The 57,671-nt window shown below is 62.1% G+C and carries 51 protein-coding genes and 1 pseudogene (2 of these 52 running past the window's edge); 46 read left to right on the top strand and 6 right to left on the bottom strand.

The features are described 5' to 3' along the window. From pknB to ACYVRZ_RS02060, 5 genes are all read left to right on the top strand, one after another. Nucleotides 1-1,719: the 3' portion of a Stk1 family PASTA domain-containing Ser/Thr kinase gene (gene pknB, locus ACYVRZ_RS02080; protein WP_461224370.1), read on the top strand. 300 nt of this gene lie to the left of the window's left edge; 1,719 of the gene's 2,019 nt are visible here — the last part of the coding sequence; its start codon lies off the left edge, out of view; its stop codon occupies nt 1,717-1,719. Next, on the top strand, nt 1,712-2,620 hold the full coding sequence (gene rsgA, locus ACYVRZ_RS02075) for a ribosome small subunit-dependent GTPase A (RefSeq protein WP_461224368.1): 909 nt from the start codon (nt 1,712-1,714) through the stop codon (nt 2,618-2,620). Before pknB ends, rsgA begins: the two co-directional genes overlap by 8 nt. A 77-nt stretch (nt 2,621-2,697) precedes the next feature. After that, complete coding sequence (gene rpe / locus ACYVRZ_RS02070) at nt 2,698-3,348, top strand: ribulose-phosphate 3-epimerase (RefSeq protein ID WP_461224366.1); 651 nt, start codon at nt 2,698-2,700, stop codon at nt 3,346-3,348. After that, nucleotides 3,345-4,007: a thiamine diphosphokinase gene (locus tag ACYVRZ_RS02065; protein ID WP_461224364.1), complete on the top strand. Its 663-nt coding sequence runs from the start codon at nt 3,345-3,347 to the stop codon at nt 4,005-4,007. Before rpe ends, ACYVRZ_RS02065 begins: the two co-directional genes overlap by 4 nt. Before the next feature lie 18 nt (nt 4,008-4,025). Next, nucleotides 4,026-5,189: a hypothetical protein gene (locus ACYVRZ_RS02060; protein ID WP_461224362.1), complete on the top strand. Its 1,164-nt coding sequence runs from the start codon at nt 4,026-4,028 to the stop codon at nt 5,187-5,189. Nucleotides 5,190-5,285: 96 nt separating this feature from the next. Here ACYVRZ_RS02060 and rpmB read toward each other — a convergent pair whose 3' ends face one another. Beyond that, nucleotides 5,286-5,471: a 50S ribosomal protein L28 gene (gene rpmB / locus ACYVRZ_RS02055; protein ID WP_225047517.1), complete on the bottom strand. Its 186-nt coding sequence runs from the start codon at nt 5,469-5,471 to the stop codon at nt 5,286-5,288. A 235-nt stretch (nt 5,472-5,706) separates the two neighbouring features. Between rpmB and ACYVRZ_RS02050 the strand changes: the two genes are divergently transcribed. From ACYVRZ_RS02050 to ftsY, 9 genes are all read left to right on the top strand, one after another. Further along, nucleotides 5,707-6,072 carry an Asp23/Gls24 family envelope stress response protein gene (locus tag ACYVRZ_RS02050; protein ID WP_461224360.1) on the top strand — a complete coding sequence of 122 codons (366 nt, stop codon included), beginning with the start codon at nt 5,707-5,709 and terminating at the stop codon, nt 6,070-6,072. Nucleotides 6,073-6,126: 54 nt separating this feature from the next. Next, nucleotides 6,127-7,794, top strand: a complete 1,668-nt coding sequence (locus ACYVRZ_RS02045) for a DAK2 domain-containing protein (RefSeq protein WP_461224358.1) — start codon at nt 6,127-6,129, stop codon at nt 7,792-7,794. Nucleotides 7,795-7,859: 65 nt separating this feature from the next. Further along, the gene (gene recG, locus ACYVRZ_RS02040) at nt 7,860-9,899 is read left to right on the top strand and encodes an ATP-dependent DNA helicase RecG (RefSeq protein WP_461224356.1); all 2,040 of its coding nucleotides are present in this window, start codon (nt 7,860-7,862) and stop codon (nt 9,897-9,899) included. 71 nt (nt 9,900-9,970) lie between these two features. After that, nucleotides 9,971-10,975 carry a phosphate acyltransferase PlsX gene (gene plsX / locus ACYVRZ_RS02035; RefSeq protein WP_461224354.1) on the top strand — a complete coding sequence of 335 codons (1,005 nt, stop codon included), beginning with the start codon at nt 9,971-9,973 and terminating at the stop codon, nt 10,973-10,975. A 79-nt stretch (nt 10,976-11,054) separates the two neighbouring features. Continuing rightward, entirely contained in the window at nt 11,055-11,300 is a 246-nt protein-coding gene (gene acpP, locus ACYVRZ_RS02030; protein ID WP_262316239.1) for an acyl carrier protein, read from the top strand. A gap of 610 nt (nt 11,301-11,910) precedes the next feature. After that, nucleotides 11,911-13,683 carry an oligopeptide ABC transporter substrate-binding protein gene (locus tag ACYVRZ_RS02025; protein WP_461224352.1) on the top strand — a complete coding sequence of 591 codons (1,773 nt, stop codon included), beginning with the start codon at nt 11,911-11,913 and terminating at the stop codon, nt 13,681-13,683. A gap of 124 nt (nt 13,684-13,807) precedes the next feature. After that, the gene (rnc, locus tag ACYVRZ_RS02020) at nt 13,808-14,512 is read left to right on the top strand and encodes a ribonuclease III (RefSeq protein WP_461224350.1); all 705 of its coding nucleotides are present in this window, start codon (nt 13,808-13,810) and stop codon (nt 14,510-14,512) included. 4 nt (nt 14,513-14,516) lie between these two features. Then, the gene (gene smc, locus ACYVRZ_RS02015; RefSeq protein ID WP_461224348.1) at nt 14,517-18,059 is read left to right on the top strand and encodes a chromosome segregation protein SMC; all 3,543 of its coding nucleotides are present in this window, start codon (nt 14,517-14,519) and stop codon (nt 18,057-18,059) included. An 18-nt stretch (nt 18,060-18,077) separates the two neighbouring features. Further along, on the top strand, nt 18,078-19,079 hold the full coding sequence (gene ftsY, locus ACYVRZ_RS02010; RefSeq protein WP_461224347.1) for a signal recognition particle-docking protein FtsY: 1,002 nt from the start codon (nt 18,078-18,080) through the stop codon (nt 19,077-19,079). A 36-nt stretch (nt 19,080-19,115) separates the two neighbouring features. Here ftsY and ACYVRZ_RS02005 read toward each other — a convergent pair whose 3' ends face one another. Next, complete coding sequence (locus tag ACYVRZ_RS02005; protein WP_461224345.1) at nt 19,116-19,430, bottom strand: hypothetical protein; 315 nt, start codon at nt 19,428-19,430, stop codon at nt 19,116-19,118. Nucleotides 19,431-19,604: 174 nt separating this feature from the next. Between ACYVRZ_RS02005 and ACYVRZ_RS02000 the strand changes: the two genes are divergently transcribed. Both ACYVRZ_RS02000 and ffh read left to right on the top strand, forming a co-directional pair. Continuing rightward, entirely contained in the window at nt 19,605-19,946 is a 342-nt protein-coding gene (locus tag ACYVRZ_RS02000) for a putative DNA-binding protein (RefSeq protein WP_262316233.1), read from the top strand. A 12-nt stretch (nt 19,947-19,958) separates the two neighbouring features. Then, the gene (ffh, locus tag ACYVRZ_RS01995) at nt 19,959-21,395 is read left to right on the top strand and encodes a signal recognition particle protein (protein WP_461224343.1); all 1,437 of its coding nucleotides are present in this window, start codon (nt 19,959-19,961) and stop codon (nt 21,393-21,395) included. Between the two features lie 86 nt (nt 21,396-21,481). On the opposite strand, the gene ACYVRZ_RS01990 is transcribed toward ffh, so the two are convergent. Further along, a complete protein-coding gene (locus ACYVRZ_RS01990; protein ID WP_461224341.1) occupies nt 21,482-22,006 on the bottom strand; it encodes a GNAT family N-acetyltransferase in 525 nt (174 codons plus the stop codon). A gap of 111 nt (nt 22,007-22,117) precedes the next feature. Here ACYVRZ_RS01990 and ACYVRZ_RS01985 point away from each other — a divergent pair, with 111 nt between their 5' ends. The 5 genes and pseudogenes from ACYVRZ_RS01985 (at nt 22,118) to ACYVRZ_RS01965 (ending at nt 27,212) form a co-directional block, all read left to right on the top strand. After that, on the top strand, nt 22,118-22,594 hold the full coding sequence (locus tag ACYVRZ_RS01985; protein WP_461224339.1) for a hypothetical protein: 477 nt from the start codon (nt 22,118-22,120) through the stop codon (nt 22,592-22,594). A 335-nt stretch (nt 22,595-22,929) separates the two neighbouring features. Continuing rightward, nucleotides 22,930-24,720: a pyruvate oxidase gene (spxB, locus tag ACYVRZ_RS01980; RefSeq protein ID WP_461224337.1), complete on the top strand. Its 1,791-nt coding sequence runs from the start codon at nt 22,930-22,932 to the stop codon at nt 24,718-24,720. Between the two features lie 17 nt (nt 24,721-24,737). Next, complete coding sequence (locus ACYVRZ_RS01975; RefSeq protein ID WP_461224335.1) at nt 24,738-25,478, top strand: FAD synthetase family protein; 741 nt, start codon at nt 24,738-24,740, stop codon at nt 25,476-25,478. Between the two features lie 88 nt (nt 25,479-25,566). Continuing rightward, nucleotides 25,567-26,292: pseudogene (locus tag ACYVRZ_RS01970) on the top strand (PAS domain-containing protein); the annotation flags it as partial. Next, complete coding sequence (locus ACYVRZ_RS01965; RefSeq protein WP_461224333.1) at nt 26,292-27,212, top strand: FAD:protein FMN transferase; 921 nt, start codon at nt 26,292-26,294, stop codon at nt 27,210-27,212. The pseudogene ACYVRZ_RS01970 and the gene ACYVRZ_RS01965, both read left to right, overlap by 1 nt. A gap of 113 nt (nt 27,213-27,325) precedes the next feature. On the opposite strand, the gene ACYVRZ_RS01960 is transcribed toward ACYVRZ_RS01965, so the two are convergent. Next, nucleotides 27,326-28,153: an AraC family transcriptional regulator gene (locus ACYVRZ_RS01960; protein ID WP_461224331.1), complete on the bottom strand. Its 828-nt coding sequence runs from the start codon at nt 28,151-28,153 to the stop codon at nt 27,326-27,328. 90 nt (nt 28,154-28,243) lie between these two features. Here ACYVRZ_RS01960 and ACYVRZ_RS01955 point away from each other — a divergent pair, with 90 nt between their 5' ends. From ACYVRZ_RS01955 to ACYVRZ_RS01890, 14 genes are all read left to right on the top strand, one after another. Further along, complete coding sequence (locus ACYVRZ_RS01955; RefSeq protein ID WP_461224329.1) at nt 28,244-29,956, top strand: glycoside hydrolase family 2 protein; 1,713 nt, start codon at nt 28,244-28,246, stop codon at nt 29,954-29,956. 74 nt (nt 29,957-30,030) lie between these two features. Then, a complete protein-coding gene (gene yaaA, locus ACYVRZ_RS01950) occupies nt 30,031-30,774 on the top strand; it encodes a peroxide stress protein YaaA (RefSeq protein WP_461224327.1) in 744 nt (247 codons plus the stop codon). A 111-nt stretch (nt 30,775-30,885) separates the two neighbouring features. Then, nucleotides 30,886-31,161 carry a 30S ribosomal protein S16 gene (gene rpsP / locus ACYVRZ_RS01945; protein WP_225047495.1) on the top strand — a complete coding sequence of 92 codons (276 nt, stop codon included), beginning with the start codon at nt 30,886-30,888 and terminating at the stop codon, nt 31,159-31,161. An 8-nt stretch (nt 31,162-31,169) separates the two neighbouring features. Continuing rightward, on the top strand, nt 31,170-31,418 hold the full coding sequence (locus ACYVRZ_RS01940) for a KH domain-containing protein (protein ID WP_461224325.1): 249 nt from the start codon (nt 31,170-31,172) through the stop codon (nt 31,416-31,418). A 51-nt stretch (nt 31,419-31,469) separates the two neighbouring features. Then, nucleotides 31,470-31,988 carry a ribosome maturation factor RimM gene (rimM, locus tag ACYVRZ_RS01935; protein ID WP_461224323.1) on the top strand — a complete coding sequence of 173 codons (519 nt, stop codon included), beginning with the start codon at nt 31,470-31,472 and terminating at the stop codon, nt 31,986-31,988. Further along, nucleotides 31,978-32,730, top strand: a complete 753-nt coding sequence (gene trmD / locus ACYVRZ_RS01930; protein WP_461224321.1) for a tRNA (guanosine(37)-N1)-methyltransferase TrmD — start codon at nt 31,978-31,980, stop codon at nt 32,728-32,730. The genes rimM and trmD overlap by 11 nt, the downstream gene beginning before the upstream one ends. Nucleotides 32,731-32,904: 174 nt before the next feature. Next, a complete protein-coding gene (locus tag ACYVRZ_RS01925) occupies nt 32,905-34,641 on the top strand; it encodes an ABC transporter ATP-binding protein (protein ID WP_461224319.1) in 1,737 nt (578 codons plus the stop codon). A 1-nt stretch (nt 34,642) separates the two neighbouring features. Next, a complete protein-coding gene (locus tag ACYVRZ_RS01920; protein WP_461224317.1) occupies nt 34,643-36,739 on the top strand; it encodes an ABC transporter ATP-binding protein in 2,097 nt (698 codons plus the stop codon). 116 nt (nt 36,740-36,855) lie between these two features. Further along, complete coding sequence (gene rplS / locus ACYVRZ_RS01915; protein WP_225047490.1) at nt 36,856-37,203, top strand: 50S ribosomal protein L19; 348 nt, start codon at nt 36,856-36,858, stop codon at nt 37,201-37,203. 56 nt (nt 37,204-37,259) lie between these two features. Continuing rightward, on the top strand, nt 37,260-37,433 hold the full coding sequence (locus ACYVRZ_RS01910; protein ID WP_461224315.1) for a hypothetical protein: 174 nt from the start codon (nt 37,260-37,262) through the stop codon (nt 37,431-37,433). 14 nt (nt 37,434-37,447) lie between these two features. Continuing rightward, nucleotides 37,448-37,693 (top strand): DUF896 domain-containing protein, encoded by a 246-nt coding sequence (locus ACYVRZ_RS01905; protein WP_461224313.1) that lies wholly within the window; start codon nt 37,448-37,450, stop codon nt 37,691-37,693. A gap of 69 nt (nt 37,694-37,762) precedes the next feature. Continuing rightward, the gene (locus ACYVRZ_RS01900) at nt 37,763-37,981 is read left to right on the top strand and encodes a YneF family protein (RefSeq protein ID WP_461224312.1); all 219 of its coding nucleotides are present in this window, start codon (nt 37,763-37,765) and stop codon (nt 37,979-37,981) included. Between the two features lie 147 nt (nt 37,982-38,128). Continuing rightward, on the top strand, nt 38,129-39,883 hold the full coding sequence (locus tag ACYVRZ_RS01895; RefSeq protein WP_461224310.1) for an ABC transporter ATP-binding protein: 1,755 nt from the start codon (nt 38,129-38,131) through the stop codon (nt 39,881-39,883). Between the two features lie 52 nt (nt 39,884-39,935). Further along, nucleotides 39,936-41,660, top strand: a complete 1,725-nt coding sequence (locus ACYVRZ_RS01890) for an ABC transporter ATP-binding protein (RefSeq protein ID WP_461224539.1) — start codon at nt 39,936-39,938, stop codon at nt 41,658-41,660. Between the two features lie 569 nt (nt 41,661-42,229). Here the strand turns inward: ACYVRZ_RS01890 and ACYVRZ_RS01885 are convergent. Further along, nucleotides 42,230-43,612, bottom strand: a complete 1,383-nt coding sequence (locus ACYVRZ_RS01885; protein ID WP_461224308.1) for an APC family permease — start codon at nt 43,610-43,612, stop codon at nt 42,230-42,232. Nucleotides 43,613-43,635: 23 nt separating this feature from the next. Beyond that, a complete protein-coding gene (locus tag ACYVRZ_RS01880) occupies nt 43,636-44,289 on the bottom strand; it encodes a lysophospholipid acyltransferase family protein (protein WP_461224306.1) in 654 nt (217 codons plus the stop codon). A 105-nt stretch (nt 44,290-44,394) separates the two neighbouring features. Between ACYVRZ_RS01880 and ACYVRZ_RS01875 the strand changes: the two genes are divergently transcribed. From ACYVRZ_RS01875 to ACYVRZ_RS01825, 11 genes are all read left to right on the top strand, one after another. Continuing rightward, entirely contained in the window at nt 44,395-45,126 is a 732-nt protein-coding gene (locus ACYVRZ_RS01875; protein WP_461224304.1) for a tRNA1(Val) (adenine(37)-N6)-methyltransferase, read from the top strand. Then, nucleotides 45,119-45,382 (top strand): GIY-YIG nuclease family protein, encoded by a 264-nt coding sequence (locus ACYVRZ_RS01870; RefSeq protein ID WP_461224302.1) that lies wholly within the window; start codon nt 45,119-45,121, stop codon nt 45,380-45,382. The genes ACYVRZ_RS01875 and ACYVRZ_RS01870 overlap by 8 nt, the downstream gene beginning before the upstream one ends. Nucleotides 45,383-45,544: 162 nt before the next feature. Beyond that, nucleotides 45,545-46,336: a 30S ribosomal protein S2 gene (gene rpsB / locus ACYVRZ_RS01865; protein ID WP_262316482.1), complete on the top strand. Its 792-nt coding sequence runs from the start codon at nt 45,545-45,547 to the stop codon at nt 46,334-46,336. Nucleotides 46,337-46,433: 97 nt separating this feature from the next. After that, nucleotides 46,434-47,306, top strand: a complete 873-nt coding sequence (gene tsf / locus ACYVRZ_RS01860; RefSeq protein ID WP_461224300.1) for a translation elongation factor Ts — start codon at nt 46,434-46,436, stop codon at nt 47,304-47,306. Nucleotides 47,307-47,492: 186 nt separating this feature from the next. Continuing rightward, on the top strand, nt 47,493-48,212 hold the full coding sequence (gene pyrH, locus ACYVRZ_RS01855; RefSeq protein WP_262316480.1) for a UMP kinase: 720 nt from the start codon (nt 47,493-47,495) through the stop codon (nt 48,210-48,212). A 3-nt stretch (nt 48,213-48,215) separates the two neighbouring features. Beyond that, nucleotides 48,216-48,773 carry a ribosome recycling factor gene (gene frr, locus ACYVRZ_RS01850; protein WP_262316479.1) on the top strand — a complete coding sequence of 186 codons (558 nt, stop codon included), beginning with the start codon at nt 48,216-48,218 and terminating at the stop codon, nt 48,771-48,773. 188 nt (nt 48,774-48,961) lie between these two features. Then, nucleotides 48,962-49,717, top strand: coding sequence for an isoprenyl transferase (locus tag ACYVRZ_RS01845; protein WP_461224297.1), 756 nt, complete (start codon nt 48,962-48,964; stop codon nt 49,715-49,717). A 12-nt stretch (nt 49,718-49,729) separates the two neighbouring features. Beyond that, nucleotides 49,730-50,518, top strand: a complete 789-nt coding sequence (locus ACYVRZ_RS01840) for a phosphatidate cytidylyltransferase (RefSeq protein ID WP_461224295.1) — start codon at nt 49,730-49,732, stop codon at nt 50,516-50,518. Between the two features lie 11 nt (nt 50,519-50,529). Continuing rightward, complete coding sequence (gene rseP / locus ACYVRZ_RS01835) at nt 50,530-51,771, top strand: RIP metalloprotease RseP (RefSeq protein ID WP_461224293.1); 1,242 nt, start codon at nt 50,530-50,532, stop codon at nt 51,769-51,771. 88 nt (nt 51,772-51,859) lie between these two features. After that, on the top strand, nt 51,860-53,569 hold the full coding sequence (locus ACYVRZ_RS01830; protein ID WP_461224292.1) for a proline--tRNA ligase: 1,710 nt from the start codon (nt 51,860-51,862) through the stop codon (nt 53,567-53,569). 140 nt (nt 53,570-53,709) lie between these two features. Next, nucleotides 53,710-57,671, top strand: partial view of a PolC-type DNA polymerase III gene (locus ACYVRZ_RS01825; protein WP_461224290.1) — the 5' portion only. 370 nt of this gene lie beyond the right edge of the window; the window shows 3,962 of its 4,332 coding nt (coding positions 1-3,962); the start codon lies at nt 53,710-53,712; its stop codon lies off the right edge, out of view.

Raw genomic sequence — 57,671 nt, 5'->3', positions numbered from 1 at the left:
ATCGTCGAACACTTCCCGATTCCTTACCAGCGGGTGGTGGATATCATGACCCAGATCCTGAGTGCCGTTCAGCTGGCGCATGACCACAACATCATTCACCGCGACCTGAAGCCGCAAAACATCCTGATCGACGCGGATGGCAACGCCAAAATCACCGATTTTGGCATCGCCGTGGCGCTGTCGGACAACTCGATGACCCAGACCAACTCGCTGTTGGGGTCGGTGCATTACCTCTCGCCCGAGCAGGCGCGAGGCTCGATGCCGACGCGCCAAAGCGACATCTACGCGCTTGGGATTATTTTGTTTGAGATGCTGACCGGCACCGTACCCTTCGAAGGCGACTCGGCGGTGTCCATCGCCTTGAAGCACTTCCAAGAGGACATGCCGTCGGTGCGAGACTTCGACCCGCGGATTCCCCAGGCGCTTGAAAACGTGGTGCTCAAGGCAACCGCCAAGGACCCGAGCAACCGCTACACCAGCGCGGATGCGATGAGCCTCGACCTCAAAACCGCGCTGTCGCCAACCCGGGCCCGGGAGGCCAAGTATGCGGTGCCGGCCGATGGCAGCTTGGAAGAGACCAAGGTGATTCCGACGCCGGCGCTGGCCGCAGCGCAAGCGGCGCCCAAGCCAGCGGCGGCCGCCAAGCCCGAACCGGCGCCTGCGGCCAAGCCGGCCAAGAAGCGGCGCTTTTGGGCCAAGTACTGGCCGTTCGTGCTGCTGGGCGTGGTGCTTTTGATGATTGTGGCGGGGCTGGCCTACGCCTTTTCCGGCAAGCAAGGCGACTACGCCGTGCCGGATCTCACCGGCATGACCCGGGCCCAGGCCGAAACGGCGCTGGAAAGCCGCAATCTGGAGCTCGGGGCGGTGACCACCGCCTACTCCAGCAAGGTCGACCGAGACCGCGTGATTAAAAGTGACCCCAAGGCCAACACCAGCCTGAAGGCCGGCGCCAAGGTCGCCATCACCCTGTCCAAGGGGGCCAAGAAGGTGACGCTGTCCGATTACACCGGCGCAAGCTACGCGGATGTCAAGGCCGACCTTGAGGACCGCGGCTTCACGGTCAAGCAGAAGAAAAAGACGTCGCGGTCGGCGGTACCCGGCACGATTTTGAGCCAGGACCCAACCGCCGGCACGAAGGTGGTGGCCAAGGAGACGACGATTACCTTCACCGTGGCCAAGGCGGCCAAGGCGGAATCAAGTTCGAGCTCCAGCACCCAGACAATCACGATGATCGACTTGACCGGCAAGGACCGCGCCACGGTTTTGGACTGGGCGACCGAAAACAACCTGAGCGTCAGCTTCGAGAGTGATTACTCGGACAAGTACCCGGAAGACCAGGTGATGGCCCAAAGCATTCCGGCCGACACGCAGGTGAAGGCCGGCGACCGCTTCACGGTCACGCTGTCCAAGGGTGAAGACCCGACCACCAAGGAAACCACGGTCAAGCGGACCGTCACCATTCGCTACCAGGCGCCAAGCGACACCGCTTCCAGCGACAGCTCAAGCGCCGACTCAAGCAGCAGCAACGTGGCCAACACCGTTGAAATTTACCTGGGCGACAAGGATCACAGCATCGGCAACGTCTACAAGACGCTGACCATCACCGCCGATCAGTCGGTGACGTTGACCTTCGTGCTCGACGACAAGGTGACGGCCGGCGCCTACAAAATCGTCAACGACGGGACGGTCGTGCAATCGGAGGATAGTATTAGTGAGTGATGAGCAGAGAACGGGGCGGATTATCCGCCAGATTAGCGGCTACTTCGACATCGCCGTGGATGGGCAGATCGTTCGCACCCGGGCCCGAGGCAACCTGCGGCAGCGCAAGGTCAGCCCGGTGGTCGGCGACTTCGCCCAGTTCACGCCGGGCGAAGGCGCGACGCTTGCAGCGCTTGAGGAGGTGCTGCCGCGAACCAACCTGCTGGAGCGGCCGCCGGTGGCCAACATCGACCAGGCGCTTTTGGTGGTGGCGGCGGCCGAGCCGGATTTTTCGCTCAACTTGCTGGACCGCTTCCTGGTCTACCTGGAGGGCCAACAGATTCACGCCGGCATCTACCTGACCAAAACGGACCTGGTGAGTGCGAGCCGGCTGGCCGGCATCACCCAGGCGCTGGCCGGCTATGCGGCGATCGGCTACGCGAGCTTTCACAGCGAGCCGCCGTTTGGTGCGGCGACGCTGGCGGCGGTTCGAAAGACCTTCGCCGGCCGGCTGACCATTTTTACCGGGCAAACCGGGGCCGGCAAGTCGACGCTGCTGAACCACCTGGTGCCGGGGCTTGAGCTAGCCACCGGGGAGATTTCCAAGGCCCTGAACCGCGGCCGCCACACCACCCGCACGACCGAGCTGTTCGCGACAGACGGTGGGTTGGTGGCCGACACGCCGGGGTTCAGCTCGCTGAACCTGCTGGACGTCACGCTGGATAACCTGCGCGACCGCTTCCCCGAGTTCGTCGCGGTGGCCGGCGATTGCAAGTTTCGCTCCTGCCAGCACCTGGCCGAGCCCAAGTGTGCGATCAAGGCGGCGGTGGCGGCCGGCACCATCATGCAAAGCCGCTACGATAATTACGTGCAGTTTCACCAGGAGCTGGCCGGGCAGCGGCCGACTTACATCAAAAAATAAGTCAGTGGCGCAGTCGAGAAGACTGCGCTATTCTTATGGGGAAGGCGCCGGTGACGGCGCGTAAGGAGGATCATCTGATGAAAATAGCACCTTCGATTTTGAGCGCGGACTTTGCCCACCTGGCGCAGGACATCGACGCGGTGGCGGCGGCCGGGGCCGACCTGCTGCACGTCGACGTGATGGATGGCCATTTTGTGTCGAACCTGACCTTTGGCCCGGGGATGGTGGCGGCGATTCGGCCGATCACCAACCTGCCGCTGGATGTGCATCTGATGGTCGACGACCCGCAGCGCTGGATTCCGCAGTTCGCCAAGGCCGGCGCCGACACGCTGCTGGTGCATGCCGAGTCGACGCCGCACCTGTACGGCGCCTTGCAGGCGGTGCAACGGGCCGGCTGTAAGCCAGGCGTCGTGGTCAATCCCGGCACCGGCCTGGCCGCGATTGAAGAGGTGTTGCCGCTGGTGGGGCAGGTGCTAGTGATGACGGTTAACCCGGGTTTTGGCGGTCAAACGTTCATTCCCGCGATGACCGCGAAGGTGAAGGCGTTGGCCGCGTTGCGTCAAAAGCTTGGCCTGCGCTTTGACATCGAGGTCGACGGCGGCATCTCGGACGCCACGGCGCCGGCAGTCTTGGCCGCCGGCGCCGACATTCTGGTGGCCGGGTCGTTCATCTACGCGGCCGGCCGGCCGGCGACGCAGCTGGCCAAGCTGCGGCAGGTGGCGCGATGACCACGCTGAACCTGATGGTCGGGGGGCCGCGGGAGTTGTTGCCAGCCGCCTGGCAACAGCTGGACGGCGACTGGGTGGGGGTCGACCGCGGCACCTTGCACCTGCTTGAGGCGGGGGTCGTGCCGACGTTTGCCGTCGGGGATTTTGATTCGCTGACGCCGGCCGAACGAGACCGGGTCTCCGCCCGGGTCGCGACGCGCTACACGGCTCCGCCGGAAAAAAACGAAACGGACACGGAAATGGCGGTGCGGCTGGCCTTTGCCGCCGGTGCCGAGCGAGTGCGGCTGTTGGCCGCCACCGGCGGTCGGCTGGATCACCTGCTGAGCAACCTGTTTTTACCGACGCAGCCGCGCTTTGCGGCCTTCACCGAGCAGCTTGAAGTGCTGGACGCCCAAAACCGGGTTCGCTTCTACCGGCCCGGCACCCACCGACTGCTGCCGGCCGGCTACCGATACTTGGGCATCGTGCCGCTGACGGCGGTGGCCGGGCTGACGATTGCAGGCGCCAAGTACCCACTGGCCGACTGGTCAAGCGCCACGCCGTTTTCCTGGGCCTCCAACGAGTTCGTCGGTGGGACCCCGGTTACCATCAGCTTCACCGCCGGCGTGGTCGCGGTGGTCGACAGCCACGATCGGCGGGGCCAAACCGTCGACAACTGAGCCGCAGGAGGGAACGCTATGCGCAAACTGATCCGCATCGCCGATTCGGCGATTCAAGCCGGGGCCACGCCCCGGGAACCTTACCCGGTCGTGTTCGCGGGGCTGGTCGCCCCAGACCTTACCGCCGCGGATTTTGAGGGGCTGGCAACCGACACCATCGGCGACCACTGGGTGACGCTGTCGCCACGGGGCTGGTTGCGGCTGCAGCAGGCCAACCCGCACGTCGCGGCCCAAGACATCAATCTGCTGCCCGGCCGCATGACGGTGCTGCCGCCGGTCACGCCGCGGTTCATTGTCTTGACGCGGACCATCACCTACGTCGGGGCCGGGGCCCAGACGCCACCGCCTTTGGTGCAGCGCGTCAAGGTGGCGGTGTACACCGAAATCGGCGGGGCCGGTCGCGTGGCCTACTTGCCCCAAGGCGCCTTTGCCGCCGTGCCGACACCGGCGCGGTTTGGCTTTGTGCCCGACCGCTCCGTGCCGGCGGCGTCGCCGGCCAGTGGCTTCACCCGACCGGCCCACCGCTTTGTCACGGTCACGTACCTGCCGGCGGTGATCGAGTACCTGCTTGAGCCGACCGACCGCGCCGGCAATCCGATTGCACCGGCGCTACGCTGCTACGGACTGCAAGGGCATGCAATCACGACGTACCCGGACTACGCGGCCTTCGAGCGGCTGCCCCAGCCGCTGCGGGTCCCGGCCAAAAATGGGGGCCGGGTTCGCGCCATTTACGTGCCGGCCGACCCCTGGCGGCCGACCCCGCAGGCCGAGCTCGAGGCGCTGGCCCAGGCGCTGATGCCAAAGGCCGTGGCGGTTCCGCCTAGCGCGGCCGCCCAAGAAGCGCCACGGCCGAACAGCCCGGCCAAGGCGCAGCCGGCAACGGCGGCCCCAGTCGCCGGTTCCGCTGCCCCAAAGGCGGCGGGGCGGCCTGCCGTGGCGCCTGTTGATGCGCCGCCTGTGCCGACGTCACCGGTCGGCGGCGCCGCGGCTGAGTCGCGCCAGCGCCCTGAGACCGGGCCCGATAACGCCGCTGAGCCGATCGGGGGCCGCGAGTCCAAGGCCCTGCGCTCACCGGAGGAGCCGACCCTGCCGCTGGCGGTACCGGCGGATCTGGTCCAGCCGGTGCGGGTCAAGGCACTGTTGCGCCGGGCGACCCGCCAGCTGTTCGGCCGCCGCGGCTGAAGACGACGAACGCCCCTGGCTTGCACACATGCGCGAGCCAGGGGCGTTTTTGGACAAAAAAAGGGCACCGCAAGCGGCACCCCAGGGCTCGGGAGGTTAGACCCGAGTCACTTTACCTGATTTCAATGCGCGGGCAGATACCCAAACGCGCTTTGGCTTACCGTCGATCAGGATGCGAACCTTTTGCAGGTTAGCCTTCCAGGAGCGGCGGCTGGAGTTCAAAGCGTGCGAACGCTTGTTGCCAAATACAGTGTGGCGACCTGTGATTACGTCTTTTGCCAATTCTCGGACCTCCTTGCTTATCCAGTCACGGATTTTTCACTCAACTAACTTATCATAGGGCACCGCCGATTGCAAGAAGTTTTGCCAAGTTATTTTACTTGACAGCGCGTCGGCCGACTTTTAAAACGGCATTTGCTATGCTAAACTAGTCTAGAAATACCAAGCCCAACTAGGCTTGGCCCAGTTGCGAGGCGACTTTCGCCTCAATCATTCCCTAACACTAGGAGGTCAGCGCATGGCGGTCAAAATCAAAACCAAGTACGGGACCATCGACATCTCGAACAATGTCATCGCGACAGTTGTTGGCGGCGCCGCGACCGATATTTACGGGATCGTCGGAATGGCCAGCAAAAACCAGATCCGCGACAATCTCAACGACATCTTGAACCGCGAGAATTACTCGCGCGGCGTGGTGGTGCGGCAAGCCGACAACGGCGTCACCGTCGAGGTCAACATCGTGGTCGGCTACGGCACCAAGATTTCGGAGGTGTGCCGCAACGTTCAAGACAAGGTCAAGTACAACCTCGAAACCATGCTGGGGGTCACGGCCAACACCGTCACGGTAATCGTGCAAGGTGTGCGTGTCTTAGGCGAAGACTAACAGATCGTGGCCGGCGCGTTCGCTGCGCCGGCACCAATACGGAGGAATTACCGAGTGGAAGTTACTGAAATCACGGCGGCGAAGTTCTCGGACATGATCCGGATCGCCGCACACCGCATCAAGAAGAATGCCGAATTCGTCAACTCACTGAACGTCTTTCCGGTGCCGGATGGCGACACCGGGACCAACATGAACCTGACCTTTCAAACCGGGGCCAAGGCGGTCCTTGAAAGCGACAGCGATCAGGTCGGTGAGCTGGCCAAACACCTGGGCAAGGGCCTTTTGATGGGCGCCCGGGGCAACTCCGGCGTCATCTCGTCTCAGCTGTTCCGCGGCTTCGCCAAAAGCGTCGCCGCCAAGGACACGCTTTCCGCCCAGGACCTGGCCGATGCGTTCGCCGGTGGGGTGGAAACGGCCTATAAGGCGGTGATGAAGCCGGTCGAAGGCACCATTTTGACGGTGGCGCGGGAAGGCGCCAAGGCCGGGCTCAAGGCCGCGGCCGGCACCGAAGACGCCGTGGTGGTGATGAACGCGGTGGTCAAGGCCGCCAAACGCGCTTTGGCCAAGACGCCGGACCTGCTGCCGGTGCTCAAGGAAGTCGGCGTCGTCGACTCCGGCGGCCAGGGCCTGGTCTTCATCTACGAGGGCTTCAAGGAAGGGCTGTCCGGTGAGGTCGAAGACGACGCCTACGTGCCGGATGAAGTCGAGATGGGCGAGATGGTCTCGGCCACCCACCACCAAGGCGCCCAGGCGCAGCTGAACCCGGAAGACATCGTGTACGGCTACTGCACGGAGATGATGGTCAACCTTGGCCAAGGCGATGCGCCCAAGGCCTTTGATTACGAGACCTTCCGCCAGTACCTCAACCAGCTCGGTGACTCGACCTTGGTGGTGGCCGACGACGAGGTGGTCAAGGTTCACGTTCACACCGAACACCCCGGCACCGTCTTCAAGTACGGCCAGCAGTTCGGGACGCTTGAAAAAATCAAGGTCGACAACATGCGCCTGCAGCACGAGTCGATCATCGAGCGCGAAAAAGAGGCGCCGCAAGAGGCGCAGCCGCTGGCCGCCGCCGGTGTGGTCACCATCGCCGCCGGGTCCGGGTTGGCCGAGCTGTTCAAGAGCCTCGGCGTCACCTACGTCCTCAACGGTGGGCAAACCATGAACCCAAGCACCAACGACATCCTGGACGCCATCACCGCGGCCCACGCCGAAAACGTGATCGTGCTGCCGAACAACAGCAACATCTTCATGGCGGCGGCCGAGGCGGCCAAGGCGGCCACGGTCAACGTGGCAATCGTCAAGAGCCGCACCATCAACCAAGGGATGACCGCGATGCTGGGCTTCAACCCGGAGTCAGCGCTTGATGCCAACGAGGCGGCGATGACCGCCGAGCTGGGCAACGTGGTGTCGGGTTCCGTCACCCAGGCGATTCGCGACACGACCATCGACGGGCTGACCATTCACAAGGACGACTGGATGGGCATCATCGACAACAAGATTAAGATTTCGGAAGGCGACCGCCAGCAGGCGACCATCGACATGATCTTGGCGATGCTGGATGAGGATTCCGAAATCATCACGCTGATTGTCGGGGCTGATGGCAGCAAGCAAGAGGCCGAGGCCGTGGCCGACGCGGTGACGACGGCCAACCCGGATGTTGAAGTCGAGATTCACCAAGGCGACCAGCCGGTTTACCCGTACCTGGTTTCCGTAGAGTAATGGCATAGGGCAGGTCACACTGGTGGCTGGCCCTATTGTTTTTGACCGGCGAGGAGGACGAGCGCTTGGCATTGATGGATCCGTTAACGGTGTTGCCCGGCGTCGGGCCGAAAAAAGCCGAGCAGCTGGCGACGCTTGGGCTGCACACGCTCGGGGAGCTGCTGTTTTATTTTCCGTTTCGCTACGACGACCTGCAGGTCAAGGACCTGGCGGAGGCGGCGGACCAAGAGAAGCTGACCATCAAGGGCGTCGTGGTGGCGCCGCCGGTGGTCAGCCGCTTCGGGCCGCGCAAGAACCGGCTGAACCTGCGCCTGCAGGTCGACCGCGCGGTGGTTTTGGTCACGTTTTTCAACCAGCCTTGGCTCAAGGACAAGTTCGAGCAAGGCGAAGAGGCCGCGATTTACGGCAAGTGGGACGCCAAGCGCCACACGATGACCGGCATGAAGGTGCTGGCCACCCAAACCGCGGAGACGCCCGAGCTGGCCGGCATCTATCCGGTGAACAAGCACGTGCGGCAAAGCACGGTGCTGGAGCTGGTCAAGGCCGCCTACGCCCGAGAGGCTGAGGCGATGGGCAACGTGGTGCCGGCGGCCATTCGCACCAAGTTTCGCCTGCTTCAAGACGCGGCGATTGTCCACGGCATGCACTTCCCGGACTCGGCCCAAGAGGCTAAGGCGGCGCGACGCAGCGCGATTTTTCGCGAGTTTTTCTTGTTTCAGTGCCAAATCCAGGCGCTGCGCCAAGACGACCACGCCGCGGCCAACGGGCTGGCGATTCCCTATGACAACCAAGCCGTGCGGGGGCTGATTCAGACGCTGCCGTTCACCCTGACCGCGGCGCAAAAGCGCGTGGTCAACGAGATTTGCGCCGACCTCCGGGCACCGCGGCACATGAACCGCCTGCTGCAAGGCGACGTCGGCTCGGGCAAGACGATTGTGGCCGCCATCGTGATGTACGCCACCGTGACCGCCCGGTACCAGGCCGCCTTGATGGTGCCGACCGAAGTGCTGGCCGAGCAGCACTTTGCCAAGCTGACCAAGCTCTTCGCCCCGCTGAACGTCAACGTCGCGCTGTTGACCGGCTCGACCAGCGCGGCCGCCCGGCGGCCGATTCTGGCCGGGCTGCAAAGCGGCGCGGTGGACATCGTGATCGGCACCCACGCGCTGATTCAAAAGGGCGTGGATTACGCCAACCTCGGTCTAGTGGTGATCGACGAGCAACACCGCTTCGGCGTCAACCAGCGCCGGGTGCTGCAGGAAAAGGGCTTGCGGCCCGACCTGCTGGCGATGACCGCGACGCCAATTCCTCGCACGCTGGCGATCACCGCTTACGGCGAGATGGATGTGTCAAGCATCGACGAGCTGCCGGCCGGCCGCAAGCCGATCACCACCAGCTGGCTGCGCAAGAACCAGGTGGGGCATGCGCTGGACCGGATGCGCCAGGAACTCGCCGCCGGCCACCAGGTCTTTGCCATCACGCCGTTAATCGCGGAATCCGAGAAGGTCGACCTGCAAAACGCGGAGCAGCTTTACGAAAAGCTCAGCCAGGCCTTTGCGGGCCAGGCCAAGGTCGCGCTGTTGCACGGGCAGATGAAGCCGGACGAAAAGGACGCGATTATGCGGGCCTTCGCCGCCAATGAGGTACAGGTCCTAGTGTCGACCACCGTGGTCGAGGTCGGCGTCGATGTACCCAACGCGACGGTGATGGCGATTTTTGATGCCGATCGCTTCGGGCTCGCCCAGCTCCACCAGCTGCGCGGCCGCGTCGGTCGCGGGGCCGCCGCGGCCTACTGCGTCTTGATTGCCGACCCCAAAAACGACGCCGGCGTCGAGCGCATGCAGATTATGACGACGACCACCAACGGCTTTGAGCTGGCGGAAAAAGACCTGGCGCTGCGCGGCTCCGGGGACCTGTTCGGCGACAAGCAAAGCGGGTTGCCGGAGTTTGCGGTGGCCGATCCCGTCGCCGATTTTGCCACGCTTGAGGCCGCCCAGCAGGTGGCCGCCGCGCTGTTTGCGGCCGACCCGACGCTTGATGCGGCGGAGCTTGCGCCGCTTCGCGCCCACCTGGCGCGGCTGCAGCAGGCCACCGGCAGCCTGGATTAGGCGGGGTCTGGCTTGCAAAATCGCCGGCTTTGGCGCAAAGTTAGCCTATCGGAAACAAAGGAGTGATCTGAGTGAAAATTGCCGTAGATGCAATGGGTGGCGACCACGCCCCAGAAGTTGTGATTCAAGGGGTTGAGCAGGCGCGAAACGAGCTGCCCGGCGTCTTCTTCACCCTGTACGGGGATGAGACCAAGATTCGGCCGCTGATTCAAGACGCCAGTCGGCTGACCATCGTCCACACCACGGAAAAGGTCGAAAGCACGGACGAGCCGGTGCGGGCGATTCGCCGCAAGAAACAGGCGTCGATGGTGCTGGCCGCCCAGGCGGTGCGCAGCGGCGAGGCCGACGCGGTGATTTCTTTGGGCTCCACCGGGGCGCTTTTGGCCGCGGGGCTGTTCATCGTCGGCCGGATTCCCGGCATCGACCGCCCCGGCCTGATGCCGACGCTACCGACGGTCGACGGCAAGGGCTTTGTGATGCTCGATGTCGGGGCCAACGCCGAGAACCGCGCGGCCCAGCTGGTGCAGTACGCGGTGATGGGCAACTACTACGCCCGCGACCTCCGCGGCCTGGCCAACCCGCGCGTTGCGCTTTTGAACAACGGCAGCGAGGCCAACAAGGGCGACGACTTGCACCAAGAGACCTACAAGCTGCTTGAGCAGACCCCGGGGCTGAACTTCATCGGCAACGTCGAGGCCGATGCGCTGTTGCAAGGGGCCGCCGACGTGGTGGTCACCGACGGCTTCACCGGCAACGCAACGCTCAAGGCCATCGAAGGCACCGCCAAGACCATTTTGCGCCTGGTCAAGCACGCCATCATGGACGGCGGCGTCAGCGGCAAGCTCGGCGGCCTGCTGCTCAAGGGCGGCATCAAGAGCATCGCCAAGACCTTCGACGTCTCAAGCTACGGCGGCGCCGCCTTGCTTGGGCTGAAGGCGCCGGTGGTCAAGGCCCACGGCAACGCGGATGCGGCCACGGTTTATTACACCGTCAAGCAAGTCGCCGCCATGGTCGAGAATCAGACCATCCAAAAAAGCGTGGCGTACTTTCAAAGCCACCGCCAGGACCAGGCCTGAGCGATCGGAAACGGCATAGACAACCCACTCGAAATCGGGTATGCTTGAGTGCGTGTTAAAAACAAGGAGGAGCCGTGTCATGACTGAGCAAGAAGTATTTGATAAGATCGCTGGCCTGATCGAGGATCATTTCCAGACCCCAGCAGATAAGATCACCAACGACTTGAACTTCAAGAAGGACCTGGATGCCGATTCCATCGACACCGTCGAGTTTGTCCTTGAGCTTGAAGATACTTTCGGCGCTGAGATCCCTGACGAGGATGCCGAACACATCGAAACCGTCGGCGATGCCGTCCAGTACGTCTTAAGCCACCAGAAAAAATAGGGGTTACACCCAGCTGCCTCGACTCGCTCGAGGCAGTTTTTGCGTCCGGCGAGCTTCAAATTTGACGGTGGCAATGACAGGGCTTACACTTGATTCAGATGATTGTCAACGGGCAAAGAAAGCGCCGCGGCCGCAGTGCTTGCAACTCTTCTGCTTAGGGGGAAGGTCCGGGACATAAGCATTCCCAGTACCCCCACCCATGCCATGCCGAACCAGGCAACAACGTCGACGTTTTCGCGCAACGGCCCCCTCCGATTGAGGCCGACCACCAGGGTGTGGACCACCACCCACCGGCCGCTCATTGTTCCGCCTACTCGCCATGCGAGGTAGCTGCGGCGGGGCATTGACCGGTGGCTTGTGCCAAGGCACCGCGCAGCAGCGCCGCCGCGGCGCGATCAGCACCAGAACGCAAGTCACCAACCAAATAACCGAGGCCGCCGCGTGGCTACCCCTGCGGTGGCTTCGGCGCGTCCGGCGCATTGCCTGCGCCGGACTTTTTTGACCACAGCCTAGCGGGGCCAGCGCCGGCGCCTTGCAATCGGCTCGCCGCCTTTGTAAAATGGTGACTACAACATTCGGTTGGCCGGGCAACTGGCAGAAGGGGGTCGCGATGGCAAGGCGTATGGGGTATGGGGTGGCACTGCTGATGGCCGCAGGGCTGCTAATGGGCGGCTGCGGCCACCGGCAGCAGGCCAAAAGGCAGGCGGCACCGGCGCCGGTGAAGCTGCAAGCGGTCTTCAAGAACCCCCGGCCGGCACTGGCTGGCGGCAAGCTTGCGGTGGCGGTGGTGGCCGACGCCCCGATTCAGGGGGTCTTCAGCGAAGAGCTCTATGACTCAGCCACCGATGAGGACTTCATGAGCCCGGCGGCCGAGACGCTGTTTGCGACCGATTCGGCCTTCAAAATCACCGCCGGCGGTGCCGCCACGCTCGCCTTGGACAACGCGGCCAAAACCGCGACGGTGACCATCAAGCCAGCGGTTCGCTGGGCGGATGGCCAGCCGGTCACGGCCCGCGACTACGTGTTTGCCTACGAGATGCTGGCCAATCCGGCGGTGACCACGGCGCGGTACACGACGGCGCTTGAAAACATTGACGGCATGGCGGCCTACCACGCCGGCCACGCCGCATCGATTAGCGGCCTGACGATGCCCGACGGCGCCTCGGGCCGGCGGGTGGTGATCCACTTCAAGCGAATGATGCCAAGCCTCACCCAGTCGGGCAACGGCTACCTGTGGGAGTCGGCGGCGCCTTACCACTACCTCAAGGACGTGCCGTTCGCCAAGCTTGCGACGAGCCCCAAGATTCGGCTGCATCCGCTGTTTTTCGGACCGTTTGCGATGCGCCGGGTGACGGTCGGCCAGGCCGTGACCTACGTGCCCAATCCTTATTACTACCGCGGCAAGCCGGGGCTTGCGGGGTTGCGGCTGGAGGTGGTGGCCTCGGCCGCCATCACCGCGGCGCTGCGGGCCAAGCGCTACGACCTGGCGCTTGAGATGCCGACCACCGACTTTGCCAGCTACCGCAAGCTGCCGCATTACGTCAACCTCGGCCGCGAGGACCTGGCCTACAGCTACATCGGCTTCAAGGTCGGCCACTGGGACGCCGCGCGTGGCCGCAACGTGATGGATCCGGTGGCCACGATGAGTGACGCCGCGCTGCGCCGGGCGATGGCCTACGCCATGGACAATCAAGGGCTCAACGCCTTGTATTACGGCGGCCTGGCGACCACGGCGACGACCTTGATTCCGCCGATTTTCGGCCCGTTTCACGCCAAGATTCCAGGTTTTCACCAAGACGTCCAAAAGGCCAACCGGCTGCTGGACGCCGCCGGCTACAAGCGTGGCAAAGACGGCTACCGCAAACGCCCCAACGGCCAGCCGTTGACCCTGCACTACGCGGCCATCGCCAAGGACGCCGCTTCGGAGGCCGTGGCCCAGGCGCGAATCCGCCAGTGGCGCCGCGTCGGGCTGCGGGTGCGGCTGACGGCCGGCCGCCTGCTCGAGGCCAACAACTTCTACGACAAGCTGCACTCGGATTCCAAGGACATCGACGTCTTTGAGGCCACCTGGGGCGTGTCGTCCGAGCCGTCACCGGCCGATCTCTACGGGGTCAAGGCGCGGTACAACCTGACGCGCTTCGTCACCGCCGAAAACACCCGGCTGTTGGCGGCCATCGACGCGCCGGCCGCCTTGAATCACGCCGAGCGCGTCAAGGCCTTTGCCGCTTGGCAGGCCTACATGCTCAAAGCCGCTTACGTGGTGCCGACGCAGTACCGCACCGCAGTGGTGCCGGTCAATACGCGGGTGAAGGGGCTGTCGATCGCGTATGGCCAGGCCGGTTTTCAGTGGCAAAACCTCGGCGTCACCAGGCGCCAGCGCTAATTGTTCGACCTCACCGCGGTGGGGTCCTTTTTGGCTGCCGGCCCGTTGCCTGTGGCAATCGCGGCGGTTGACTTGTATAATGGATAGGAATAATGCACAAACTGTGCATAGAGGGGGCTACATTATGGTTGCATCGGAGTTTGTGAGTGAGCTGAGGCAGCGTTACGGCATCGAGTTTCACGACCTGGCGCTGCTCGACGAGGCCTTCACCCACTCCTCGTACGTCAACGAGCACAAGGAATTGGGGCTCAAGGACAATGAGCGCCTCGAGTTTTTGGGCGATGCGGTGCTCGAAATCACCGTGTCGGACTACCTGTACCGTCACTTTCCTGACCTGCCAGAAGGCAAGCTGACCCGCATGCGGGCCGCCATTGTGCAGACGAAGAGCTTCTCGGCGTTCGCCAAGGAGGCCCACTTCGATCAGTACATCAAATTGGGCAAAGGCGAGGAAAATGCCGGTGCCCGGCAGCGCAAGACGCTGTTGGAGGACCTGTTTGAGGCGTTCAACGGGGCGCTTTACCTCGATCAAGGGCGCAAGGCCAACGTGCTGTTCGCCGAGCAGGTGATTTTCCCCAAAATCGCCGCCGGCCAGTTCGCCGCGAACATGGACCACAAAACCGCGCTGCAGGAGTTCGTCCAGCAAAACGGCGAGGTGGTCATCGCCTACGAGCTGCAAAGTTCGGCCGGACCGGCGCATGACCGCCAATTCCTGGTCGATGTCACCGTCGACGGCAAGGTCTTGGGGTCGGGCACCGGCAAGAACAAGAAGGCTGCGGAGCAGGCGGCGGCCAACGACGCGTTGACCAAGCTGCAGCAGCCGAGTGAGTGAGCGCATGCAATTAACACATCTGACAATCAGCGGCTTCAAGTCCTTCGCGGACAAAACCGAGATTGCATTCGTGCCGGGGTTGACCGGCATTGTCGGGCCCAACGGCAGCGGCAAAAGCAACATCACCGAGGCGATTCGCTGGGCTTTGGGCGAGCAAAGCGCCAAGAGCCTGCGCGGCGAGAAAATGGGCGACGTGATTTTCGCCGGCACCGCGCAACGCGCCGCCTTGAACCGCGCCGAGGTGATCATGACCTTCGACAACGCGGATGGGTACCTGAAGGATCAGCCGGCGACGGTCACGGTGTGTCGCCGGCTTTATCGTGACGGCGAGTCCGACTTTTTGATCAACAACCGCAACGTGCGGCTCAAAGACATCGTCGACTTGTTCATGGACTCGGGGCTGGGCAAGGAGTCCTTCTCCTTCATCTCCCAGGGCCGCGTCGAGGCGATTTTCAACTCCAAGCCCAAGGACCGCCGCGGCATCATCGAAGAGGCCGCCGGGGTCTTGAAGTACAAGCAGCAAAAGGAAAAGGCCGAGCAAAAGCTGCAGGAAACCGACGACAACCTGGACCGCGCCAACGACATCGTGACCGAGCTTTCCCGTCAGGTGACGCCCCTGGCCGAGCAAGCCTCGCTGGCGCGGGACTTTGAGCGGCAAAATGCCGACTACCAGACGGTTCACAAGAGCATCCTGGCGCTTGAAATTCAGCAGATGGCGGCCGAGCAGACCCAAGTGCAGGCCCAAAGTCAAGTCACCAAGCAGACGCTTAACGCCTTGGCGGATCAGCTCAAGCACTTGGAGGCCAAGTCCGAGACGCTGACTCAAGGCGACAACGACTTTGAGGCGCAGCTGACAACGGTGAACGACCAGCTACTCAGCCAGTCGATGCGGCTGGAGAACCTGAACGGCGAGGTCAAGCTGTCCGCCGAACGCGCCAGCAACGCCCAGGCAACGCTGGCGGAGCTCAAGCAACAGCTCGCGGCGGCGGCCGAACAGCAGACCGCCGCCCAAAAGCAGGTGACCGAGCTGACGGCCACGCAGCAGGCCCAGGCCAAAGACTACCAGCGGCTGCAGGCGCAAGCGGCGGCCCAGGCGGATTCGGCCGCCTCGCCGCAAGCCTTGAACACCGAGCTGGAGGCGGCGCAAACGCGCTACATCGACCTGCTGCAGCAGCAGGCGACGGTCAAAAACCAATTGAGCAGTGCCGAAAAAGACGCGCAGCTGGCCGCCTCTCAAAACCAGGCGGAAAACCAGCGGCGCCAGGCCCTGGCCGGCCAGGTCCAAGACCAAAAGGCCGTGGTTGACGACCTGCTTGCCCAGCACCAGGCGGCCCTAGCCGCGGTGGCCGCGGCCAAGGCCCAAGCGACTGAGGCCGAGCAGGCGGCGGCGACGGCTCAAGCCGACTACGCCGACGAAAGCGAGCGGCTGACTGCCGCCACGAGCATCTACCAACGCGCCAACGCGCGTTACGAGACGCTGCAGGAGCTGCGCGACGATTACGCGGGATTTTACGCCGGGGTTCGCGCCGTGCTGAAGCAAAAGGCCGCACTGCCCGGAGTGATCGGGGCGGTGGCCGAGCTGCTCGCCGTGCCGAGCCAGTACCAGCAGGCACTGGACGTTGCGCTGGGCGGCAGCCTGCAGGCGGTGGTGACCACCACCGAGCAGGCGGCCAAGCAGGGCATCACCTACCTGAAGCGAACCAAAAGCGGCCGGGCGACCTTCCTGCCGACCGCCGTGGTGCGGCCGCGGCTTTTGCCGGCCAACGTGCTGGCGCAGCTGCAGGGCCAGCCGGGGTTTATCGGCATCGGGGTTGACCTGGTGCGGTTTCGCGAGGAAGTGCGACCGGTCATGGCCAATCTGCTTGGCAGCCTGATCGTCGCGACCACCCTGGACGACGGCATTCGCCTGGCGAACCTGACCGGCCACCGCTACCGCATCGTCAGCCTGGATGGCGACATTCTGGCGCCGGGCGGGGCGCTGACCGGGGGCCAGACCAAAAAAACCGGCACCTCGCCGCTGGCACGTACCCAAGAGGTGACCGAGCTGCATGCCAGGCTGCGGGACATGACCGCGGCCCTGGCCAAGCAGCGCGAGCTCGTGGCCACCAAAAAGGCGGCGCTGACCGCGGCCGCAGCCGCCCTGGCCCCGGCCCGCGCGGCGGCCGAAGCGGCGCAGACGCACCTGGCCGAGCAGGCCGCCCAAAAGCAGTTGCAGGAAAGCGCCCTGGCGCAGCTCAAGCGCCAGGCCGAAGCGGCCGGGCTACAAGCAGCAGACGGCACGGACTTTGAGGCGGCGATCGCCAGGCTTCAACAGCAGGCCAAAGAGGTCGCCGCAGCGCTTGAGCAGACCAACCAGACCGTGGCCGATCTGAAGGCGCGGCTGAGCGTCGCGACTGCGGCGGCCAGCCAGACCCAGGCGACCCAAAGCCAGCTGGCGACCAAGCTCGCGGTGCTCAAGCAGGCCCAAGCGACCACCAAGGCCGCACTGGCCCAGGCGAACCAGGCGAGCACCGATGCGACCGCCAAGCACAAGCAGCTGGAGGAACGCATCGCCGGCATCACCGAGGCGGCCGCAACCGGCCAACACGCCGCAGGCAACGCCGCGACGATTGCGGCGCTTGAGCGCAAGCTGGCCGACTTGCACCGCACCCACGACCAGCTGGTCAAGGACAAGGCGGCCAACCGCGACGCCTTGAGCCGCGTCTCTGCGGCCATCACCACCGCCTACACCAAGCAAAAGGCGGCGATGGCCGAATCCGAGCAGCAAGGCATCAGCCTCAACCGCCTGAAGATTCACCTGAACGACCACCTCGCCACGCTGGCCGACACCTACCAGCTGACCTTCGAGGCGGCGCTTGAAAAGACCACGGCGCAAGCCGCCGACCTGCCGGTGCTCAAGAGCCGGCTGAAGCTGTTGCGCCGCGGCCTGGACGAGCTGGGGCCGATCAACCCCAACGCGATTGCCGAGTACGACAACGTCAAGGCACGTTATGATTTTCTCACCAAACAGCAAACCGACCTGCTGGAGGCCAAGGACATGCTGCTCAAAACGATGGGCGAGCTCGATTCGGAGGTCGCAACGCGCTTTGAGGACATGTTCAACAAGACCAACGCCGCCTTCACCGAGATTTTCCCGCGGATGTTCGGCGGCGGCACCGCGCATCTGGCCCTGACCGAGCCGGATGACCTGCTGAACACCGGCATCGAGATTTCGGCCCAGCCGCCTGGCAAAAAGCTGCAGCGGCTGTCGCTTCTGTCCGGGGGTGAACGGGCCCTGACGGCGATCGTCTTGCTGTTTGCCATTTTGCAGGTGCGGCCGGTGCCGTTCTCCATTCTCGACGAGGTGGAGGCCAGCCTCGACGAGGTCAACGTCAATCGCTTCGGCGAGTTCTTGAAGCACTATAGCTCGGACACACAGTTCATCGTCATCACGCACCGCCGCGGCACGATGCTTGCGGCCAACATGCTGTACGGGGTGACCATGCAAGAGTCCGGGGTGTCCAGCATGGTGGCCGTGTCATTGGATCAGCTGGCCACCGACAGTTAGTCACCTAAGGAGGAAGCAATGGGATTATTCGATCGAATCAAGAAGGCCTTTGGCGGTGGTGAGCCGGAAACCAAGGCCGTCGAAAAGTACGACGCCGGGCTTGAGAAGAGCCGCGACACGTTTTCGGCCAAGCTCAACGCCTTTTTCGCCGGCTTTCGCACCGTCGACGAGGACTTTTTCGACGACCTGGAGGAAATGCTGATCGGCGCCGACGTCGGTTACGAAATCGCGGTGCAGCTGACCGACGAGCTGCGCGACTCGGTCAAGCTGCAAAACGCCAAGCGGCCGGAAGAGGTCTCGCAGGTGGTGGTCCAAAAGTTGGTCGACCTGTACGGCGAGGCCGGAGAAGCCGAGGACAACACGCTGCACTACGCGGCGGCTGGCCCGACCGTCTTCTTGTTCGTCGGGGTCAACGGCGCCGGCAAAACCACGACCATCGGCAAGCTCGCACACCAGCTGCAGCAGGAAGGCAAGTCCGTGCTGCTGGCGGCCGGGGACACCTTCCGCGCCGGTGCCATCGCCCAGCTTGAGGAATGGGGCCGCCGCGACAACGTGCCGGTGGTGACCTCCGAACCCGGCGGCGATCCCGCCGCGGTGGTGTACGACGCGGTGCGGCGGGCCAAGGACGAGCAGGTCGATGTGCTGTTGGTCGACACCGCCGGCCGGCTGCAAAACAAGGTCAACCTGATGAACGAGCTGGACAAGATTCGCCGCGTGATCGTGCGGGAGCTGCCCGATGCGCCGCAGGAGGTCCTGCTGGTTTTGGACAGCACCACGGGGCAAAACGCGCTGAGCCAGGCCAAGGAGTTCAACCAGACCACCAAGGTGTCCGGCATCGTTTTGACCAAGCTGGACGGCTCCGGCAAGGGCGGCATCGTGTTGGCGATTCGCAACGCCTTGCACGTGCCGGTCAAGCTGGTGGGCTTGGGTGAGGGGATGGACGACCTGCAGCCGTTCGACCCCAACAAGTTCGTCTACGGGCTGTTCAAGGGGCTGATCAAGGCCCCGGACGCCGAATGAGGGCAAATTAAAAAGGGCCAGCCGGCCCTTTTTAATTTACGCAGCCGCCGACTTCTTCTCGCGGCCCAAGATGAGCTGCAGGAGAATCAAGACGACGTAGCCGATGATGATGAAGAACAAGAGCGGCCCGTTCGTGACGGAATCCACGAACCAGTACTTCTGCCAGGCCGTGTTGGACATCACGATGTCGAACACCACCGTGAAAATCAGGGTCAAGGCGTTCAGGATTGCGAAGAACCACAGGTTGCCGAACTCGCGGTTGTGAACGTAGATGGCGCTGAATACGATGTTCCAAGCACCCCAACCCAGCAATGCGCAGACGACGGCCCAGTAGATAATCGTTGCTACCATAGAAAGTCCCTCCATTTCATTGCCTCTTCATTCTAGCACGTTTGAAAGCGCAACACATCTCTTTTGTGAATGATTGCGCGAAGCGGCAGTGACGCGCCAATGCGCCGCGAGTCCGATTGACGCCGGCCGTGTGAATCGGTATCCTAATGTAAGACAAGCCAAAGGAATGACGACATGCAAATTGATAAGAATAACCGCATGAATTCGCTTTTTGAGTTCTACGGGGCGCTTTTGACCGACAAGCAGCACAGCTACCTCGAGCTTTACTACGGCGACGATTACTCACTGGGTGAAATCGCCACCGAGTTCGACGTCTCGCGCCAGGCGGTGTACGATAACATTCGCCGCACCGAGGCCAGCCTCGAGGAATACGAGGCCAAGCTGCACTTGCTGGCGAATTACCAGGCCCAAAATCAGGCGGTCGACGCCTTGGTGCTGTACGTTCACCAGCATTACGCAGAAGACGCCAAGCTGAGCACATTGTTGACGCGCGTTGCCGATCAGGCGGCGCGGTAGAAAGGATACGTTATGGCATTTGAAGGATTATCCGAGCGACTGCAAAAGGCCTTCGCCGGTCTGCGCCGCAAGGGCAAGGTCACCGAGGCGGATGTGCAAAGCACGATGCGCGAGATTCGCCTCGCGCTGCTGGAGGCCGACGTCAACTTCGGCGTGGTGAAGGACTTCATCAAGTCCGTGCGGGAGCAGGCGCTGGGCGCTTCGGTGCTGGAAAGCCTGACGCCGGGCCAGCAGATCATCAAAATCGTCAACGACGAGCTGGTCAAGACGATGGGCGAGGCGGCGGTGCCGCTCAACAAGTCGCCGCACATTCCGACGGTAATCATGATGGTCGGCCTGCAAGGGGCCGGGAAAACCACTACGGTCGGCAAGCTGGCCAAGTACCTGATTGAAGGCGAAAAGGCGCGGCCGCTTCTGATCGCCGCCGACGTTTACCGCCCGGCCGCGATTGAGCAGCTGCAGGTGGTCGGCCAATCCGTCGGGGTCCCGGTGTTTGAAATGGGCACCGATGTCGACCCGCGCGAAATCGTGCGGCAGGGGATGGCCCAGGCCGCGCTGCAGAAAAACGACTACGTGCTGATCGATACCGCCGGCCGCCTGCAGATCGACGAGAAGCTGATGACCGAGCTGGCCGACATCAAGGACCTCGCCCATCCTGACGAAATCCTGCTGGTGGTCGATGCGATGACCGGGCAGGCCGCCACCGAGGTTGCCGAGGGCTTCAACGCCCGGCTGGACCTCACCGGGGTCGTTTTGACCAAGCTGGACGGCGACACCCGCGGCGGGGCGGCGCTTTCGATTCGCGCGGTCACCGGCAAGCCGATCAAGTTCGTCGGCCAGGGCGAAAAGATGGACGCGCTGGACGTCTTTTACCCGGACCGCATGGCCAACCGGATTCTCGGCATGGGCGACATGCTGACGCTGATCGACAAGGCGCAAAAGACCTACGACGAGAAGCAGGCCCTTGAAGTCGCCGAGAAGATCAAGGAGAACAGCTTCGACTTCAATGATTTTCTCGACCAGATGGATCAGGTCTCCAACATGGGCTCCTTTGACGAAATCATGAAGATGATTCCGGGCCTGGCCAACAACCCGGCCATGAAGAACTTCCACGTCGACCCCAAAGACATCGCCCACCAAAAGGCGATTGTCTACTCGATGACCGCGGCGGAGCGCGAGAACCCGGACCTCTTGAACCCGAGCCGGCGGCGGCGCATCGCCGCCGGCTCCGGGCGGCCGATCGTCGAGGTCAACCGCATGATCAAGCAGTTCAACCAGTCCAAGCAGATGATGAGCCAGATGTACAAGGGCAACTTCAACGGCATGGAAGGCCTGATGGGCGGCGGGATTCAGGGCCGCCTGGGCAAGATGGCGATGAACAACATGATCCGCAAGCAAAAAAAGAACAAGAAAAAGCGCCTCAAAAACGTGAAGCGCTTCAAGTCCTAATCAGTTAACAACGCCGTCGCGGCCTGGTCGCGGCGGCGTTGTTTTGGTTACTGGCGGCGATGGCCGGCCCCTCGGTGGTTGGACCATTAACGCGACCAGTGGTCCGGCCGCAGTCGGCGGTACTGCACCATCTCGGTCGGCTGGTTCAGCTGATTGGGTTCTGTCAGATGCCCGACCAGCGCGAAGTCCAGCCGCTCGAGCAGCCGCCGCGATGGCCGGTTGGCGGCCCCGGTATAGCAGTCGAGGTTAACAAGCGTGGGTTCTTGGTGCCACAGCCGGGCAACGACCGCGGTCACCGCGGCCGTCATCAGGCCCTGCCCCTGGAAGGCCGGCAGCAGTCCGTAAGCTAGCTCGCAGGTGGTGCGAGCGTCATCAAACCCCCAGGCGCCGACCATGCCGACCGGGGTATTCGCCACGACAATCAGCCAGGTGCGGCTGGTGTTTGCGGCCTCGCCAACCAAAAGCCGGGTCAAAAAGGCCGTGGCGGCCGCCTGGGTCGCGGCCACCGGGCGGCCCTCGGCGGCGGCCAGCTGCGGGTCGCTACGGTAGCGCCAGAAAAAGTCGTGGTCTGCGGCGGTGGGGGGCCGCAGGGTCAGATTCGCTGCGTTCATGTGTTCGCTCCTTTGGAATGGCTTCATCAGGCCCAGTATACCACGCCTTGGCGAGCAGATTGCTCGCCAAGGCGGCGGCCAAGCGCGTAGTCTGGGGGTGGAGGTGAGGACATGACGGAATTTGATCACGAGTACTGGCGGTTGCGCGAGCGAACCCGGACGCGCCTGGTCGGCCCCGGGGTGCCTTGGGCCTACCCGTTGCCGGCCGGCGCGGTGTTTCGCCTGCTCGCGCAAGAGGCCCCGGCCGGCAGCCTCTTGATTGCGGCTAAGGGCTGGCGGCCGCGGCTGAGGCTGACCGAGCTCGATTTTTTGCAGCAGGCCGAGCCGGTGTCGGCCCAGGAATTCGCCGCCGCCCCGGCGCGGTATCACCGCTACTGGGAGCAGCTCGCGCCAGTTCACACCGGCGGTCACGTCAAGCTGCACCCAGGCGACCTGCTGGAGGTGCTGGGTCAGGCAACGGGCCCGGGCGGTGGGGTGATGGTGCAGCACAACGGGCGGCGCCGGTTGCGGCTGTCGGCCCAGGCCCTGATTGGCGCCGCCCGGCCGCTGAGCGCCGCCCAGTGGGAACGGCGCCGGCGCGGCCGTTAGCGGTGAAGGCGACCGGGTCTAATCGCCGGGTGGCGCGTCGGTTAACCGTCGCCGAGGCGGCCGTTGTGGCGCAGTGGTGGCCACGTGAGCAGATTTCTTGCCAGCGGTCGGGGGCAAGGGGACAATGGAGGCGGGTTAGCACGGTGGCTTGCGGTGACGACTAATACAGTTTTGTCAGTTTGGGGAAACAATCAGGATAGATGTAGATATGGCCAAATCCTTGAAGGGAGGCTAAACTAATCCTTGTAAAGCGGTTCCATGTCCGTTTCGGTTCCGTTATCACCAACTGTCCGCAATCAGATTTCATTCTTGATGAAACACATAGGAGGCTCATTATGGCACAAACAATCAGCGGCTCCGACGCCGTCCTCAAGGTCATCGAATCCTGGGGCGTCAATCACATTTACGGTTACCCGGGTGGTTCGTTCGACTCCACGATGAACGCGCTGCACAACCAGCAAGATAAGATTAAGTTCATCCAGGTTCGCCACGAAGAGGCCGGGGCCTTGGCCGCGGCGGCCGATGCGAAGCTCACCGGTCAAATCGGCGTCTGCTTTGGCTCCGCCGGCCCCGGCGCAGTTCACCTGCTCAACGGCCTGTACGACGCCAAAATTGACCGCGTGCCGGTTTTGGCCATCGTCGCTCAGGTGCCATCCAAGAACATGAACATCGACTTCTTCCAGGCGATGAACGAAGAGCCGATCTTCAACGACGTCGCGGTGTGGAACCGCACCGTCATGACGGCCCAAAGCCTGCCGAAGGTGATTGATGAGGCCATCCAGGAAGCCTACGAGAAGAAGGGGCCGGCCGTGGTCACGATTCCCAAGGACTTCGGCTGGGCACAGATCAAAGACAACTACGTCTCAAACGCCAACACCCAGATCACGCCTTACGCGATTCAGCCGGATCCGGTTCGCATCGACGAGGCCGTCGCGTTGATCAAGCAGGCCAAGGGCCCGATCATCTACTTTGGCCTGGGTGCCAAGCACGCTCGCAAGCAGCTGATCAAAGTCTCCGAGAAGTACAAGATGCCTTTGATCTCCTCGGTTTTGGCCAAGGGCGTTTTGGATGAAGACTATCCGGCCTACCTCGGCTCCACCGGCCGCGTCGCGCCCAAGCCCGGCGTTGAGGCCGCGATGGCCGCGGACCTGATTCTGTGGGTCGGCAACGATGTGCCATTTGCCAGCATGCTGTTCAACCCGAACGCCAAGGTCATCCAGATTGACATCGAAAGCACCAAGCTGGGCAAGCGCCGCCACAACGACGTCGCCATTTTGGCCGATGCCAAAGAAGCGCTCAAGGCGATCTACAAGGCCGGCACCGAGTCCAAGGCGACACCGCTTTACGAAGCCTGCATCGCTAACAAGAAGAACTGGGTTGACTGGCAGGACAGCTTCAAGGATTCCAGCGAGTCCCCAGTTCGTCCGGAGCCCATCTTTGATGTGCTGAACAAGACGGCTTCGGATAAGGCGGTTTGGGCCATCGATGTCGGCAACGTCAACATCAACTTCGAGCGGCTTTTGGACATCAAGCACACGATGAAGTGGACCACCTCCGGGAAGTATGCGACCATGGGTTACGGGCTGCCGGCCGCCATTGCGGCCAAGGTTTCCTACCCGGACCGCGACGTCTACTCCCTGTCCGGTGACGGCGGGTTTGCGATGCTTTGCGAGGAGATTTTGACTCAGGCCAAGTACGGGCTGCACATCGTCAACGTCGTCTTCTCCAACGCCACGCTTGGCTTCATCGAGGCCGAGCAGCGCGACGACTCGCACCAGCCGCTGTCCGGGGTCGACATTCCGGATACCGACTGGGCCACGGTCGGCGAGGGGATGGGGGCCAAGGCCTACACCGTCCACGACAAGGCCGAATTCCATTCGGCAATCGACGACGCCAAGAACACGGATCTGCCGGTGGTCATCGACGTCAAGCTGACGCACAAGATGCCGTTCACTACGCAGCACATGTTCATCGACCCGGCCTACCAGGACCAAAAACAGATCGACGAATTCGTGCAAAAGTACGATGCTCAGGCACTCCGGCCGTTCCGCGCCTTCCTCAAGGAGGCTAAGGACGCGCAGCTTGCGCAAGCCGTTGCCAAGAAAAGCGGCAAGAAGAACAAGTAGTCAGGAGGACTTGACGCATGGACGTGACGACGCTCGATTACCAATCGCTTCATCAACTTTCAAAAGTCGCGCCTTGCGTCTTGGCTCTTGGCTTCTTCGATGGGGTTCACCGCGGTCACCGGCGCGTGATCGAAACGGCGCGGCTGGCCGCCCGGCGGTCCGGCCTAGCGCTTTCGGTCATGACCTTCGACCGCCACGCCGCTTCCGTTTTCGGCGGCCGCCCCGTCCGCTACCTGACCACCGTCGCCCAAAAGGCTGAGCTGATGGCCCAGCTGGGGGTCGACCACCTGTACGTGATGCGCTTCACCCGCGATTTCGCCGCGCTGACCCCGCAGGCCTTCGTGACCGACTGCCTGGTGCCGCTTGGCGCCAAGCAGGTGGTGGCCGGCTTCGACTACACCTTCGGCCGCGGCGGCACCACCACGGCGGCGGCCCTGCCGGGGCTGGCCGCCGGCCGATTCACGACCACGGTGGTGCCCAAGCTGACCGCGTCGCACCAAAAAATTTCGTCGACCCGCATTCGCGAGCTGATCGGGCGCGGCGACTTCGCCGCCGCCGAGGCCTTGCTGGGCCACCCGTACCAAGTTGTGGCGCCTGCCTTGCAGCAGTTACCTCCTAATGGCTGCTACGAGGCGGAGGACCAACGCGGTCGGGTGGTGACGGTGAGCGTGTCGGCCGCGGGGCAGTTGGTCTCGGCCGGGCTTGGACCGTTGCGTTTCTTGCGCCGCACCGCGCTGTTGCAGGTGGTCGGCGAGTAAGAAAAAAGCCCAGTTGACTGGGCTTTTTCCATGACACTTGTCCCGGTGGCGGTTGCTGCGGGACTCAGGAGGATAAATCATGACGAGTAAACCAGAATACGATGGCACCTACATCCAGTTTCCTACCGGCCGGCTGACGCTGACCGAGGTGCAGCAGATTTTCAGCACCATTCCCTTTGAGATCGACCTGATCGACCACACGGATCACTTCACGTGGTACTCTGACAAGCCGAACCGCGAGCACGTTCGCACGGTCGATCAGCTCAACGAAACCGTGGCGCAATGCCACCCGGCCCGGGTGCTGCCGGTGGTGATGGGCATCATCAACAGCTTCAAGGATGGCTCCCGCGACTTCGTGGCGCGGCCTTTGATGATGCACGGCCACCGCGTCTACATCCAGTACTACGCGCTGCGCGACGTCGACGGCACCTACCTGGGTACCATCGAGTTCACCGGCTCCGTTGAGGCGATTTTGACCGCCTACGAGAACGGCGGCTGGTCCGATGCCTCCACCGGCGCCTCCAAGGCCGACGGCAAAACCGGCACGGTCGATGCGACCAGCGGCGCCTCCGAAGAAACGGCCGCGCCAGCGCCGCAGGCCGATGCGACCAGCGGCGCCTCCGAGGAAGAGGCAGCGCCAGCGCCGACGGTCGATGCAACCAGCGGCGCCTCTGAGGAAGAGGCAGCACCGCAGGTCGATGCGACCAGTGGCGCCTCCGAGGAAGAAGCGGCCCCTAAGGCCGATGCGACCAGCGGCGCCTCCGAAGGCCCGGCCACGGCGGGCAAGCCCGGTCCGTTCACGTACGATCTGTAATGACGACGAAGCGAGTTAAAACCCTCCACGCCTTGGGGACACGCATCAACCTGACCGTGTTCGGCGAGCTGGACGACGCGGCGCTCGATGCCGCGGCGGCGTTGATCAACCGCGAGGAGGACCGCCTGACGGTCAACCGGGCCCAGTCGGAGGTGATGGCCGTCAACCACGCCGCCGGCAGCGCCGCGGTGGCGGTATCAAGCGCGACTTACGGCCTGATTCGCACGGCCGCGGCGGCCAGCCGCGAAGACTTTGGCTTCAACGCGCTGATTGGACCCTTGGTCAAGCTGTGGAAAATCGGCTTCACCGGCGCCAACGTACCGGACGGGCTGGCAATTGCGGCGCGGTTGGCCCTGAGCGACCCTTCCGGCGTGGTTTTGGACGATCAGACTCACACCGTGAAGCTGGCGCATCCGGGGATGGAGCTTGACCTCGGCGGCATCGCCAAGGGCTTCATCGCCGATCAGATTCGGGCACTGTGGGGGGCCTACGGCGTCGCCGCCGGCATCATCGACCTCGGTGGTAACCTGCTGTTCGTCGGCGCGTCCCCGCGGCGCGAGGACGGCAAGTGGGTGATCGGGGTGCAAGACCCCGGCAAGTCCCGCCACACCGATCTGGGCTGCACGATTTTGCCTGCCTGCTCGGCCGTGACCTCCGGCATCTACGAACGGTTCTTAGTCAAGGACGGTAAGAAGTACCACCACCTGATGGACCCTCGCACCGGCTACCCGCTTCAAACCGAGCTGGCCGGCGTCACGGTGTTCACCAAGGACTCGATTCAAGGCGAGCTCGAGGCCAAACGCCTCTTCTTCGCCGGCGCTGCCGTGCCGGGCTGGCTGGATGACCCGACCCACCTGGGGGCGGTCTTCGCCTACCAGGATGGCCACACCGAAGTCATCGGCACCACCATCAGCAAGTGAAAACAGCGCGGCGTCTTCAATGGGCGTCGCGCTGTTTGCGTGCGGGCGGTGGCGCCGGTTCCACCAGCGGGGCGGCTTTTGGCCGGTTGGCGTGAGCCGGCCGCCACCGGGGCTTAGCCTGCCGTCGCCTGGCGCCGCCACTCGCCGGGTCGCACCCCCGTGGCTCGGGTGAAGGCGTTGGAGAAGTAATGGGCGTCGGCGAAGCTCAGTCGCGCGGCGATGGCGGCCACTGGTAGGCTGGTGTGGCGCAGCAGGGTTTTGGCCATCGCGATGCGGCGGTCTTGCAGGTAGGCGTAGGGCGTGGTTTGGTAGGCCTTTTTGAACTGGCGGGTCAGCTGTGACGCCGACAGGTTGACCAAGGCGGCCAGCTGGGCGATGGTCACCGGCTCTTCCAGGTGGTTGTCGAGGTAGCCCCGCACCACCGTGGCTAAGGGTGCCTGCTGCACCCGCGCGTGGGTCTGGGCGAAGGCGTGCAAGGCGGCAAACAGCCGGTGGATGGCCAAACTGCCGTCCAGCCCCCGCGCCGCCGGGCTCAGCGTGGCATCGGCGCAGCTGTGCAGCAAGCCGTCGAGCGTCGGGCCGGTGTCGAGATTGGCGAACACGACCTGACCGGCCAGCTGATAGGCGGCAAATAGCTGCACCGGCACCGCGCCGGCAAAGTTCACCCAGCGCTTTTGCATCGGGGCGTGGGGGTCGGACCAGTAGCGGTGGTCGGCCCCCAGCGGCAGCAGGTAGGTGTCGCCGGCCTGCACCACGTGGCGGGTGCCGTCGACCTCAATCACGCCGCGGCCGGCGTCGACGTGTTCGAGGCAAAAAACCGCGGCGTGGGGCCGCTCGACATGGTAGGTGGCAAAGGGGTAGGTGACCCCGGCCAGTTCGATCCAAAAAAGGGCGGGGTCTTCGAACTGGCTGGGTAAGAAGCTGTAGATCAATTCCTTCATGCGGTTATTCCTCACTTTTGTAAGCGAATGCACTCTTGTCTGTGCCTCAGCATACGCTAAACTGGAGTCAAAATAAAGCGGAGGTGCAACATGACAATTCCTCGTCCCGAATTTCCAGAACCGATGATGCAACGGACCCAGTGGCAGAACCTGAACGGCCAGTGGGATTTTCTGATCGATGCCGCCGACTCCGGCCGCGACCAACACTTTGAAACCACGGCCAGCTTTGATCGGCAGATCACGGTGCCGTACCCGCCTGAAGGCCAGCTCAGTGGCATCGGCAACGTCGACTTCATGGCCGCGGTGTGGTACCGCCGCCACTTCACCGTGACCGCGGCCCAGCGCCAGCAGGTGGTGCGGCTGCACTTCGGCGCGGTCGACTACCACGCCACGGTGTTCGTCAACGGTCAGGTGGTCGGCCAGCACGACGGCGGCTTCGTGCCGTTTGCCTTTGACATTCAGGCCCAGCTGCAAGACGGCGACAACACCTTGGTGGTTTGCGCCCAAGACGACATTCGCAGCGGCAAGCAGCCGGGCGGCAAGCAGAGCCACCTTTACCAGTCGCACGGCTGCGATTACACCCGCACCACCGGCATCTGGCAGACCGTGTGGCTGGAATTTCTGCCTCAGGTCCGGGTGGAGACGCTGCACCTGACCCCGGATGTCGCAAGCCAAAGCGTGACCGCCCAGCTGACCTTGGCCGGGCGAGGCGACTTGACCGTCGCGGTGAGCTACGCCGGAGAAGCGATGGGGACAGCCCATGTCGGCCCGGCGAGTGGCACCGTCACGGTGGCCGTGCCGCTGGCCGCGGCGCATCTGTGGGAAATCGGGCACGGGCGGCTGTACGACGTCACGGTCACTTTCGGCGCCGATCAGCTCAAGAGCTACTTCGGGCTGCGCAGCGTCGCCTTTGACGGTGAGAAGTTCCGCCTGAATGGTAAGTCCGTCTTCCAGCGGCTGGTGCTCGACCAAGGCTTTTACCCGACCGGCATTTTCACCGCGCCGGACGATGAGACCTTCGTGCAAGACATTCAGCGCAGCGTGGCCTGCGGCTTCAACGGGGCCCGGTTGCACCAAAAAGTGGTGGATCCGCGCTACCTGTACCACTGTGACGCCGCCGGTTACCTGGTGTGGGGCGAAATGGCCAGCTGGGGCATCGACATGGCGGCCGCCGATGGGCTTTACCACTTCCTGCCGGAGTGGCTGGCCGCCGTGCAGCGCGACTGGAACCACCCGAGCATCGTGACCTGGTGCCCGTTCAACGAGACCTGGGACATCGACGGGCGGCCGCAGCGGCGAGACGCCGTGGCCATCGTCTACCAGGCGACCAAGGCGCTAGACGCCACGCGGCCTTGCGTCGACACCAGCGGCAACTACCACGGCGTCACCGATCTGTACGATGTGCATGACTACGCCCAGGACCCGGCGGTGATGGCCCAGCACTTCGACGGCGAGCAGGCGCAAAACGGCGCTTTTTGGGACGAGCACGCGGCCCGGCAGCACTACCAAGCCGGCCAGCCGATTGCGGTGTCCGAATACGGCGGCATCAAGTGGGCGCCGACTGCCGCCCAAGGCGAGGCCTGGGGCTACGGTGAGCCGACCGACGCGGCGGCCTTTGTCGCCCGCTACCGCGGCCTGACCGAGGTCTTGCTGGCCAACCCGCACATCTGCAGCCTCTGCTACACCCAGCTTTACGACGTCGAGCAGGAACGCAACGGTCTGTACTACTACGACCGCACCCCGAAGTTCGCCCCTGAGCAGTTCGCCGCCATCAACCGGCAAAAGGCGGCAATCGAGGACTGAGCGCCAGACAACAAGCGGCTTGCCGCTTGTTTTTTTGGCCGCCGACCGGTATCGTGGAGGCAAAGGAGTTCGCCATGCAAATCATCATCGCCCCCGCCAAGAAAATGGTGGTGGCTCAAGACACTTTCGCAGTCCAGGGCCAGCCGCAGTACCTGCAAGAAGCCGCAACGCTGCTTGCGGCCATGCAGCGGCTGAGCCTAAAGGAGGCCCAGGCGCTTTGGCGCTGTAGCGACCAGCTCGCGCAGGCGGCCTACCGAAGGCTTTTGGCCACCACCTTGGCCGGACCGCAGACGCCGGCGCTGTTGGCCTTCAGTGGGCTGGCCTACCAGGCGATGGCCCCGGACCTGTTCACCGAACCGGCGCTGGCTTTTGCGCAGGCCAACTTGCGCATCCTCTCGGGCTTTTACGGGGTGCTTCGGCCCTTCGACGGGGTGGTGCCGTACCGGCTGTCTTTGGACGAGCGGCTGGCCGTCGGTGATCACCGCGACCTTTACGCGTTTTGGGGGGCGCGGCTGTATGCGGCGCTTGATTTCGGCCACGGACCGGTGCTCGATCTGGCGTCCAAGGAGTACAGCCGCGCCGTGGTGCCTTACCTGAAGCCTGGCGAGGCGCTGGTGGCGGTGGTGTTCGCCCAGCTGGTCGACGGCCGGCCCAAGGTCAAGGCCACCCTGGCCAAGCAGGCGCGAGGCGCCATGGTGCGGTATTTGGCCGAGCACCAGGTGACCACGCTGGCCGGCGTCACCGGCTTCGACGATCCGCGCTACCGGTTCGACCCCGAATGCTCAAGCGACCGCGAGCTGGTGTTCATTCAGCGGTAGGCGGCGCGGAAATTTGGTCATTTTTTTGGGGTTGTAAAGAAAAACCTCTTTACACGCCTATGAATCTTTGCTATTATTTTGAGGTTGAGAAATTTACAGGAGGTGGACTTAATGGCAGTTAAAATTCGTTTGAAGCGGATGGGTTCCAAGCGTAAGCCTTTCTACCGCGTCGTGGTTGCTGATTCTCGCTCCCCACGCGATGGCCGGTTTATCGAATCCGTCGGTTACTACAACCCGTTGACCGAACCAGTTGACTTGAAGCTGGACGAAGACAGCATCTTGGATTGGCTTCAAAAAGGCGCACAGCCTTCCGATACCGTTCGCAACTTGCTTTCCAGCAAGGGTTTGATGCAGAAGTATCACGAAGCGCGCTTCACTAAGAAGTAGGGGATAATGTGGACATCGCGGCATTGATCCAAGCCATCGTGACGCCATTAGTCACCCACCCCGAGGCCGTGACCGTCACGCCGCACGAAACGGCGGACTACATGGCCTTTGATTTGACGGTTGCCCCGGACGATGTCGGTCGTGTGATCGGCAAGAGCGGCCGGGTCGCCCAGGCAATCCGCACGATTGTCTACGCCGTCAAATCACCATATACCAAGCGGGTGCGCCTGAACATCATGGACGCGCCGCATGACTAAAAACGACCGGCGAAAGCTGGCCGTTTTTTGCATAACCAATAAGGAGAGTTTATGGCAAACCTTTATCACGTTGGCAAAATCGTCAACACACACGGCATCCGCGGCGAGCTCAAGGTCGTGCCGATCACCGATTTTCCGGAGACGCGCTTCGCCAAGGGCAGCAAGCTGGTGATCGAGACCACCCCTAACGTGGCGGTGGAAGTCGCCCAAAGCCGCCAGCAAAAGGGCATGTACCTGCTGACGCTGAAGGGTTACACCGACATTAACGCGGTGCTGCCGTTCAAGGGCCAGGTGCTGTCCGTGGCCGAATCCGAAATGCAGGACCTGGGTGATGGCGAGTATTACTACCACGACATCATCGGCCTGACGGTGATCGACCAAAACGACCAAGTGCTGGGTCAGGTCAGCGAAATCCTGAGCCCGGGGCCCAACGACGTGTGGGTGATTCCGCGGCCGGGGAAGCCCGACGTGTTGCTGCCGTTCTTGAACAGCGTGGTGTCGCGCATCGACCTTACGGCACACACCGCGTGGGTGATCGTGCCGGAAGGACTGATCGACGATGCGGATTGAGGTGCTGTCGCTGTTTCCCGACATGTTCGCGCCGCTGACCCAAAGCATCATCGGCAAGGCGCTGGACAAGTCGCTGCTGGATTTTGACGTGATCGATTTTCGCCAGTACAGCCACGACAAGCACAACCACGTCGACGACACGCCGTACGGTGGCGGCGCGGGGATGCTGCTGAAGCCCGAGCCGATTTTTGAGGCGATGGACGACCTGACGGCGGCCCATCCCGGCCCCAAGCGCGTGATCTTGCTGGACCCGGCCGGTCGGCGCTTCGACCACGTCGCGGCCAAGGAGCTGGCGGGAGCCGACCACCTGGTGTTCATCTGCGGCCACTACGAAGGTTACGACGAGCGGATCCGCAGCTTGGTGACCGATGAATTCTCCATCGGCGACTTCGTCTTGACCGGCGGCGAGCTGCCGGCGATGATGATGATCGACGCGACGCTGCGCTTCGTGCCCGGCGTCTTGGGCAACGCCGAAAGCGCGGCGACCGACAGCTTCGAAGACGGGCTGTTGAACTACCCGGAGTACACGCGCCCGGCCGAGTACCGCGGCATGGCGGTGCCGGCCGTGCTGCAAAACGGTAATCACCAGCTCATTGCGCAGTGGCGGCTCAAGGAGTCGCTGCGGCGAACCTACCAGCGCCGCCCGGACCTCTTGGCCCAGCTGGACCTAGACAAGAATGCCCAAAAGCTGCTGCGGGAAGTCGAGCGCGAGGCGCGAACCATTGTGGCCCCTGACGACTGACCAGGGTACGTAGCAAAGCCGAATCCATTAGGGGTTCGGCTTTTTTCGTGGCCGGACGGGCGATACTCACAAAAATAAAAAAATAATTTACAGCGGCAAGCAAACGGCGTATAATCCAAGTTCGCTGCGCCTGGTTGGCCAGGCGAGACTCACCTGTGGAGGACAAACTAAAAGATGGTATTCAAGGCGATTGGAAAATACAAGTTGCTAGTCATCGCGGCCCTGGCCACGATGCTGCTGCAGGTCGGCGCTGCGCTGTGGCAGCCCAGTTACATGAAGAATATTTTGAGCGTGATGGCGGACATGAGCCTGTCGACCACTGGCAAAATCGACCGCATCTCCGGCTACGGCGTCGGCCTGCTGGTGATTGCGGCGGTGGGGTTGATCGGCTCGGTGCTCAACACCTTGGCGGCGGCCAAAATCGCTCAGGCGGTGTCGGCCGACCTGCGCGAGCAGACGTTCCGCAAGATTCAAACCTTCTCATATGAAGACATCGAGAAGTTCAAATCCGAAAACCTGGTCGTTCGTATGACCAACGACGTGAACCAGGTTCAGATGCTTCTGATGATGGTGTTTCAGGTGCTGATCCGGGTGCCGCTGCTGTTCATCGGCGCCTTCATCCTGTCGATTCTTACCATGCCGCGGCTGTGGTGGATCATCATCGTGATGGTGGTCTTGATCGTCTTGGTCACCGGCATTTCGATGGGGCGGATGGGGCCGCACTTCGCGGCCTTCCAAAGCCTGATGGACAAGATCAACGGCATCGCCAAGGACAACCTGCGCGGGGCGCGGGTGGTCAAGTCCTTCGTGCAGGAGAAGAACCAGGAAGCGGCCTTTGACGCGGCCTCGGACACCTTGAACGGACACAATCTGGCGGTCGGCTACACCTTTTCAACCATGATTCCGGCCTTCACGATCATCTCGCAGCTGGCGATTTTCGTCGCCATTTTGCTGGTGTCGAACTTTGTGACGGAATCGGCCAGCGTCGCCCAGGATCAGCTCGGCGGCATCATGTCCTTCATTCAGTACATGATGCAGATCATGTTCGCCATCATCATGGGCGGCATGATGTCGATGTTCGCCTCCCGCGGCTTCGTCTCCATCGGCCGCATTCAGGAGGTCTTGAACACTGAGACCTCAATGACCTACGACACGACGACCGACCAGGACCTGACGGGTGCAGTCGAGTTCGACCACGTCACCTTCGCCTATCCCAATGACGCGCAGCCGACGCTTCAAGACATCAGCTTCAAGCTGGCGCCTGGCGAAATGGTCGGGGTGGTCGGCGCCACCGGGGCCGGCAAGTCGACCTTGGCCCAGCTGATTCCCCGGCTGTTTGACCCGACCGTTGGCCGCGTATTGGTCGGCGGGGTCGACCTGCGCCACGTGTCGCAGGCGACGCTGCGGGCCACCGTGGCGATGGTGCTGCAAAAGGCCATCCTGTTTTCCGGCACCATCGCCGGCAACCTCAAGCAGGGCAAGCCCGACGCCACTGCCGGTGACATGGACCGCGCGGCCGGCATCGCCCAGGCCGCCGAGTTCATCGACCGGCTGCCCGAGCGTTACGACGCGCCGGTTGAGGAACGCGGCAACAACTTCTCGGGCGGCCAAAAGCAGCGGATGTCGATCACCCGCGGCGTGATCGGGGCCCCGAAGGTCTTGATCCTCGATGATTCGACCTCGGCCTTGGATGCCCGCTCCGAAAATCTGGTGCAAGACGCCTTCAACCGCGAGCTGAAGGGGACCACGACCATCATCATCGCCCAAAAGATTTCAAGCGTGGTTCACGCCGACAAAATTCTGGTGCTGTCCGAAGGCCACCTGGTGGCGGTGGGGACGCACCGCGAGCTGGTCGAAAGCTCGCCGGTTTACCAGGAAATCTACAACACCCAAAAGGCTAAGGAGGCTTAAGATGAGCGATACCAAACGAGCCATCAAATTCTTCTACCTGTACCTCAAAAAGTACAAGCTGCAGTTTCTGCTGATCGCGGTTTTGATCGTCGCGGCCACCTACTTGCAGGTCAAGGCGCCGGTGGTGATGGGCGACGCGATCACCGACCTGTCGACCTACGTCGGTGACTTCTTCACCCACCAGCACGCCCCGGAGGCGACCAAGGCGCTGCAAAAAATTGCGGCCGGCGGGACCCAGGCGCAAGACGCCTTGCAAGGCATCGCAGAAAAACTCGGCCAGGCCAGCGGCCACACCGTCGCCGCCAGCGGCTTGACCGACGCGAACGTGCCAAGCCAGGTGCTGGCCAGCCTGCCCAAGGGCACCACGATCAAGGGCCTCCAGCAGCTGGCCGCGATGCCAGACGCCTGGCAGCACCTGACCGACGCGAACGTGCCGGCCTCGGTGCTGGCCAACCTGCCCAAGGGCACCACGATTCAAAGCCTGCACCACGTGGCACTGTCAAGCGCCGCCAGCAAGGCCGATTTTCTGGGCACCATGTGGAAGCTGTTGGCCTTTTACGTGATGACCGGCGTGGCGCAGCTGCTGTATACGCTGTTGTTCACCCGCATCGTGGCGCATGCGACCAACCGGATGCGCAAGGGGCTGTTCGGCAAGCTCGAGCGCATGACCATCGCCTACTTTGACCGCCACGAGGACGGCGACATCCTCGCGCGGTTCACCTCGGATCTGGACAACATCCAAAACACGCTGAACCAGGCGGCGGTCAACGTGACCACCAACGTCGCGTTGTTCGTCGGCCTAATCATCATGATTTTCCGCCAAAACGTCAGCCTGGCCTGGGTCACCGTCTCCACGACCCCGGTGGCGGTGCTTTGCGCCGTGATCATCGTCGCCCAGGCCAAGCGCTACACCGACCGCCAGCAGACGCAGGTCGGCGACCTGAACGCCTACATGGACGAGAAAATCTCGGGCCAAAAGGCGATCATCGTGCAGGGTCAACAAGAACAGACGATCTCAGGCTTTGTCACCAAAAACGCGGCGGTGCAGCGCTCGACGTTCGCCGCTCAGGCCTGGTCCGGGATGATTTTCCCGCTGATGAACGGCTTTTCGCTGCTGACCACCGCCTTGGTGATTTTCCTCGGCACCCGCATCGCGCTTAACGATGCCAGCCTGAGCACCGCGGCCGCCTTGGGGCTGGTCGTGACCTTCATCCAATACGCCCAGCAGTACTACAACCCGATCATGCAGATCTCCAGCTCCTTTGGTCAGCTGCAGCTGGCGGTCACCGGGGCGACGCGGCTGAACGTGATGTTCGACGAGCCCGACGAGGTGCGGCCGGTCAACGGCAAGCCCTTCGATCACATCGGCGACGGCATTCACATCGACCACGTCGACTTCGGCTACCTGCCGGGCAAGCCGATTTTGAAAGACGTCAGCATCGCAGTCGCACCCGGCCAGATGGTGGCCTTAGTCGGCCCGACGGGATCTGGCAAAACCACGGTGATGAACCTGATGAACCGCTTCTACGACGTCGACGCCGGCGCGATTCGCTACGACGGCACCGACATTCGCGAATTCGACCTGGATTCGCTGCGGTCGCGCGTCGGCATCGTGTTGCAGGAGTCCGTGCTGTTTTCCGGCACCATCGCCGACAACATTCGCTTCGGCAAGCCCGAAGCGACAATGGCTGAGGTGATCACCGCGGCCAAGACCACGCACATTCACGACTTCATCATGAGCCTGCCCGAGCAGTACGAGACGCATGTCGACGAAAGCAACGCGGTTTTCTCGGTCGGCCAAAAGCAGCAGATTTCCATCGCCCGGACGATTCTGACCGACCCGGCCATCTTGATTCTGGACGAGGCGACCAGCAACGTCGACACGGTGACCGAGCAGCAGATTCAGTGGGCGATGGAGGCGGCAATTGCCGGTCGCACCAGCTTCGTCATCGCCCACCGGCTGAAGACCATCCTGAACGCCGACAAGATTGTCGTGCTCAAGGACGGCCAGGTGATCGAAGAGGGGACGCATGAAGAGCTGGTCGCGGCCCAGGGCTTTTACGCCGAGCTGTACCACAACCAGTTCGTCTTCGAGTAACCGGCTTTACTTCAACCACCGCGTGTGTTACACTACTATCTTGTGGCAACCCCACAACAGTAACGATGTTCCGCTGATCGGGACGATTATGAATGTCGGTATAAGGAGAAATTTCAATGAACCCATTGATTCAAGAAATCACGAAGTCGCAACTGCGTGACGACATCCCAGACTTCCGCCCTGGTGACACCGTCCGTGTTCACGCCAAGATTGTCGAAGGCGAACGCGAACGTATCCAGATCTTCGAAGGCGTTGTGATCAAGCGTCGCGGTTCCGGCATCTCGGCCACCTACACCGTCCGCAAGATTTCCAGCGGTGTCGGCGTTGAGCGGACGTTCCCGCTGAACACCCCACGCGTTGAAAAGATCGAAGTTGTGCGTCACGGCCAGGTTCGGCGTGCGAAGCTCTACTACCTGCGTGCGCTGCGCGGGAAGGCTGCTCGTATCAAAGAGAAGCGTCGTTAAGACAAAGGGGCCGCGTTTGCGGCCTTTTTTGATGTCACCGGGAAGGAGGGCTGACCTTGGATCAGATCATCTACGTGGTGTACTACGATCAGCCCGAGGCCCCGGCCAAGCTGATCAAGGGCTTTCGCTCGCGGCCCCGGGCGCTGGAGTACCAGGCGATGCTGGCCGCGGCGCCGTTTCCCGGCCAGCAGCCGGCCGGCTACCGGGTCGGGGAGATTCACCTCAACTAAAAGGAGGCAGCATCATGGCACAGCAACCACAAGAACGGCTGGATCGCATCAACGAACTGGCCAAAAAAGACAAGGAATTCGGCCTCACCGAAGCCGAGGTCGCGGAGCGCAAGGCGCTGCGTGAGGCCTACCTGGCCGACTTTCGCGCCGGGTTCCGCCAGCAGCTTGAGACCACTGCGTTTTACAACAAGGCCGGCAAGGAGATCACGCCGGAGAAGCTGCAGGCGATTCAGCGCAAACGCGGCCTGCGGAAAGATTAGGCTTTCAAAGCGTCGCCAGCTTTTGTACAATGTTACTGTTGAGAAATTTTGCAGAGGGGAGGATCGACGATGCTATTCGTGTTAGGACTGATCCTCGGGATTCTGGCAGGGGCCGTTGCAGGCTTCTTCGGGGCCCGAGCTTATATGAAAAAATATTTCCGCGATAACCCCCCAGTTAACGAGGACATGATGCGCAGTATGATGCTATCGATGGGTCAAAAACCTTCCGAAAAGAAGCTGAACCAGATGATGCAGCAGATGAAGCAGGCGCAAAAGCGTTCGAAGTAAGACTGCTCGGGAAGCGGTTCGGCCCCCTGTTTTGGGGTCGAACCGTTTTGTTTTGCCCGTAAGCGGGGGATTCTCACGTCATTATCTGCAACATGTCACCCAATCATTATCATTCTCGAACAATCTCATTATTGGAGGGCCTAAGTCATGGGTATTTTCAAAAAATTGGGCTGGTACTTCCGCCAGGAGCAAAAGCGCTACGGGCTTGGCATCTTGTTCCTGGTGCTGGTGGCCCTGGTGAACCTGATCCCACCCAAGGTGATCGGGACCTTGGTCGATGCGATGGACAGCAAGCGCTTAACCACCGATCGCCTGCTGCTGTGGCTCGTGCTGCTGTTGGCCGCCGGGGTCGGGCAGTACCTGTTTCGCTTCGGGTGGCGCAACGCCATCTGGGGCGGCGCGGCCAAGCTGGAAAAAACGCTGCGAACGCGCCTGTTTTGGCACTTCATGAAGATGGATGCGACCTTCTATCAGCGCCACCGCACCGGCGACTTGATGGCCCACGCCACCAACGACTTGAACGCGATTCAAAACGTGGCCGGCGCCGGTATCCTCACCTTGTTTGACTCCATCATCACCGGCGGCACCACGATCGTCGCGATGGTGCTGTTCGTCGATTGGCGGCTGACCATCCTGGCGATCCTGCCGATGCCGCTTCTGGCGGTGATGGCCCGCAAGCTCGGGATGCGCCTGCACGAGGCCTTCGCCCGGTCGCAAGCGGCTTTTTCCCGCCTGAACGACAAGACGCAAGAATCCGTGTCCGGCATCAAGGTGATCAAGACCTTCGGCCAGGAGCGAGAAGACACCGCCGACTTTAACCAAATCGTCGACAAGACCATTCAGATCAACAAGAAGGTCAACTTCCTGGACGCCTTGTTCGACCCGACGACCAGCGTGATCATGGGCATCACCTATGTCATCACCATCGTCTACGGCGGTCACTTGGTGCTCTCCAGCCAGATCACCATCGGCCAGCTGGTCTCCTTCGTGTCCTACGTCGCCTCTTTGGTGTGGCCGATGTTTGCCATCGGCCGGCTGTTCAACATCTTGGAGCGGGGGAACGCGTCTTACGACCGCGTCAACGCGCTGCTGCAAGAGCAAAGCGCAATCATCGAGGCGCCCGACGCGATTGCCACGCCAGCGCATGGCGACATTCGCTTCAAGGTCAACAAGTTCAGCTATCCCGGCGACGACCACGCGACGCTGGTCAACGTCCACTTCTCGCTGCCTGAGGGGCAGACGCTGGGCATCGTCGGGCGCGTCGGCGCCGGCAAGAGCACGATCTTCAAGCTGCTTTTGCGCGAATTTGACGATTACGACGGGGTGATCGAGTTCGGCGGCCACGACATCCGGCACTACACGCTGGACGCGCTGCTGGATTCGATCGGTTACGTGCCGCAGGACAACTTCCTATTCTCCACCACCGTCGCCGACAATATTCGCTTCTCAAGCTTTGCCAAGGCGCAAGGCGAAGTCGAGGAGGCGGCGCGGGAAAGCGCCGTTCACAACGACATCTTGGACTTCGCGGAAGGCTACGGCACCCTGGTCGGGGAACGCGGCGTGTCGCTTTCGGGCGGGCAAAAGCAGCGGCTTTCCATCGCCCGAGCGGTGATCACGACGCCGGAGCTTTTGATTCTCGACGACTCGCTGTCGGCGGTCGACGCGAAGACCGAAAACGAGATTCTGACCAACCTCAAGAGCGTTCGCGACCACAAAACCACGATCATCGCCGCCCAGCGGCTGTCGTCGGTCATGCATGCCGATGAGATTATCGTGCTGGAAGACGGTCACGTGATCGAGCGCGGCACCCACAGCGACTTGTTGGCCAACCACGGCTGGTACGCCGAGATGTGGGCCAAGCAGGAACTCGAACAAAAGATTGAAGGTGAACAACTTGGCTAAATACGAAAGCGCCTGGGCGAAGAGCATCCCGTTCAAGGAGCAGCTTCACATCATGAAGCGGCTGTTGGGTTACACGCGGCCGTACAAGAAGCAGTTCTTGGGGGCGCTGCTGGCCGCCGCGCTGCTGGCCGGGGCCAACGTCGCGCTGCCGGCGGTCTTGCAGTACTACATGAACCAATATCTGAGCAAAATGAGCGCGACCACCGCGATCATTTTCGCCTTCGGGGGGCTTTACGCCTTGGGCACCCTGATCAAGGCCCTGTTCCAGTTCTTTCAAACCTTCCTGTTTTCGATGGGGGCCGAGCGGGGGCTGGAAGACGTGCGGCGGCAGCTGTTCAAGAAGCTGCACACGCTGGGGATGCGCTACTTCGACCAGACGCCGGCCGGCTCCATCGTCAGCCGTGTGACCAACGACACGATGACCATGACCGACTTTTGGAACGTGATCTTGAGCGTGATCGTCGGCCTGTTCTCCATCGTGTCAAGCTTTGCGATGATGTACAAGCTCAACGCTAAGATTGCGCTGATGGTGCTGGCCTTCCTGCCGGTGCTGCTGCTCGCCATTTGGTATTACAGCCACTACTCCAGCAAGGTTTACCGCCACATGCGCGAGAAGCTGTCAGAGCTTAACACCAAGCTCAACGAGTCGATCGAAGGCATCGGCATCATCCAGCAGTTCCGCCAGGAGAAGCGCATCGCCGCCGAGTTCGAAACCACCAACAACGAGTACCTGGACACCCGCACGGCGATGATTCGCACCAACTCGCTTTTGCTGTCGCCGATCATTAACCTGCTGTACAGCCTGGCGCTGGTGGCGGTGCTCGGGGCGTTCGGGGTCATGTCGATGCGCAACTTCGTGTTGGCCGGCACCATCTACGCCTTCACGACCTACGTCTCGAATTTCTTCAACCCGATGACCAACATGATGGATTCGCTGTCGAGCTTCCAGGATGGGGTGGTCGCCGGCAGCCGGATTTTCCGCATCATGGACAACACCGAATACGCCCCGAGTCAAAACCCAGGCGCCAGCGCGACCATCGCGGCCGGCAAAATCGAATTTCGCCACGTCAGCTTCGCCTACGACGGCGTTCACGAGATTCTGCACGACATCAGCTTCGTCGCCAATCCCGGCGAAACCGTGGCGCTGGTCGGCCACACCGGCTCCGGCAAGTCCTCGATCATCAACGTGATGATGCGCTTTTACGAGTTCGGCACCGGTGAGATTCTGATCGATGACGTCGACATCCGCGATTACCCGATGCCCGAACTGCGCCAAAAGCTCGGCCTGGTACTGCAGGACGCCTTCATGTTCTACGGTGACATCAGCTCGAACATTCGGCTCTTCAATGAAGACATCACCGATGAGCAGGTGGTCGCCGCCGCCAAGTTCGTGCAGGCCGATCGCTTCATCGACAAGCTGCCCAACACCTACCACGCCCGGGTGATCGAAGGCGGCAGCCAGTTTTCAAGCGGCGAGCGTCAGCTTTTGAGCTTCGCGCGAACCGTGGTCACCGATCCCAAGATTCTGGTGCTCGACGAGGCCACGGCCAACATCGACACCGAAACCGAGTCCGTGATTCAAGAGGGCCTGCGCCGCATTCGCAAGGGCCGCACGACGATTGCCATCGCCCACCGCCTGTCCACCATCAAGGACGCCAACCTGATCTTGGTGCTCGATGCCGGGCGCATCATCGAATCAGGCGATCACGAGCAGCTGCTGGCCAAAAAGGGCCGCTACTACGATATGTACCGCCTGCAAAACGGCGACGTCGACTGACGGCTTGCCGACTCGAACGCCTTCGCTCACCGCGAAGGCGTTTTTTGTGTTGCGACGACGCAAAAAAGCCGGCGCCGTGCTGGCGCCGGACGCGCCGAAGCCACCGCAGGGGTAACCCCGCGGCAGCCTCGGTTATTTTTGTTGGTGACTTGCGTTCTTGTGCCGATGGCTCCGCGCGGCGGCCGCGCTGCTGCGCGGTGCCTTGGGACAAGCCCCCTGTCAGTTCGGCACCGCAGCTACCTCGCAAGCGAGTAGGCACCGGACTGTGCGGCAGGCGGATGGTGGTCCACACCCTGGTGGTCGGCCTCAATCGGAGGGGGCCGTTGCACGAAGACGTCGGCGTTGTTGCCAGGTTCGGCATGGCATGAGTGGGGTACTGGGAATGCTTATGTCCCGGACCGTTCCCCATAGACAGTGGCATTACTACGGCTGTGATCGCAGCCGCCTCCCCGTCCTAAGATAATCATCTGAAGCCAGTGTAAGCCCTGCCAGGGTGGCCGTCAAATTTTAAGCTCACCATCGCGCCCAGCAAAAAAGCGCCTGGTCAAAGGCGCTTGCAACGGTTGTGATCAAAGGTTAGAGACAGCGTGGCGGAAGCCATAGGCGAAGTACACCACCAGGCCGAGCCCGAACCACACCAGGCTCATCAGCCAGGTTTCGCGGCTCAGCTGGCTCATCAAGAGCAGGCAAAACAAAAACGAAATAATCGGCACCACCGGGTAGCCCGGCACCTTGAAGCCGGGGTTGTCAATGTGCTCGTGGCGCCTGAGCGGAATGATGCCCAGGGACACGAAGGCAAAGGCGATCAGCGTCCCGATGTTGACCAGGTTGACCAGCTGGGTCAAGGGCACCAGGCCGCCCATCACCGCGATGATCAAAGTGACGGTCCACAGGGCGTTTTCCGGCAGCCGGTGACGAACCCGGCCGAACCAGGCCGGCAGCAGGCCGTCGCGGCCGATGGCGTAAACCAGGCGGCTGGAGGAGTAGATCATGGTGACCATCATCGTGAACATACCGGCCAAGGCGCCGACCGCGATGATGCCGCCCAGCTGCGGCTGGTGGATCAAAGCCAGCGCAAAGGAGACGGGGTCGGCGACGTCAAGTCGTGTGTAAGAGACGATGCCGGTCAACACCACCGCCACGGCGACGTACAGTAACGTGGCGATGATTAAGGTGCCGATGATGCCGCGGGGCAGCGTTTTTTGCGGGTCTTGCACTTCCGGCGCCGAGGCCGACACGGCGTCAAAGCCCAGGTAGGCGAAAAACACTAACGATGCCCCGGCCAACACGCCCTTGTAGCCGAAGGGCAGGTAGGGCTGCCAGTTCAGCGGCCGGATGTAAAAGGCGCCGACAACCACGAACAGGCCGATGATGGCAAGCTTCACCACCACCATCGCCCGGTTGACCTTCATCGACGTCGACATGCCGCGCGACAGCATAAAGCCGATGATCAGCACCACCACCACGGCAATCAAGTTGACGTAGGTGCCGTGGGCCGGGTCGAAGGCGCCGGCCAAGGCGTGGGGCAAAGCGAGGTGAAAGCCGCTGAGCAGGCTTTGGAAGTAGGCGGCGAAGCTGGTGGAAACCGCCGCGACCGCCAGCATGTACTCGAGAATCAGGGCCCAGCCGATGATCCAGCCGAACACCTGGCCGAACACGATGTTGCCGTAAGCGTAGGCGGAGCCGGCCACCGGTAAGGCGGAGGCGAACTCCGCGTAGCACATCGCGGCCAGGCTGCAGACGACGGCGGCCAGCACGAAGGCCAGCGTGATGCCGGGACCGCTGGTGGTCGCCGCGACCGTGCCAGGCAGGATGAAAATGCCGGTGCCGATGACGGCTCCGATGCCCAGGGCAATCAGGTCGCGGGTGGTCAGCGTTCGCGCCAGCTGGTGGTCGGCCGAAAGCGTTCGGTCCAGGTCGGGCTTAACGGTCAGTCGTTGCCAAAACGTCATGGGGTGGTCCTTTCTGGGCGGCGTCACTTGAGCTTGCCTGCCTTTTTCTCCAGCTCGTACTTCTTTTGGTCCGGCACGTAGGTGAAGTGCGGGTCGATCGCGTGGTCGATCGCGTCAAAGGCGGCCTGCATCTGGTCGCCAATCGCCTGGGTCTGGTCCTCGGTCAGCCGACCGCTGGGCACGGGGATCGGCTCACCGAAGCGAACGGTGACGCGCTTGCGCAAGAAGAGTTGCGAGAAGCGAACCGGACCCTGGTAGACGGCCGGCACCAGCGGCACTCGGGCGAGCTTGGCGATCAAAATCGCGCCGCCCTTGAGCTGGTTGGAATAGCGGGTGCCAGAGGGGAAGACGATGATCGACAGGTCCTGGTTTTTGATCATTTTGACCGGGGTCTTGATCACGCTGGGACCGGGGTTGGCGCGGTTGACGCCAAAGGCATTGGCGTGGACCAGAATCCAGCGCAGGATGGGGTTATGAAACAGCTCCTCCTTGGCCATGAAGCCGTAGCGGCGCGGCGAGCCGGCGACGGCAAAAAAGATGGGGTCCCACCACGTGCGGTGCGGCCCCACCAGCACGTACGGCCCCTTGGGTAGCGCCGCTTTGTTCTCGTAATGCGTGTTGCCATTGATGATGAAAATCAAAAAGCGGGCGACGACGCGGATGAATCGGTAAAACATCTGGCCACTTCCTTTGTGGAATTTTGCTGGCATCATTATACCACACGCCCGTGCGTCGCCTAGCGCCAGATGGTATGATTAGAGGCAACGAGCGGGGAGGACAACATGGACTTACTAGACGACGAGCGCATCGACCAGCTGCAAGGCCAAGGGGTGCGACTGATTCAATCCAAGACGGTGTTCGCGTTCTCGCTGGACGCGGTGCTGCTTGCGGCCTTCGCCGAGGTCAAAAAAACGTCGCGGGTGGTGGATCTGGCGGCCGGCAACGGCGCGGTGGGGCTGTTCGTGGCGCAACGCACCAACGCCCAGGTGACGCTGATCGAGCTGCAGCCGCGCCTGGCCGACATGGCCCAACGCTCGGTGGCCTTGAACGGGTTTGAAAACGTCGACGTGCATCAGCTGGACCTCAAGGACGCAAGCACCGTGGTGGCCAATGATTCGGTGGATGTGGTCACGTGCAACCCGCCGTACTTCAAGGTACAACCCGGCAGCGTCCAAAATCCCAACACGCACCTGGCGCTGGCCCGCCACGAGCTGACCACCGATTTCAAGACGGTGTGTGCGGTGTCTGCCGGGCTGCTGAAGTACCAAGGCAAGGTCTTTTTCGTTCACCGCCCGGACCGACTGGGCGAGCTGTTGGCTACGATGACGGCGGCGGGGCTTGCCCCCAAGCGAATCCGCTTCGTGCATCCCAAGGCCGACCGCGAGGCCAATATGGTGCTGATCGAAGGCATCAAGGCCGGCAAGCCGGATGGCATGCGCATCCTGCCGCCGCTGACGGTTTACGGCCCGGATGGTCACTACGGTGCGGAGGTGATCCGGCTGCTTTATGGCTAAACCCTACTACTTCTATGTCCTGCTTTGTGCAGACGGCACCTTTTACGGCGGCTTCACGGATGACGTTGGCCAGCGCGTCGCCACCCACAACGCCGGCAAAGGCGCCAAGTATACCATGCGGCGGCGGCCGGTGCGGCTGCTTTACGCCGAGGCGTTTGCCACCAAGCACGATGCGCTGTCGGCCGAGTGGCACTTCAAGCACCAAAGTCGCGCGGCCAAGGAGGCGTTTTTGACGGTTCACCACATTTCTTGGTGATGTCAAGCGATAATGCTTGTCAAACCGGCCGGCCTTTTGTATACTTGACCAAGTGTGAAAACACAACTCACATTCCGGCGTGATCGAAGGCGCGGTGCTGCGTTGCAGTCTGCCTGCGAGGTGAGCGTTGGAAGAGGAAAAAACCATATTGGAGGACTACACATGTCTGTATTAAGCATGAAGCAACTGCTTGAAGCCGGTGTCCACTTCGGTCACCAGACCCGTCGCTGGAACCCGAAGATGAAGCCATTCATCTTCACGGAACGCAACGGCATCTACATCATCGATCTGCAAAAGACCGTTAAGATGGTTGACGACGCCTACAACTTCGTCAAGGAAGAGGCCGCTGACGGTGGCGTGTTCCTGTTCGTTGGGACCAAGAAGCAGGCCCAAGACGCGATTGCCGAAGAAGCAACCCGCGCCGGCCAGTTCTACGTCAACCACCGCTGGCTTGGCGGCACGCTGACCAACTGGAACACCATCCAGACCCGGATCAAGCGCCTCAAGGACATTAAGAAGATGGCCGAAGACGGCACCTTCGACAAGCTGCCGAAGAAGGAAGTTTCCCTGCTCAAGAAGCAACAAGAGAAGCTGACCAAGTTCCTTGGCGGGATCGAAGATATGCCACGCATTCCAGACGTGCTGTTCATCGTTGACCCACGCAAGGAAAAGATTGCGGTTCAGGAAGCACAAAAGCTGAACATCCCGATCGTTGCGATGGTCGATACCAACACCGACCCAGACGACATCGATGTCATCATCCCGTCGAACGACGATGCGATTCGTGCCGTTCGCCTGATCACGGCTAAGATGGCCGATGCGATCGTTGAAGGCAACCAGGGTGAAGACCAAGAAGACGCTGCACCGGTTGAACAAGCCGCAGGCGACGCCAAGGTCGATTCCATCGAAGACATCGTTGAAGCCGTTGAAGGCGACAACCAGGATGCCGAATAATACGCTATAACATGGCCGCCGACCGTTTCGCATATCTTTTGCAAGACAATCGGCGGCTCTTTTTGAAAACAAGCACACACTAGGAGGAACAACTAACATGGCAATTACTGCTGCACAAGTGAAGGAATTACGCGATCGCACCCAGGTCGGCATGATGGACGCCAAGAAGGCCCTGGTAGCCGCCGACGGTGACATGGACAAGGCCATCGACGTCCTGCGCGAAAAGGGCCTGGCCAAGGCCGCCAAGAAGGCCGGCAACGTCGCTGCCGAAGGTCTGGCCGACATCGCCATCGCCGGCAACACCGCCGCGGTGATTGAAGTGAATTCCGAAACCGACTACGTTGCGGCCAACGACAAGTTCAAGGACTTCGTCAAGCAGGTCGGCGACGCGATTGTGGCCAACAAGCCAGCCGACCTCGAGGCCGCCCTGGCCATTGAACTCGACGGCGTTGCCATCGACGCTGCCGCCAAGGCCCTGACCGCCGTGATCGGTGAGAAGATCAGCCTTCGGCGTTTCCAGCTGGTTGAAAAAACCGCTAGCGAAAACTTCGGCGCATACCTGCACAACGGCGGCCAGATCGCCGCGTTGGTAACGGTTGACGGCGCCGACGAGGAAACCGCGCGTGACATCGCGATGCACGTCGCCGCGATCAACCCGAAGTACCTCGATCGCACCCAAGTCCCGGCCGCCGAGCTGGAACACGAAACCGCGGTCTTCACCGAAGAGACCAAGGCCGAAGGCAAGCCGGAAAAGATTGTGCCACGCATCGTTGAGGGCCGTGTCAACAAGTGGCTGAGCGAAATCTCCCTGGTTGACCAGGAATTCGTCAAGGATTCCGACAAGACCGTGGCCGAATATGCCAAGAGCAAGAACGGCACCGTCAAGGGCTTCGTTCGCTTCGAAGTCGGCGAAGGCATCGAAAAGAAGCAAGACGACTTCGTTGACGAAGTGATGGGTCAAGTCAAGTAAGACTCGCATTAAGCGTGCTGCGGCACGCTTTTTTTGCGGGCACGGGGGTGTGGCACCAGCGGCTCGCGGTGGCCCCAAGGCCGTGGCCCGTGGGGTCACGGTCCGGGCGGCACGGGAGTTTCGCCTCGTGTCGGCGCCGGCTTTGTGATAAACTATTGACAGCAACTAACGGAAGGAAACGTGAACATGGTGAAATACAAGCGAATCGTACTGAAGGTCAGCGGCGAGGCCCTGGCCGGCAAGGAAGGCTTCGGCATCAAGCCGCCGGTGATCCGAAAGATCGCCGAGCAGATCAAGACCGTGCATGACCTCGGCGTCCAGATCGCGATTGTCTGCGGCGGTGGCAACATCTGGCGCGGCGAAACCGGCGCCGAAATGGGCATGGAACGCGCCCAGGCCGACTACATGGGGATGCTGGCGACCGTGATGAACGGCCTGGCGCTGCAAGACAACCTCGAAAGCCTCGGGGTGCCGACGCGGGTGCAGACCTCCATCGAGATGCGCCAGATTGCCGAGCCGTACATCCGACGCAAGGCGGTGCGGCACCTGGAGAAGGGCCGCGTCGTGATTTTTGCCGGCGGCACCGGGAACCCGTACTTCAGCACCGACACCACCAGCGCGTTGCGGGCGGCCGAAATCGGCGCCGACGTGATCTTGATGGCCAAAAACGGCGTCGACGGGGTTTACTCCGCCGATCCGAACAAGGACAGCTCGGCCGTGAAGTTCGAGGAGCTCAGCCACCTAGACATCATCAACAAGAATCTGCACGTGATGGACTCCACCGCCAGCACCTTATCCATGGACAACGACATTCCGTTAGTCGTGTTTAACTTGAACGAACCAGACAACATTAAGCGGGTCGTCGAAGGCGAAAACATCGGGACGACCATCAAAGGGAGAGAATAACAGATGGCCAATGAGATTATTGACAACGCCAAGCAGCTGATGCAAAAAACCGAGGCTGCCTTTGCGCGTGAACTTGGGAACATCCGGGCCGGCCGCGCCAACGCGAGCCTGCTCAACCGCATCGAAGTCGAGTACTACGGGGTGATGACACCGCTCAACCAGGTGGCGGCGATCACGATTCCGGAACCCCGCGTCCTGATGGTCAGCCCGTACGACAAAACGGCCCTCAAGGCGATCGACTCGGCCCTGAACGCCTCCGATCTTGGTATCAACCCGACCAACGACGGCAATGCGATTCGCCTGGTCGTGCCGCAGCTCACCGGTGAGCGTCGCCAGGAAATCGCCAAGGAAGTCGGCAAGTACGCCGAAGAGGCCAAGATTGCCATTCGCAACATCCGCCGCGATGCCTTGGACAAGGCCAAAAAGCAGGAGAAGGCCTCCGCAATCACGGAAGACGACCTGCACCGCACGGAAAAAGACGTGCAAAAGGTGACGGACGACGCAACCAAGCGCATCGACGCGATTGCGGCGGAGAAGGAACAAGAGATCAAAGAGGGTTAACCCCGAATCGATTCCCGCAAAGGTCGGCGATGCCTCGCCGGCCTTTTCTTGTCGCGGTCGGGCCAATTTGATCGCGCATTCGGGCAAATCTTGCGGGAAGCGGCCGGCCGCGGTTGTTGCCCGGGGTGCGGTCTGATACAATCGTCTAGAATGACCGGGCGCGGCCCGGTGTCAAGAGGAGGCATTTTGTGTTCGGGGATAAACAAACCACGGCGCTGGACCCGGCGCGAATTCCGGCCCATCTGGCCATCATCATGGACGGCAACGGTCGCTGGGCGAAAAAGCGCTTCTTACCCCGCATTGCCGGCCACAAGCAGGGCATGGAAAACGTCAAGGTGATCACCAAGGCCGCCAGTCGGCTGGGCATCAAGGTGCTGACGCTGTACGCTTTTTCCACCGAGAACTGGAAGCGGCCAGACTCTGAGGTCAACTACCTGATGAGCCTGCCGGTCGACTTCTTCAATGTCTTCATGCCGGAGCTGATTGAAGAGAACGTGCGGGTGCAGGTGATGGGCGAACTCGATGCGCTGCCGGCCAAAACCCGTCAGGCCGCGGCCCAGGCCGAGGCCGACACTGCGGCCAACACCGGCATGATTCTGAACTTCGCCCTGAACTACGGCGGCCGCGACGAGCTGATCGAGGCGACCCGTGCTATCGCAGTCGCCGCGGCGGCCGGGACCTTGGATCCGGCTAACATCGACGCCGCCACCATTGCGGCTCACCTGATGACCCGGCGCCTTGGGGATCTCGCCGACCCGGATCTGTTGATCCGCACCAGCGGCGAGGAGCGGCTGTCCAACTTCTTGCTGTGGCAGTTGGCTTACAGCGAGTTGGTGTTCACGCCGGCGTATTGGCCGGACTTCTCGCCGGCCGCCCTCGAGTCGGCCATCACCGAGTACCAGTCGCGCGACCGGCGCTTCGGCGGCATCGATTCGAATCGTTAGGAGGCAATACCTATGAGACAACGCATTATCACGGCGGTGGTCGCCTTGGCCATCTTCATTCCGATTCTGTACCAAGGCGGCTGGTGGCTTGAAATCGCCGCCTCGGCCCTGGCCGTGGTCGGCATGTCCGAGATCTTCATCATGCGCAAGCGCATCATCATGTCGTTCGACTTCCTGCTGGCCGGCCTCGGGGTGCTGCTCGTCACCTTGCCCGATCACCTTTTCGCCTGGCTGCCCCAAAACATCACGCGGCTGGATCTGATCTACGTGATCGTCGTGCTGCTTTTGCTTCACACCGTCGCCAGCAAGAACAAGACGACCTACGACGACGCCGGCATCGCGACCATCTCGCTGTTTTACATCGGCACCGGGTTCCATAACCTGATTACGGTTCGCAACGATGCCGGGCTTGACACGCTGATGTTTGCCCTGTTGGTGGTGTGGCTGACCGACTCCGGCGCGTATTTTTGCGGCCGGGCGTTTGGCAAGCACAAGCTGTGGCCGGCGATTAGCCCCAACAAGACCTGGGAAGGATCCATCGGCGGCAACGTCGTCGCGCTGATCTTTGCGGCAATTTACCTGCAGTTTTTCCCGCAGTTCTACCCGTTTTGGCCGATGATGGGCATCGCGCTGTTCCTGAGCGTGATCGGCAGCCTCGGCGACCTGGTGGAGTCCGCGCTCAAGCGCTACTACGGCGTGAAGGACTCGGGCAAAATCCTGCCGGGCCACGGCGGCATTCTCGATCGCTTCGACAGCTTGCTGTTGGTGCTGCCGATGCTGCACCTGTTCGGCATCGTTTAGGAGGTGGCTGAATGACCACAATCATTGCGTTTCTCATTGTCTTCGTGATCTTGGTGCTGGTCCACGAGTTCGGCCACTTCATCTTCGCCAAGTGGGCGGGAATTTTGGTGCGTGAATTCTCCATCGGCATGGGGCCCAAGCTCGTGGCCTGGCACCGCAACCACACGACCTACACGCTGCGGCTCTTGCCGCTGGGTGGCTACGTTCGCATGGCCGGCTGGCAGGACGAAGACGACGCCATCAAGCCAGGGACGATGCTGGCCATCGAAACCAACGCCGATGACGTGGTCACGCGCCTGAACCTGTCGAGCAAAACCACCCTGCAAGGCGGCATTCCGGTGCAGGTGGCCAAGGTCGACTTGGTCCACGACCTGGTTGTCGAAGGCTACGCCAACGGCGACGAGTCCGAGCTGCGAACTTGGCACGTCGACCACGACGCCACCATCATCGAGGAGGACGACACCGAGGTGGTGATTGCCCCAGACGACGTCCAATTTCAAAACGCGCCGGTGTGGAAGCGGCTGTTGGTCAACTTCGCCGGGCCGATGAACAACTTCATCTTGGCAATCCTGGTCTTCATCGGCTTTGCGATGGCCTCGGGCGTGGCCAACCTGAACACCAACCAGATTGGCGGCGTTCAGGCCGGCTCACCGGCGGCCCAAGCGGGGCTGACCGCCGACGCCAAGATTCAGACGGTGGCCGGGCAGGCGATTCACAAGTTCACCGACCTCAGCCCAATCGTCGCCAAGCACAAGGGTGAGGCGATGAAGGTCCAGGTGGTGCAAGGCGGCAAGACGCAGATGCTGACCATCACGCCGACCAAAAAAGGCCTGATCGGGGTCACCCCGGCGGTTGACCGGGGCATCGGCACGGCCGTCAAGTACGGCTTCTCCCAGTCTTGGTACATCGCCAGTTCCATCGTACATGTGCTCAAGCAGCTGGTGACCGGCCAGTTCTCCCTGAACAAGCTGGCCGGCCCGGTCGGCATCTACACGATGACTAGCCAGGCCGCGGCCGGGGGCTTCAGCACCTTGGTTCTGTTCTTGGGGATGCTCAGCATCAACTTGGGCATCATGAACCTGATTCCGATTCCCGTGCTCGACGGCGGTAAAATTCTGCTGAATCTGATCGAAATGATTCGGCGCAAGCCGCTGTCGCAGGAGAAGGAGGGACTGGTCACGATGATCGGCGCCGGGCTGATGCTCGCGCTTTTGGTGGCCGTGACCATCAACGACATTCTTCGCGCATTCTGACCCACACAGCCGGCGGTCGTGCCGGTGTTCGCAAATGCGTGGTCCACGGGCGATTCGTGGGTCACGCGCTCACTTTGGAGGCAATTTTTTGAAACAATCTCGCTTATTCATTCCTACCGTTAAAGAAGTGCCTAGCACCGCCGAGGCCAAGTCCCACCAGATGATGCTGCGTTCCGGCTTCATCCGCCAGGTGTCGGCCGGGGTCTACGCCTACCTGCCGCTGGCCTACCGGGTTTTGACCAACATCGAGGCCATCATCGACGACGAAATGCAAAAAATCGACGCCGTGAAGATGCAGATGCCGGCCATCCTGCCGGCCGAGCTTTGGCAGCAGTCCGGCCGCTACGAGACGTACGGGCCGAACCTGTTCAAGTTCAAGGACCGCCACGACCGCGACTTCATCCTGGGACCGACGCACGAGGAGACCTTCACGGACTTGGTCAAAAACCAGCTGAACTCCTACAAGAAGATGCCGCTGGTGCTTTACCAAATCCAAACCAAGTTCCGCGACGAGGACCGACCGCGCTACGGGCTGCTCCGCGGCCGCGAGTTCATCATGCTCGACGACTACTCCTTCACCGCCAACGAGGCGGATCTGGATGTCATCTACAAGCAGATGGAAAAGGCCTACACCAACATTTTCAACCGGTTGGGCCTGCAGTTTCGTGCCATCATCGGCGACGGCGGGGCGATGGGCGGCAAGGATTCCAAGGAGTTCTCCGCCATCGCACCGATCGGCGAGGACACCATCGTTTACTCCGACACCTCCGATTACGCCGCCAACCTGGAAATGGCCAAGAGCCTGACGGTGCCGATGCGCAGCCACGAGGACGCAAAGCCTTTGGCCACCGTCGACACCGGCGCGGCTAAGACCATCGAAGAGGTCGCCGCAACGCTTGCGGTGCCGGCCAGCCAGATCATCAAGTCCGTGCTTTTCATCGCCGATGAGAAGCCGGTGCTGGTGCTGGTTCGCGGCGATTACGAGGTCAACGACGTCAAGCTCAAGAACCTGTTGGGCGCGGACTTCCTGGACATGGCGACGCCTGAGCAGGTGCTGGCGACGATGCACACCGAAATCGGCAACATCGGTCCGGTCGGCGTCGGCGAAGACATTCGCGTGATCGCCGATGACAGCCTGAACGGCCTGGTCAACCTGGTGGCCGGGGCCAACGCGGCCGGCCAGCACCTGCAAAACGTCAACATCGGCCGCGATTTCACGCCGGAGCAGTTCGCCGACGTTCGCTTCGTCACGGAAGGCGAGCTGTCGCCGGATGGTGAAGGGGTGCTCAAGTTCACCCGCGGCATCGAAATCGGGCACATTTTCAAGCTCGGTACCCGCTACACCAAGGCGATGGGGGCGACCTTCCTCGACGAGAACGGCCGCGCCCAACCGATCATCATGGGCTCCTACGGCATCGGCGTGTCCCGCCTGCTGTCGGCCATCGCCGAGCAGACGCTCGACGACAACGGGCTGGTGTGGCCGAAGTCGATTGCGCCGTTCGACGTTCACGTCGTGCCGGTCAACCTCAAGAAGGCCGATCAGCAGGCGCTGACCGACACCATTGCGGCGGATCTCGAGCAGGCCGGCTACAGTGTCTTGGTCGACGACCGCAACGAGCGGCCGGGCGTCAAGTTCGCCGACGCGGATCTGATCGGCATTCCGGTGCGGGTCACGGTCGGCAAGAAGGCCGAAGATGGCATCGTCGAGCTCAAGCTGCGCAAGTCCGGTGAGACCCTTGAGGTCAAGGCCACCGAGCTGATCAATTCCCTCAAAATCCTCCTGGCTCAGCTCGACTGAGCCTAAGCACCGCCTTCGTGGCGGTGCTTTTTGGTTGGCCTGCGGCAGGGGTTGCCACGCCGCAGGGGGTGGGTTAGGATGAGATGATGACGCAAGATCGGCGCGATTTTGCGCGGCACAAGTAAAAAGGAGTGGCACTTTTGGCCTTATCGAAACAAGAAATGTTCGGCAAGCTGCTGGCGCAAATCAAGCTGCCGGCAGACATCGCAAACTACCCGGGCTTCGCCTCGGGCTGGGTGGAGCAGGTGGTGGTTCACCAGAAGACCAGGCGCTACGCCTTTACCCTTGGCTTTGAGCAGCTGCTGCCCTTTGCGGTGTTCTCGCAGCTTGAGGCCCACCTGAACGCGGCCTTTCAGGCGATTGCGACCACCGAGCTGAAGGTGGTGGTCGCCCAGCCCGAGCTGACCCAGGATCTGATTGCCGCTTACTGGCCCTTCGTGATCGCCCATGCCCAGATTACCTCGAGCATCGTCAACGAGCAGTGTGCCAAGCAGACGCCGGAGCTGCGAGACGGCCGGGTGACCCTGGTCGCCGAGAACCAGCCGGTGCAGCAGATGATGATTGAGCAAGGGTTGGGCAAGCTCGAGGAGACCTACCGCGACCTCGGCTTCGGCGGCCTGCGTCTGACTGCGGTGGTCGACTCGGCCCAAACCGAGGCGAAGCTGGCCGCCTTTCAGGCGCAAAAGGCGCAGGAGGCCGCGGCTCTCGCCAAGCGGGCCGCCGCCGTGGTGCAGGCTCGCGAAAAGCAGGAGACAGCAGCACCGGAGGGTCCGGTTCAGCTGGGCCGGGGCCTGCGTCCAAGCGACGAGCCGCAGCAGATGGTCACCATCAGCCAAGAAGAGCGCAGCGTCTTGATCGAAGGGTACGTGTTTGACGTCGAGGTGCGGCAGCTGCGCTCCAAGCGGTCGCTTTTGATGCTCAAGGTGACCGATTACACCTCGAGTTTTCTGGTCAAGAAGTTCAGCAACGGGGCCGAGGACGAGGCGGTGTTCGGCCGCATCCAAGAAGGCATGTGGTTGCGCATTCGCGGCAGCGTCCAGGAGGACAACTACTCCCGCGAGCTGACCGTCAACGCCCAAGACATTCAAGAGGTCCAAAAGGCCAAGCCGCAAGACACGGCGGCGGGTGATAAGCGCGTCGAGCTCCACCTGCACACCAACATGTCCCAGATGGACGGCATGACGCCGATCTCGGCCTACGTCAAACGCGCGGCGGCCTGGGGCCACACCGCAATCGCCGTCACCGACCACGCCGGGCTGCAGGCCTTCCCCGAGGCCCACAGCGCCGCGGCCAAGGCGGGGCTCAAGATGATCTACGGCGTCGAGGTGAACCTGGTCGACGACGGCACCCCGGTCGCCTACCAGGCGACTTCGCCGCGCGATCTGGCCACCGAGACCTACGTGGTGTTTGACATCGAAACCACGGGGCTCTCCGCGGTTTACGACAAAATCATCGAGCTGGCCGCCGTGAAGATGCAAGATGGCAAGGTGATCGATGAATTCGAGCAGATGATCGACCCGGGCTTTGCGCTGTCCGAAACCACCATTAACTTGACCAACATCACCGACGACATGGTGCGTGGTTCCAAAACCGAGGAAGCGGTGCTCCACCTGTTCCGCGAATTTTGCGAAGGCAGCATCATGTGCGGCCACAACGTCACCTTCGACGTCGGTTTCTTGAATGCGGCCTACCAACGCCTCAACGAGGACAAGATTCAAAACCCGGTGATCGACACCCTGGAGCTGTCGCGCATGCTGCACCCGGAGCGCAAGAACCACAAGCTGGACACCTTGACTCGCGCCTACAAGATTTCTTTGGAGCATCACCACCGGGCCAACGCCGACGCGGAGGCCACTGGCTACCTGATGTACGCCTTGGAGAAGGAGGCGGCCGAGACTTACGGCATGACGCGGCTGGATCAGCTCAACGACCGCGTCGGGGCCGGCAACGCCTGGCAGCAAAGCCGGCCCAGCCACGCCGTGATTCTGGCCAAAACCCAGGCGGGGCTCAAGAACCTGTTCAAGCTGGTGTCGATGAGCAACGTCGAGACCTACTACCGGATGCCGCGGGTGCCGCGCAGCCGCCTGCAGAAGCTGCGGGAGGGCCTGATTGTCGGCTCGGCCTGCGCAAGCGGCGACGTGTTCACCGCGATGATGCAAAAGGGCTACGCCGAGGCGCTTGAACGGGCCCGGTTCTACGACTACCTGGAGGTCCAGCCGCTGGCCAACTACCTGCCGCTGCGGGAGGCCGAGCTGATTCAAGGCGAGGCCCATCTCAAGGACATCATCACCAAGATCATCCAGATCGGCGCCGAGCTCGACATTCCGGTGGTCGCGACCGGCGATGCCCATTACCTGGACAAAACCGATGCGATCTACCGCAAGATCCTGATTCACAGCCAGGGCGGGGCCAATCCGCTGAACCGCCACAGCCTGCCGGACGTCCACTTCCGCTCGACTCAGGAGATGTTGGATGATTTTGCCTGGCTGGGCCAAGACGTCGCCCACAAGCTGGTGGTCGACAACACCCACCTGGTCGCCGATTGGGTCGACGGCGCTATCACCCCGGTCAAGGACAAGCTCTACACGCCAGAAATTCCCGGCGTCGAGGAGAACCTGACCAACGACGTGATGCGAACCGCTCACCGCCTGTACGGCGATCCGCTGCCGGAAATCGTGCAAAAGCGGCTGGACAAGGAGATGAAAAGCATCATCGGCAACGGCTTTTCGGTGATCTACAACATCGCCCAGCAGCTGGTGCTCAAGTCCAACAAGGACGGCTACTTGGTCGGCTCCCGTGGGTCCGTCGGCTCAAGTTTGGCCGCCACGATGTCTGGCATCACCGAGATCAACCCGCTGCCGCCGCACTACCGCTGCCCCAAGTGCCAGCACTGCGAGTTCTTCACCAAGGGCGAGTACGGCTCGGGTTTTGACCTGCCGGACAAGAACTGCCCGGAATGCGGCACCGAGATGGTCAAGGACGGCCAAGACATTCCGTTTGAAACCTTCCTGGGCTTCCACGGCGACAAGGTCCCGGATATCGATCTGAACTTCTCGGGTGACTACCAGCCGGTGGCCCACAATTACATCAAGGTGTTGTTCGGCGAGGACCACGCCTTTCGCGCCGGCACCATCGGCACGGTGGCGGATAAAACCGCGTATGGTTACGTCAAGGCCTACGAGCGTGACACCGGCCAGATGCTGCGCGGCGCCGAAATCGACCGGCTGGCCAAGGGGGCGACCGGTGTCAAGCGAACCACCGGTCAGCACCCGGCCGGCATCCTGATTGTGCCGGCCGACAAGGACATCTACGACTTCTCGCCGATTCAGTACCCCGCCGACGACCAAAACGCCGCGTGGATGACCACGCACTTTGATTTCCACTCGATCCACGACAACATCTTGAAGATGGATGTGCTGGGCCACGATGACCCGACCATGATCCGCATGCTCCAGGACCTGTCTGGCATCGACCCTAAGTCGATTCCGATGGACGACCCCGGGGTGATGTCGCTGTTTTCAAGCCCCGACATCTTGAACGTGACGCCCGAGCAGATTTTTTCCAAAACCGGGACCCTTGGGGTGCCAGAGTTTGGGACCCGCTTCGTGCGGGGGATGCTTGAGGAAACCCACCCGGCGAAGTTCTCCGAGCTGCTTCAGATTTCCGGTCTGTCCCACGGCACCGACGTGTGGCTGGGCAACGCCGAGGAGCTGATTCAGCAAGGCGTCGTCACCATCAAGGAAGTGATCGGCTGCCGTGACAACATCATGATGGACCTGATTCACTGGGGCATGGACGAATCCATGGCCTTCAACATCATGGAGCACGTCAGAAAGGGTCGCGGGATCCCCGACGACTGGCAGCAGGCGATGCGCGACAACGAGAACGTGCCGGATTGGTACATCGACTCGTGCCTGAAGATCAAGTACATGTTCCCGAAGGCCCACGCCGCGGCTTACGACCTGATGGGACTGCGCATCGCGTGGTTCAAGGTCTACCTGCCGCTGGTGTACTACGCGGCCTACTTCTCGGTGCGAGCCGAGGACTTCGACCTGGCCGCCATGAGCCACGGCAAGGACGCGGTCAAGGCCGCGATGAAGGC

The organism is Lacticaseibacillus suihuaensis, from assembly GCF_054785075.1.
Note: the sequence above shows the minus strand (reverse complement) of the source record. Positions and strands in the feature narration are given on the sequence as shown.

What these genes read in the sequence shown, in the direction of transcription:
- rpe (WP_461224366.1), top strand. Translation starts at nt 2,698, where the DNA reads ATGAAAATAGCACCTTCGATTTTGAGCGCGGACTTTGCCCACCTGGCG.
- ACYVRZ_RS02065 (WP_461224364.1), top strand. Translation starts at nt 3,345, where the DNA reads ATGACCACGCTGAACCTGATGGTCGGGGGGCCGCGGGAGTTGTTGCCA.
- ACYVRZ_RS02060 (WP_461224362.1), top strand. Translation starts at nt 4,026, where the DNA reads ATGCGCAAACTGATCCGCATCGCCGATTCGGCGATTCAAGCCGGGGCC.
- ACYVRZ_RS02050 (WP_461224360.1), top strand. Translation starts at nt 5,707, where the DNA reads ATGGCGGTCAAAATCAAAACCAAGTACGGGACCATCGACATCTCGAAC.
- acpP (WP_262316239.1), top strand. Translation starts at nt 11,055, where the DNA reads ATGACTGAGCAAGAAGTATTTGATAAGATCGCTGGCCTGATCGAGGAT.
- ACYVRZ_RS02025 (WP_461224352.1), top strand. Translation starts at nt 11,911, where the DNA reads ATGGCAAGGCGTATGGGGTATGGGGTGGCACTGCTGATGGCCGCAGGG.
- rnc (WP_461224350.1), top strand. Translation starts at nt 13,808, where the DNA reads ATGGTTGCATCGGAGTTTGTGAGTGAGCTGAGGCAGCGTTACGGCATC.
- smc (WP_461224348.1), top strand. Translation starts at nt 14,517, where the DNA reads ATGCAATTAACACATCTGACAATCAGCGGCTTCAAGTCCTTCGCGGAC.
- ftsY (WP_461224347.1), top strand. Translation starts at nt 18,078, where the DNA reads ATGGGATTATTCGATCGAATCAAGAAGGCCTTTGGCGGTGGTGAGCCG.
- ACYVRZ_RS02005 (WP_461224345.1), bottom strand. Translation starts at nt 19,430, where the DNA reads ATGGTAGCAACGATTATCTACTGGGCCGTCGTCTGCGCATTGCTGGGT.
- ACYVRZ_RS02000 (WP_262316233.1), top strand. Translation starts at nt 19,605, where the DNA reads ATGCAAATTGATAAGAATAACCGCATGAATTCGCTTTTTGAGTTCTAC.
- ffh (WP_461224343.1), top strand. Translation starts at nt 19,959, where the DNA reads ATGGCATTTGAAGGATTATCCGAGCGACTGCAAAAGGCCTTCGCCGGT.
- ACYVRZ_RS01990 (WP_461224341.1), bottom strand. Translation starts at nt 22,006, where the DNA reads ATGAACGCAGCGAATCTGACCCTGCGGCCCCCCACCGCCGCAGACCAC.
- ACYVRZ_RS01985 (WP_461224339.1), top strand. Translation starts at nt 22,118, where the DNA reads ATGACGGAATTTGATCACGAGTACTGGCGGTTGCGCGAGCGAACCCGG.
- spxB (WP_461224337.1), top strand. Translation starts at nt 22,930, where the DNA reads ATGGCACAAACAATCAGCGGCTCCGACGCCGTCCTCAAGGTCATCGAA.
- ACYVRZ_RS01975 (WP_461224335.1), top strand. Translation starts at nt 24,738, where the DNA reads ATGGACGTGACGACGCTCGATTACCAATCGCTTCATCAACTTTCAAAA.
- ACYVRZ_RS01965 (WP_461224333.1), top strand. Translation starts at nt 26,292, where the DNA reads ATGACGACGAAGCGAGTTAAAACCCTCCACGCCTTGGGGACACGCATC.
- ACYVRZ_RS01960 (WP_461224331.1), bottom strand. Translation starts at nt 28,153, where the DNA reads ATGAAGGAATTGATCTACAGCTTCTTACCCAGCCAGTTCGAAGACCCC.
- ACYVRZ_RS01955 (WP_461224329.1), top strand. Translation starts at nt 28,244, where the DNA reads ATGACAATTCCTCGTCCCGAATTTCCAGAACCGATGATGCAACGGACC.
- yaaA (WP_461224327.1), top strand. Translation starts at nt 30,031, where the DNA reads ATGCAAATCATCATCGCCCCCGCCAAGAAAATGGTGGTGGCTCAAGAC.
- rpsP (WP_225047495.1), top strand. Translation starts at nt 30,886, where the DNA reads ATGGCAGTTAAAATTCGTTTGAAGCGGATGGGTTCCAAGCGTAAGCCT.
- rimM (WP_461224323.1), top strand. Translation starts at nt 31,470, where the DNA reads ATGGCAAACCTTTATCACGTTGGCAAAATCGTCAACACACACGGCATC.
- trmD (WP_461224321.1), top strand. Translation starts at nt 31,978, where the DNA reads ATGCGGATTGAGGTGCTGTCGCTGTTTCCCGACATGTTCGCGCCGCTG.
- ACYVRZ_RS01925 (WP_461224319.1), top strand. Translation starts at nt 32,905, where the DNA reads ATGGTATTCAAGGCGATTGGAAAATACAAGTTGCTAGTCATCGCGGCC.
- ACYVRZ_RS01920 (WP_461224317.1), top strand. Translation starts at nt 34,643, where the DNA reads ATGAGCGATACCAAACGAGCCATCAAATTCTTCTACCTGTACCTCAAA.
- rplS (WP_225047490.1), top strand. Translation starts at nt 36,856, where the DNA reads ATGAACCCATTGATTCAAGAAATCACGAAGTCGCAACTGCGTGACGAC.
- ACYVRZ_RS01905 (WP_461224313.1), top strand. Translation starts at nt 37,448, where the DNA reads ATGGCACAGCAACCACAAGAACGGCTGGATCGCATCAACGAACTGGCC.
- ACYVRZ_RS01900 (WP_461224312.1), top strand. Translation starts at nt 37,763, where the DNA reads ATGCTATTCGTGTTAGGACTGATCCTCGGGATTCTGGCAGGGGCCGTT.
- ACYVRZ_RS01895 (WP_461224310.1), top strand. Translation starts at nt 38,129, where the DNA reads ATGGGTATTTTCAAAAAATTGGGCTGGTACTTCCGCCAGGAGCAAAAG.
- ACYVRZ_RS01890 (WP_461224539.1), top strand. Translation starts at nt 39,936, where the DNA reads ATGAAGCGGCTGTTGGGTTACACGCGGCCGTACAAGAAGCAGTTCTTG.
- ACYVRZ_RS01885 (WP_461224308.1), bottom strand. Translation starts at nt 43,612, where the DNA reads ATGACGTTTTGGCAACGACTGACCGTTAAGCCCGACCTGGACCGAACG.
- ACYVRZ_RS01880 (WP_461224306.1), bottom strand. Translation starts at nt 44,289, where the DNA reads ATGTTTTACCGATTCATCCGCGTCGTCGCCCGCTTTTTGATTTTCATC.
- ACYVRZ_RS01875 (WP_461224304.1), top strand. Translation starts at nt 44,395, where the DNA reads ATGGACTTACTAGACGACGAGCGCATCGACCAGCTGCAAGGCCAAGGG.
- ACYVRZ_RS01870 (WP_461224302.1), top strand. Translation starts at nt 45,119, where the DNA reads ATGGCTAAACCCTACTACTTCTATGTCCTGCTTTGTGCAGACGGCACC.
- rpsB (WP_262316482.1), top strand. Translation starts at nt 45,545, where the DNA reads ATGTCTGTATTAAGCATGAAGCAACTGCTTGAAGCCGGTGTCCACTTC.
- tsf (WP_461224300.1), top strand. Translation starts at nt 46,434, where the DNA reads ATGGCAATTACTGCTGCACAAGTGAAGGAATTACGCGATCGCACCCAG.
- pyrH (WP_262316480.1), top strand. Translation starts at nt 47,493, where the DNA reads ATGGTGAAATACAAGCGAATCGTACTGAAGGTCAGCGGCGAGGCCCTG.
- frr (WP_262316479.1), top strand. Translation starts at nt 48,216, where the DNA reads ATGGCCAATGAGATTATTGACAACGCCAAGCAGCTGATGCAAAAAACC.
- ACYVRZ_RS01840 (WP_461224295.1), top strand. Translation starts at nt 49,730, where the DNA reads ATGAGACAACGCATTATCACGGCGGTGGTCGCCTTGGCCATCTTCATT.
- rseP (WP_461224293.1), top strand. Translation starts at nt 50,530, where the DNA reads ATGACCACAATCATTGCGTTTCTCATTGTCTTCGTGATCTTGGTGCTG.